Below are 57,671 nucleotides of genomic sequence, written 5' to 3'. Positions count from 1 at the left end.
TGAAAAAGCTCTACATCACCCATGCTGAAATGCGCCGTTTATACGGTAAAGATAATTACCACAAGCCGTCACGTTTTATTCGGGAAATTCCAGAGCAGCACGTTGAAGAAGTGCGTATGAAGGCGCAAGTGTCGCGTCCTGCGACTGGTGGGCGCTTTAGCCAAACCACGGTGAACGATAACTTTAATCAAACTGGATTTAGTTTAGGCCAGCGTGTTCAGCATCCGAAATTTGGTGAAGGGACGATTATCAATTTTGAAGGCAGTGGTGCACAAAGCCGCGTGCAAGTGGCCTTTAACGGTGAAGGGATCAAGTGGTTGGTAACCCAATATGCCAAGCTTGATCCTATGTAATCACAACCTGCTCGTTAAATAGAAGAAAGCCCGCGATATGAAAATATCGCGGGCTTTTTATTGGGTGGAGCATACTTGCCTATTGCAAGGTGTTATAGGTACTCAGTCTTACAGATTCGGGTATTAGTGGGCGATCACCTTGCCTTCACGGCGTGGGTCAGCGGCGCCAATGAGTTTATTTCCGTCAATGCGGATTGCTTGTACTCCAGAGTTGAGCGGTTTGATTTTTACTTCAAAGCCTAAGCGTTCTAACTTCGGCGCCCAGAGTTCGGCATTGGTGTCTTGCTCTAATTCAAAAGTGCCAAAGCGGTTGTTCATGTTAGGTAAGTTGATGGCTTGCTGTAAATCGAGCCCCCAATCAAGGTGGCCAACTAAGGTTTTGGCGACATACCCAATAATTTGACTGCCACCGGGTGACCCAACGGCTAAGCGAGGCTCTCCATCCTCTAACACAATCGTCGGTGCCATTGATGAGCGAGGGCGCTTACCGGGCTCAATGCGATTAGCAATGGGAATACCAGCGACATGGCTGCGGAAAGAAAAATCGGTCAGTTCATTGTTGAGTAAGAAGCCACGTACCATTAAGCGAGAGCCAAAGCCATTTTCGATTGTGGTGGTCATGGAGACCACATTGCGATCTTTATCGACAATGCTGAAATGGCTGGTTGAGGGGAGTTCTAATGATTCATCGGGGGCGTAAGCCTGTGCGTAGCTCCAAGTCGGCATACCTGCTTCAACGCTAGACAGTGCGCGCTTCCCTTTCAGTAAGGTGGCGCGTTGTTCGATATAGTCGTCGGCCAATAATCCTTTGGTTGGCATAGGCACATAATCACTATCGGCCATATAACGGCCTCGATCGGCAAAGGCGAGGCGTGATGCATCGCCCAGTAAGCGCCAACTGTGGACGTCACTGGCGCCCATTTTATCGAGCGGGTAATGGCTGAGGATGCCCATGATTTGTCCGAGCGTGAGGGCGCCAGAGCTTGGTGGGCCCATGCCACAGATATTGTATTGGCGATAAGGTGCACACACTGCTGGGCGTTCTTTGATTTGGTAAGTGGCGAAATCCATGGCGCTCAAGACGCCCGGATTTTCCTCTACGCTTCGCACTGCTTTGACGATATCTTTGGCGATCTGACCATGGTAAAAGGCAGTCGCACCTTGGTCGGCGATCAGACGCAGTGTCTTGGCGTATTCCGGATTCTTGAGTTGTTGCCCTGCTTGGATTGGGGTGCCATCGTCGTTAAAAAAGTAGGCTTTGGTTGGGGCAAAGCGCTGGAGGTACGCTTGATCTTTCTCAACTAATAAGGCTAAGCGCGGGCTCACGGTAAACCCTTTCTGTGCCAGTTTTAGCGCGGGAGCAAACAGATCTTTCCATTTCAATTTACCTAAACGCTGGTGGGTGTGCCAAAGCAATTTGACGGTGCCCGGGGTGCCAACAGAGCGGCCGCCAACCACGGCATCGAAGAATTGTAGCGGTTGACCTTTGTTGTCTTGAAACAAAATAGGGGTGACGGCATAAGGAGCGGTTTCACGGCCATCAAAGGTGGTCATCGCTTGCTTCTGGGCATCCCAATAGACCAAGAAGGCACCGCCACCAATGCCTGATGATTGCGGTTCTACTAAGCCAAGTACCAATTGCGTGGCAATCATGGCGTCAATTGCGTTGCCACCTTGGCGCAGCATTTGTGCACCAGCCTCACTGGCAAGAGGATTGGCGGCCGCCACCATCCATTCACTGCCTGTTACCAGCGTTTGTTGCTGTAACCCTGTAGCCGCTTCTGGTGCGATGCTGTCTGTGGTTTGGCTGGCAATAAGTGAGGGGCTAGAACAAGCCAACGCCAAGCTGAATGTGAGCTTGGCGAGTGTTGGATAGGTGATTTTCGGCATTGGCAATCCTTTGATTTATGTGCATTCCGTTTGCAATGAAATCAGAGTGGCAGCCTTATTATGCCTTGTCTAATTATTGGACAGCTTTTGTGCTTAAATTCAAATTCCGCTGACCACAGACCATAAAATCATTGAGCCAATGCTGATAAAGAGTACCCCGCAGATACCGTCAATGTAGGGTGCGGCATATTGCAATTTTTGTTGGAGGCGCTTGCCCGTTAATAGCCAAGCTAATAGTGCAAACCACATGAAAGCGGTGAGCCATAAAATCACGATGGCACTGATTTTCCCTGTTAATGACATATCAGCAGGCACCAAGGTTGAGAGGAGGCTAATAAAAAACACCAAGGCTTTGGGATTCAGAATATTGGTGGTGAAACCTTTCATGAGCGCTTGCTTGCGGTTAGCCAATAATTGTTGTGGTTGCTCCTTGGATGAGGGCGTCGATTGTTCGGCGGGGTGTGCATTTACACTTGACCGCTTTGCTCGCCATAACGGCATGATAATGCTTTTTACGGCACCAATGCCGAGCCAGAGCAAGTAACTGCCGCCAGCGGCTTGCAGTAGGGCAAATAACATCGGGTGTTGATGGATCAGCAGGCTTGCGCCTGTGAGGCTCAAAATAGAGTGCATCAAGATGCCAAGGGATAGCCCTAAAGCAATGCTGATCCCAGTTTGGCGACCATAGCGACCTGCATTTTGTACCACTAAGGCAAAGTCAGGGCCTGGGCTCATCAGGGCAATGACGTGGACAGTCACAAGTGTTAATAGGGTGGTGGCTTCGTTGATCATTGTGGCGCGATATCCTTCAAATAACTGGGCGGCATGCCCAATGGTGGATAGCATGCCGCAGTATTCAAATGGACGCTTGTAAAAAAATGACAGTGACGACGATTGGGGGCTATTTAATGTGTGAAGGGGCAATGCCGTAGGTATTTTTAAAGGCATTGGCAAAATGTGCTTGGTCGTAGAAGCCGACGTGATAGGCCACTTCGGTACTGCTAAATCCAGCTTTTAATAGTGCCATTGCATGCTCAAGTCGTAATCGGGCTAACCAAGCGTATGGGGTCATCCCCGTTGCTTTTTTAAATTGGCGTAGCATTTGCGATGGGCTGAGCTGACACAGGGTTGCCAAATCGTCTAAGCCGATTTTTTGATCTAAATGAGCCATCACATAGTCACGCAGCTGAGACAAATCTTTACTGCCTAAGGCGGTGACTCCCACGTCCCGGACTTGACCATAGTGGGTTAACAAATAGGAAAAAGACTCGATCGGTAAGCTGTCTTTTGCTAGCTGAGAGATGAATGGACTCTCTAGTTGTTGATGTAGTCGGGTGAGTTGATGAAATAACGGCTGATCAGCAATGTTGTTTTGCGGGAAGCTGTAGTGGTTTTTGCCTGATACTTCTTCGGCCTGCTGGCTTAACCAATCAGGCGTAATGCTAAACACTTTAACGTGATAGCCAGATTGCTCTTTGGGTTGGCCATCGTGGATTTCATCAGGTGGCATGATCACTAATTGCCCCGCGCCAGCCGTGTGTTTGGCACCTTGGTAGAAGTATTGTTGCTGACCTTGAGTGATCAAGCCTAAATGGTAATCCAAGTGATAGTGGCGCTTGAATGCAAAGCTTTGATAGTGAGCATCAATCAGGTTGATGTCATCAATGGGGCTTTTGCGATGGTTGATTATATTCATAGCAATGCTCCCCGTTGATTCTGCATGTTTTTGCTTGGCTCCCCTAAGTAGACCATAGCCATGACGGTGCGGCTTGTAAAAAAGTTACAGTACCGCACCGCATGGTCATGGATTAAACCGCGAGTCTCTTAACCTGTTGGGATCTGTTTTTTATTGTGGCGATGGGTACGTAAGCCGTCTGCACTGAATATCATCAGACCTGCCCAAATAAAGCCAAAGGTTATCCCTTTATCGGCAGTAAACGCCTCACCGTAGACGGTGACGGCCAGCAAGAACATTAAGCTCGGGCCTATGTACTGGAAAAAGCCCAGAGTAGAGAAGCGCAACTTGGTGGCAGCTCCGGTAAAACACAGCAGCGGTACCGTTGTGACTATCCCCGCAGCCATTAACAGTAAGTTGGTCGTGGTGCTGTTTAACGCCCAGTTCGAGGTGGGGGTATCGGCAATCATGAGGACATAAAAGGCGGCAATAGGCAGCAGTAAACAGGTTTCGATGAATAATCCTGTTTGCGCATCAAGGTTGACCTTTTTGCGAAGCAAACCATAGCTAGCAAAGCTGGCGGCTAATGCGAGTGCTATCCAAGGGAGTGAGCCAAATTGAATTAACTGTACGAGTACCCCCGCTGCCGCGAGTGCGACCGCAAGCCACTGTAATGGACGTAAGCGTTCTCCCAGAAAAATCATGGCTAACACGACATTAAACAAAGGGTTGATGTAGTACCCTAAGCTGGCATCGAGCATATAATTATTGTTGATCGCCCAGATGAATATCAGCCAGTTACTGCCGACTAGCACAGATGTCACGGCGAGAATTAATAGCATTTTGGGTTGGCGTAGAATAACGGCCACTTTGTGCCAGTGACGACGGACACCTATGATCCCCGCCAAGAAAAAGAAAGACCAGATCACGCGATGACTGAGTATTTCAAATGCACTGACATGCTGTAATGACTTGAAGTAAATAGGTGCAATGCCCCACATGGTGTAGGCTGCGAGGGCGAGAAAAACCCCTCGTCGTGTTTGTTGTGCTTGCTCGTCCATTGAATTCCAGCTGTTTATATAAAAAGGCGAAAAGAGGGCATTTTTGTCGAAAAATGTGGCTGCAGTATAAAACGATGCTTGAACAGAAACCAACCAGATTCAACAGGGAATGCTCGGCGGCGGCGTTTGGTATAGAATACTCGCCCCTTTGTTTAAAGAGCTGTGTTATGTCATCAAGCTGCGCTGAACCTCAAACACCGATCGCCCCATCCGCCAGCGAGCAAATTTTGCAGGATGTGTTTGGCTATCAAGCATTCCGTTTGGGTCAACAAGAAGTCATTGAAGCAGCAGCAGCAGGGCAAGACGGTTTAGTGATCATGCCAACCGGTGGTGGCAAATCACTGTGTTATCAAATTCCCGCATTAATGCTCGATGGCCTGACCTTGGTGATTTCGCCTTTGATTTCATTGATGAAAGATCAGGTCGACCAACTTAAAGCCAATGGGGTGGCTGCCGCGTACTTAAATTCAACCATGACCCGTGAAGCGGTGATGGATACTTTCGAGGCTATGCAGTCGGGGCAAGTGACCTTGGTGTATGTGTCACCTGAACGTGCCTTGATGTTTGATTTTATTGAACGGCTCAAAGACACGCCACTGTGTTTGATCGCTGTGGATGAAGCTCATTGTATTTCTCAGTGGGGGCACGATTTCCGTCGAGAATACGCGGAGCTTGGGGTACTTAAACAGCACTTCCCTGATGTACCAATTTTAGCCCTAACGGCCACGGCAGATGATACAACCCGCAGCGACATAGTGAGTCGACTGGCCTTAGTGGAACCGCATGTGTATTTGGGTAGTTTCGATCGGCCGAATATTCGCTATACCTTGCAAGAAAAATATAAACCTATGGCACAGCTCACGCGATACCTCGCGGGTGTGCGTGGTCAATGCGGCATTATTTATTGCAATAGCCGCAAACGGGTTGAGCAAATCACTGAAAAGTTGTGTGGTGAAGGTATTCGTGCGGCGGCGTATCATGCGGGACTCGACTTTAGTGATCGGGCGTACGTACAAGAAGGTTTCCAGCGCGATGACATTCACATTGTGGTGGCTACCGTGGCATTCGGCATGGGGATCAACAAACCCAATGTGCGCTTTGTGGTGCACTACGATATTCCCCGAAATATTGAATCCTACTATCAAGAAACAGGGCGTGCAGGGCGGGATGGCTTACCTGCGGAAGCGGTGACCTTTTATGACCCTTCTGATTTGGCATGGTTACGCCGCTGCCTTGATGAAAAAGAAGAAGGGGAACAAAAACGGGTTGAGAGCCATAAGTTGAATGCGATGGGGGCGTTTGCCGAAGCGCAAACCTGTCGTCGCCAAGTATTACTGCATTATTTTGGCGAGCACCGTGAACTGCCTTGTGGTAACTGCGATATTTGTATTGATCCCCCTAAGCGCTTTGCTGCGCTAGAAGTGGCACAAAAAGCGTTGTCGTGTGTTTATCGTGTTAATCAAAATTTCGGGATGACTTACGTGGTGGAAGTGCTGCGTGGCATGCAAAATCAGCGGATCCGTGAACACGGCCACGATAAGTTAACCACCTATGGTATTGGGCGGGAACACAGCAATGAATTCTGGATCAGCATTTTACGTCAGTTGGTTCATTTAGGCTTTTTGAATCAAAATATTATGCGTAGCTCGACTCTGCAGTTAACCGAAAAAGCTCGCGCGATACTGCGCAGTGAAATCAGTTTAGAGTTGGCTGTGCCACGGCTAGACAGCGCCGCGCGTACCGCGAAAAACGATAAATTGGCCAATCGTCAGTACGATAAAAAACTGTTCGCGAAATTACGTAAGCTACGCAAAGCGATTGCCGATGAAGATGACTTGCCACCTTATGTCGTATTTAACGATGCCAGCTTAATGGAAATGGCAGAAAAACTCCCGACCTCATCGGGTGCTTTGTTGGCGGTAAATGGAGTAGGCCAGCGGAAGTTAGAGAAATACGGTGAAGCCTTTTTAACCTTGATTGAAGAGCACTTGATGGCGACGGTCGATTATTAATCGTTGCCGAGGCGGGACGTGCTTGCCTAGCCAATAACAGGCAAAAAAATACCGGACTTATCCGAGTCCGGTATAAAATGCGTTTCTAACATAATGAGATTATGTCGTCGTCGCTACAAAACAGCTTGCGTATTTGGTGAGAATGTTAATTTCACCTGCTACCAAGATTGTATTAAGGGTGATGAGTCGCATTAATACAATTGGCTTGGCAACACAGTCATAAAACCATGAAGTTATAGCGCTTGGCTATAGCTGCCTTATGGTTTGATACCCATAGCAACAATTGGTTACAGGAATTAAACCAAATAGCGAATTTTAGCTAGTATTTCGCTGCAAAAGGAGTCTATATGTCAACATTTCCCTATGAGCCCTTCTCGGTGCGTCGTCTTGATATCGAACATAGTCACCTGTTATTAACCGCCCCTGATTTTGACTATGACACGTTTGAGGAAGTGGCGGTCGCCTTGGTGGAGAGGATCGATTCCACTGTGGTTGAGCGAGAAAAAAATGCGGACTTACATGTTTGGCTGATCGACTTTGAAGGTTGCCGTTTATTGCTTAAAGGCGAACATTACAGCGGTGCATTATGGTTAGAGGCAATGTCGAGTGCCGACAATGATACCTTGGTGTTCATTGCCAGTATGCTGCCGAAAGATGAAGGCCAATATTGTTAATTTACGCATTTGGCTTTTTCTTCAGCAGTGAAACGATTGCGTGGGTTGGTTGGCAGCAACAGGGCTAGGCAGCTTGATTGGTTACTGTATAATCGCCCGCTTGGTCGCGTAGGGGTGAGATCCTACCGCGTGAATATATTTGGGTTCCCTCTCCCCCAATGACAAAAAGGTCTCTTTAATGACGACTTCGCAATTTACACCCGCACAGCAGCGCAAAGCACTTTCCTACTTAGTGTTATTTCACCTAGTGATCATTGCTTCAAGCAACTACCTTGTACAGCTTCCTTTTACCGTGATGGGGTTCCATACCACGTGGGGCGCGTTTACCTTCCCTTTCATCTTTTTGGCAACAGATTTAACCGTCCGTATTTTTGGTGCTCAGATGGCGCGTAAAATTATTCTGCGCGTAATGATGCCCGCTCTGCTGATTTCTTATGGCTTGTCGGTCGTCTTTTTCCAAGGGGAGTATCAAGGCTTTGCCCATCTATTGGAATTCAACCTGTTTGTTGCGCGTATTGCGGTGGCAAGCTTTATGGCTTATCTATTAGGACAAATTCTGGATGTGTCGGTATTTAACCGCTTACGCCAAGCAAAAAGCTGGTGGGTTGCGCCAACGTGCTCAACCATTATAGGTAATGCTTTAGATACTCTCGCATTCTTCTCTATCGCTTTCTATAACAGTCCAGATGCCTTTATGGCGGCAAACTGGACAGAGATAGCGTTAGTTGATTACAGCTTTAAGCTACTAATTAGTTTAGGCCTGTTTGTCCCTATCTATGGTGTTTTACTCAACTACTTAGTGAGGAAGCTGACTGCGCTAAACCCTAACTACTTGGGTGAGCAAAAATTAGTATGACGCTAACGATCATGACAAAAGCCAGTTAATCACTGGCTTTTTTTTATTTAAAAATTGGTGCAGCATATCGTGTGTCGCCGTCCATTGAGATGAAAGGAATGCCTAAAATGCAGGTTCGCCAAGCAAGTTTGGAAGAAGCACTCACTGTGCTTGCTACGATCACAGAGTTTGATCATGTTGAAACATTAGAGAGCTTACAGGCGCGATTAGCGGATCAGCCAACACTGGTGTTGGTGGCTGAGGTTAATGATCAGCTTGTGGGAGTTAAAATCGGTTACGCAAAATCGGAGGCTGAATTTTACAGCTGGATTGGCGGTGTTTCTCCTTCAGGGCGTGGCCATGGTGTTGCGCAAGCTTTGCTAGAAGCGCAAGAAACTTGGGTTAGGGCGCAGGGCTACCAGCGTTTAACCGTGAAATCACGTAACCGATTTGCCGCCATGCTGCGTTTGTTACTGCGAAATGGTTATCAGATCCTTGAGCTTGAAAAGAAAGGCCAAGTGGCCGATTATCGGGTGTACTTCGAAAAGCTACTCATTAAATAACAATAACTTAAATGCATTTAAGTTTGGTTTTATTGGTTGGTAGATGGGGCCAATGGATAGGACTACAGGGGGAAGCAGCCACTGAAAAGCACCTAAATGAAATTAATTCTCAATAAGTGCTTGCAATAAAGATGAGAATGGTTATTATTAACAGGCACTCAGGCGATGGCGGTTACATCAGCTAGCGTTCTGAAGGCACGACATTGCTCACATTGCTTCCAGTGTACTTCAGCTCATGGATGAATGTTCCCAGTGTAGGGCTAGGAACAACACACCACTTATGCTGAGCGGCGCCTTCCAAAGTTGCGCCGCTTTTTCTTTTCTAGCGTTTACCAATTTTACTTCTTACTTCTTACTTCTTACTTCTTAGACCCATTCTTGCGATTTTCCCGATCACGCCAGTTTTACCAATTCTTTAACCAACTTATTAATACCACTAGCCGCTTCGCTTAAACTGCCAGCGAGCATATAGGCAGGCGTGGTAAGTAGACGGCGTTTTTGATCAAGAACGAAGTCATGTACAGGGCACTCGATATGTTCACCTCCCATGGTATTGAACACTTTCGCGGTGTCAGGATCCGTGCCGATCGTTCCTTTTGCGCCTGAGCCATAAATGAGCGGGATCATCGCAGGCGCAATACAGAGGTAGCCCGCAGGTTTATCGACTTTGGCAAAACTTTGGCAAGCACTCAGTACATCGGGGTGAATCGTGCAATCACTGCCTTTCAGGGCAAAGTCTGATAGGTTCTTGGCTGCACCAAAGCCTCCGGGTAGTAAGAGTGCGTCGAATTGGCTGGCATTCAGCTCTTGTACGTCTTGGATCTGACCTCGGGCGATCCGAGCGGCTTCGATCAATACATTGCGTGATTCACGGCTTTCTTCCCCTGTGAGGTGGTTGATCACATGGTGTTGATCAATATTGGGGGCAAAGCAATGCCAGCTGGCGCCTTCTTGTTCAATGGCTAATAGGGAAAGGACGGATTCGTGAATTTCGCTACCATCAAATACCCCACAGCCGCTCAAAATTACCGCAATTCTTTTCATTCTGGCTTCCTTTCTAGTCAAAATTGTCTATTTTTACAGTCGGTACGCTTAATTTAAGATAATGGTGCTAACGTTTTCCACAATCAATGATCATTGCTCGATCAAGGATCTATTTGTCTGTTTTTTGTTATCTTGTTGAATTTAATGGTTTTTGCTTGTTGTTTTTTCATTGTGGATAATTTTGATCCCAGCTTAGGAATTAAATACTAACAAAGTTATCCACAGATTAAGGGTGCATGGGGGAAAACATCAGTTAACACTGGCGGGTTGCCGTGGCATTCTAGTAGCCCGCCATACAGATTCCTCTCTTTGAGCATATATTATGCGCAATCTGTGTGCCGAATGATTATGACTTTTCCGGATATAAGAATATCTCTATGGCTACTATTCCAGATAACCCGCTTATTTTGATCGATGGATCATCTTATCTTTACCGTGCTTACCATGCTGCGCCTAATTTCACTAATTCTGATGGTGAACCAACAGGTGCTGTGTACGGCGTGGTGAACATGCTACGCAGTATGTTACGCCAGTTTTCGACTGAGCATATTGCGGTCATTTTCGATGCGAAGGGCAAGACTTTCCGTGATGACATGTATCCGGAATATAAAGCGAATCGTCCGCCAATGCCGGATGATCTTCGTGGTCAGATCGAACCGCTTCATGCTGTGATTAAAGCAATGGGCTTACCTTTGATTTCGATTTCAGGGGTGGAAGCTGATGATGTGATTGGTACATTGGCGAGCCAAGCATCGAAAGCGGGAATGCCTGTACTGATCAGTACGGGTGATAAGGATATGGCGCAGCTAGTGGATGAGAATGTCACTCTGATCAATACCATGACAGATGTGGTGATGGATCCTGCTGGCGTGGTAGAGAAATTCGGGATTGGTCCTGAGTTGATTATCGACTATTTAGCACTGATGGGCGATAAGGTCGATAACATCCCCGGTGTACCAGGGGTGGGTGAGAAAACCGCTAAAGCCTTATTAACCGGTATTGGCGGCTTAGACGCCCTGTACGATAACCTGGCAGATATTCCGGCGCTTGGCTTCCGTGGTTCGAAAACCATGCCTAAAAAGTTGGAAGACAACAAAGAAGCGGCATATATGTCGTACCAACTGGCAACGATCAAGCTGGATGTTGAGCTTGATATGGCACCGCATGAGTTAGTGAAAACAACCCCTGATACTGACGAACTGACTAAGCTGTTTGGTAAATTGCAGTTCCGCCGCTGGTTGAGTGAAATGCTGGATGGCAGTGATGGCAAAATTGTTGCGGATGAGCGTGTTGTTAGCGCGGGGGCTGCTGATGAGCCAAAAGTTGTTGCGCCTGTGATTGATCGCAGTGGCTACGAAACCGTGCTGGATGAAGCGAGCTTTAACGCTTGGCTTGAGCAACTGAATAGTGCGGAAGTGGTCGCGTTTGATACTGAAACTGACGGCCTTGATTACATGACAGCGAACCTGATTGGTGTGTCATTTGCGGTGGAAGAAGGCAAAGCGGCGTATGTTCCTGTCGCTCACGATTACTTGGATGCACCTGCTCAGCTGGATCGCGACTGGGTACTAGCGCAATTAAAACCATTACTGGAAGATGCTAGCAAAGCCAAAGTCGGTCAAAACCTTAAGTTTGATGCGAGCATTCTGGCGCGTTACGACATTGATATGCAGGGTATTGCTTTCGATACCATGCTGGAGTCGTACGTGTTCAATAGTGTTGTTGGCCGTCATGATATGGATAGCTTGTCGCTACGCTACCTAGAACATAAAACAATTAGCTTTGAAGAGATTGCTGGTAAAGGGAAGAAGCAACTGACCTTTAACCAGATCGATTTAGAACAAGCGGGTCCTTACGCTGCAGAAGATGCAGATATTACACTACGTCTTCACAATGTACTGATTGCTAAAGTAAATGCTGATGAAAAGCTAAAATCCGTGTTTGAAGACATTGAGATGCCGCTGGTTCCTGTGCTGTCACGCATTGAGCGTACCGGTGTGCTGATTGACAGTATGTTAATGGGCGCGCAATCGTCAGAACTTGCTGCACGTTTGGATGAGCTTCAGCAACAAGCATTTGATATTGCAGAACAAGAGTTCAACTTAAGTTCACCTAAGCAACTGCAGGCGATTTTGTTCGAAAAAATGGGCTTACCTATTTTGAAGAAAACCCCGTCAGGCGCGGCTTCAACCAATGAAGAAGTATTGCAAGAATTGGCATTGGATTACCCATTACCAAAATTGATTTTGGAATACCGTAGTTTATCGAAGTTGAAATCAACCTATACCGATAAACTGCCGAAGATGGTGAACCCAGCGACGGGGCGTGTGCACACCTCTTATCATCAAGCGGTAACAGCAACGGGCCGCTTGTCATCAAGCGATCCAAACCTACAAAATATTCCCATTCGTAATGCTGAAGGTCGTCGTATTCGTCAGGCTTTCATCGCTCCAACGGGTTATAAAGTGCTGGCTGTCGATTACTCTCAAATCGAATTACGTATCATGGCGCACCTTTCTGGTGATGAAGCTCTACTGGATGCCTTCCGCCATGGTAAAGATATTCACGCCGCGACAGCGGCTGAGATCCTTGTGTTGCCGATTGAATCCGTTTCAACCGAACAGCGTCGTCGTGCAAAAGCGATCAACTTTGGTCTGATTTATGGCATGAGTGCCTTTGGTCTGGCGAAGCAGCTTGGCATGGGGCGTAATGAAGCACAAGAGTATATGGATTTGTACTTTGAGCGTTACCCAGGTGTGCTGGAGTACATGGAAAGCACGCGTAATACCGCCAGTGAACAAGGCTTTGTTGAAACCTTATTTGGGCGCCGTTTACACCTGCCTGATATTAAGTCACGTAACGGTATTCGTCGTAAGGCAGCGGAGCGTGCAGCCATCAATGCACCAATGCAGGGTACAGCGGCTGATATTATCAAGCGTGCCATGGTGTTGGTGGATGAGTGGGTGCAACAACAACCTGAAGGCCAAGTTCGCCTTCTAATGCAAGTGCATGACGAACTTGTATTTGAAGTACAGGAAGAACACCTTGAGCGTGTGACGGCTGAAGTGCAACGCTTGATGGAAGCAGCAGCACAATTGGACGTGCCTCTAGTGGCTGATGCTGACTCGGGTGACAACTGGGATCAAGCCCACTAAGGGATTGAGAGCGATTTAAGCAGATAAACGATGAATAGCCAGCAGATGCTGGCTATTTTTTTATGTGAATTAAGCGGCTAATGACAATTATATGTAAAACCTAATTACAGGAATGTGAAAAAAAATAACGAAATCCTCTTTCAATATCTGAACGATTGTTGTACAGTTAATGACGTAGGGTACAGAGGTAAGATGTTCTATCTTTCAGACCTTTTGTTTCACGTTATTGGATTTGGCTGATTCAGCCGCCCTGGTCTTTTGACCGGGGCGTTTTTTATTGGGCCAAAGAAAATCTATTCCTCCTTCACTTATTTCCTTTTCCTCGCGATACGACTTTCTTTTCTTTCTTTTGGTTATCTTTATAGCTAAGCCAGCTATAGCTGCATCTGAGCTTGTATTATTTTACCTGAAACTGAATCAGTCATTTAATTGCAATATGCTCACTGTTTTATATTTGGATCTGGTTGCTGTGCAACAGAATAATAATTAGAGTAATTACTTTAATTTAAGAGGCGATGCGGTATAATGGCGTTAGCTTCTTGTTCATATTTGTACAGAACAAGGTGACCATTTGTCGCTTTGTTTACAAATAAATGAAATCGCCACCCACTTTTTAGCGGTGGCTTTTTTTTGTCTGGAATTTGAGTTGTGTAATAAAATTTCAGTAAGGGATGATGGCTTGTTTGTTTTTTACTTGGTTAATTTGCAATAAAAAACAACTGAGCGAATTTTGTTGGCCAAGTCACTAAAAGGTGATGTTTCGGCTGTAAAGACGTGATGAAACCTGAGCTATAGTTGTTGAAAAAATCAACAAAGGTAGGACAAAAAACTTGCGTTGGGTAGGGAAATCATTGATCCTTTTTGGACAAAAATAAAAAACCTCCTATTTCTCTCCCGTTGCCCCACCATGCTGGTGGGGAATTTTTATTGCTCTGTCCTTAGAGCAATAAAAGAGCAACAGATAGGGATCTTAATCGTCAGTGTTTTCGCTGATCTGCGCTTCACCATCTTCAGCCAAGAACGCTTGTTGGCGTTCGAGCTCTGGTGTAAACCATTCCGTTAATTTTGCACGCACTTGATCGACACCTAAGCCTTTCAATGATGAGAAAAACTCGACTTGTACATCGCCACCAAAGGTTAATGAATCTTTACGGGTTTTCATCAATTGCTGTTTACGTGCACCACTTTTCAGTTTGTCGGCTTTTGTTAACAAAACAAGAACAGGTAAACGGCTTTCAACAGCCCACATGATCATCTGTTGGTCTAAATCTTTCATTGGGTGACGGATATCCATCAGTACCACAAGACCTTGTAAACATTCACGCTTTTGTAGGTATTCACCCAGCGCTCGTTGCCACTTTTTCTTCATTTCTAGCGGAACTTGCGCAAAGCCGTAGCCTGGCAAATCGATTAGGTTACAACCCGGCGTCACTTCAAACATATTGATCAGCTGAGTACGACCTGGAGTTTTAGACGTACGCGCTAAGCCCTTCTGGTCGGTCAGGCGGTTAAGTGCGCTTGACTTACCAGCATTAGAGCGACCAGCAAATGCGATTTCAACGCCAGTGTCAGTAGGCAAGTGGCGAATGTCAGGTGCACTTGTGATAAAACGTGTATTTCTATAGTTGAGAAGTTGATTCACTGTTAACTCCGTCAAGTCTTCATGTAGTCGACTGATTACTTTTATGTGAAATTGTGTAAAATATATCTAACCGTGCTCGGTTTGTGGTCGATTGTATACCATGTTGCTGAGCATTACTTGTGGTACTGGAAGCTCAATAATTATAAACGGAATGTCATGAAGAAATTAGTATTGATATTGTCTCTTCTTGCCAGTTGCTCAGCCTGGGCCCAGGGAGACGCAGAAGCAGGGAAAGCGAAAGCTGCGACATGTGCAGCCTGTCATGGTGCGGATGGTAATAGCATCATGGCGCAATACCCTAAACTTGCAGGTCAGCACCCTGGCTATTTGGAAAAGCAGCTGAAAGAATTTAAGTTAGGTATTACCTCTGGTGGTAAACAAGGTCGTAACGATCCTGTGATGAGTGCAATGGCAATGCCGTTATCAGAGCAAGATATGTCAGACCTTGCGGCATATTATGCTTCTTTACCTATTTCAGATAACACCACGCCAGAATCTTCGATTGAAATTGGCCAACAACTTTACCGCTTTGGTGATGCCGAGCGCGGTGTTGCAGCATGTATTGCCTGCCACGGCCCTCGTGGTAATGGTACTAGCTTGTCTGGCTTCCCTAAAATTTCAGGTCAGAATGCGGAATACGTGAAGCTGCAATTGGAGAAGTTCCGTGCAGGTGAACGTCAAAATGATATGAACACCATGATGCGTGCTGTGGCCGCAAAACTGAGTGATAGTGAAATTACTGCACTTTCTCAGTATGTAGGTGGATTACACTGATTGATGACCAGTGTGAAAAAAGCAGCTTAGGCTGCTTTTTTTGTATCTAAATAACAGCAGTGCAGCTGAAACTTGTCTTAAATCTGCGAAAGCTGACTGGCGTGTGCGAGATCGACTATTCGTGATGGTTGTTCAGGCTGAATAAATCACAATAAATAGCAGTAATTTTCTTTATTTATAACCAGTTAGCTTTATTGAAAAAATCTTACAATGATTTTCTCTTTTGTAGCGCCTTGTTTGGTCTTGGGATTCGCGTAAAGTTATCCCCGTCGACAAGGAGAGCGACAAGGAAATAGGAAGCGCCATTGAGCGGCATGAGCAGGAGCTCGAAGGATACAAGGCAGTCTGGTTCGGATACCAATGATTCGTAGGATACGAAATAGGATACCTAGGACGGGGCTCAAGGATTACGCGTCAGCGTGAGACAGATACATGAAGGAATCGTGTATCCACATGGATGGTGAATTTTGTTATCAGGATGATAACGCGCTTAAGGAAAGCCAGCTTAGGATTAGCTGCAGACACAGGATGTGTGAAGGACAGTGAAAATTCATCAGGATGATGAAGAACAACAATCTTTGGCAAGGAAAGCACCAATAACAAAAGGATTATTGTCAAACCGGGATGTTTTTAAACTGGTTACGGACGACTAGACAGAATTTAGCCAGCGATGGCAACTCATAGAGCGATAGGCGTAAGCCTGTCGCTTTTTTCTTTATGGCGTTTCTGTTATGTTTCAGCCCATTCTTTGCTAAAGGAAGGGAGTTATCATGCAGACATGTCCACTTTGTGATTGTGTTGCGGTTACGGCTTTTTTTAAAGATCGCCTGAGGCCGTATTATCACTGTTCCCAGTGTACATTGATTTTTGCCGATCCTTCCTTTCAGCTGTCTGCTGAGCAAGAGAAAAAGGTGTATCAACAGCACCAAAATAACCCCCTCGATCAGGGCTATCGTCATTTCCTTAATCGATTAGCGGCCCCCTTAATGGCTAAATTACCCGCCCCTCCTTTATATGGGCTAGATTTTGGCAGCGGCCCAGGACCGACATTATCCGTAATGTTGAGCGAGATGGGGTATAATATGACGATATATGATCCCTATTTTGCTTATGAGCCATCAGTATTAAGGCAAGAGTATGATTTTGTTACTTGTACTGAGGCAATTGAGCACTTTAATACGCCTGCTAAGGAATGGGGGCAGCTAGTGAATTTGGTTAAAGCCGGCGGTTGGCTGGGGATAATGACCAAACTAGCACCTAATACTGATGATTTCGCACATTGGTATTATAAAAACGACCCAACCCATGTGAGCTTCTTCAGCCGTGAGACGTTCCGCTATTTAGCGCGGCGTGACGGACTGGAAGTTGAATTTGTTGGCAATGATGTAATTTTGCTGAGGAAGACCCAGTAATGACTCGTAAGAAAAAAGCCCGTAAAGTCGGCAGTGAAGGCCCTGCGGTATATCGCGAAAAATCAGCTTCGCAAACTGAACTCGATGCACGTAAACGTCAGAAAGACAAAAAGCGTAAAGGGTTAAAATCAGGTAGCCGTCACTCAGCGGGTCTTGATGAGCAACAAAAAGGCAAAGGCCGTGCGAAAGATCCACGCCTAGGCAGCAAAAAGCCAATTCCACTGATTGTGGAAACTAAGCCGAAAAGTAAAAAAGAGCGTCGTTTAAGTGCAGAGCAAGAGCTTGCAATGCTAGAAAATGATGCACAGCTAATGGTACTGCTTGACCGTATTGAAGCGGGTGAGTCACTAGGTGCTGGTTTACAAAAACAAGTCGATGATAAGTTAGATCGTATCGAAAGACTGATGAAACAATTGGGGCTTCTAGATGAAGAACCTGTTGAAGAAGCGATGCCTATCGCGAAAGGTCCTAAATCGGATGATGACCTGCTTGATCAGTTTGAAAATATGGGTTTTGACGATTTCGACAAGGAGTAACCCTTGCAGAATATGACACTGTGGTTAGGTCTTGCTGGGAGTATCGTGACGGTACTCGCGTGTTACGCAGGCTATTTGTTATTTAAACTGTACCAACAAACTCAACGCCATAAAGCATTCCTTGCTCGTGCAGAAGCGGAACAAGGTGAAAAGCTCAAACAACGCAATGCTACAATTATGGAAAGCGTGTTTATTATCGCTGACGCGGGTAAACAGGCGCAGTGTGATATGTCGGAAATCTCAATTCGACTGTATAAGCTGATGGAAGTCTTGCAAGGTGAGAAAGCGATTAATTTTGCACAAACTTACCCAGCAATGAACGAGCTTTACCAAGTAGTGAAAGACATGCCACGAGGTGAAGCGCGTAAGACAATCCAAAAGCAAGAGCGTATGAAGCTGGATTTAGAGCGAATGAAAGCGGAAGCGCGTTTGCAAGACAGCATTAAGCTGGAGCTTGATGCGATCCTCGCAATGAAATAAAAGCACCGCCTTGAAACACGTAGTGATCAAGGCGGGGTTTATTCTTCTGGTAACACGTAAGTGTTCTACATCTTTACTGACTTGTGGCACACTTAGCCATTAACAAAATCCCTACACTATTGGAATTACGCCATGTCGAACGAGCAGATTATTTGGGATCAGGCACTGATCGAAAAGTATAACTATTCAGGGCCGCGTTACACCTCATACCCAACCGCACTGGAGTTTCATCAAGGTTTCACCGAGGCGGAGTTTGACAGCGCGTGCGCACAGTACCCTGACCGTAAACTGTCGTTGTATGTGCACATTCCATTTTGTCATAAGCTTTGTTATTACTGCGGTTGTAATAAAATTATTACCCGTCATCAACACAAAGCCGATCAGTACCTTGATGTACTAGAGCAAGAAATTCGTCAACGCGGCAAGACCATGGGTCAACGTCAAGTGAGCCAGCTTCACTGGGGCGGTGGTACACCCACGTTTTTGACTAAGCCGCAAGTGACACGATTAATGTCGATTTTACGCGAGCAATTCACCTTTGATGCCGATGCTGAAATCAGTATCGAAGTTGACCCGCGTGAAATTGAATTGGATATGCTGGATCACCTCCGTAGTGAAGGGTTTAACCGCCTGAGTATTGGGGTGCAGGATTTCAATAAAGAAGTACAAAAACTGGTTAACCGTGAGCAAGATGAAGAATTTATTTTTGCCATGGTACAGCGCGCGAAAGAGTTGGGTTTCCGCTCGACGAACCTGGATCTGATCTATGGTCTACCGAAGCAAAATCAGGCGTTATTTGCTGATACCTTAAAGCAAGTGCTTGAGATGAAGCCTGGCCGTCTTTCTGTGTTTAACTACGCACACATGCCAAGCTTGTTTGCCGCGCAGCGTAAAATTAAAGATGAAGACCTGCCAGCCGCGAAAGAAAAGCTCGCGATGTTGCAAGATACGATTGCTACCTTAACGGGTGAGGGGTATCAATTCATCGGTATGGATCACTTTGCGTTGCCTGAAGATGAATTAGCGGTGGCACAGCGTGAAGGTATTTTGCACCGTAACTTCCAAGGTTACACCACCCAAGGTGATTGTGATTTACTTGGCTTTGGTGTGTCGGCAATTTCGATGATTGGTGATTGCTACGCGCAGAACCAAAAAGAACTCAAAGCGTATTACGCGGATGTGAATGATCACAACCATGCTTTGTGGAAAGGGGTCGGTTTAGACGCGGATGATTTACTACGCCGTGAAGTGATTAAAGCGTTGATTTGTAATTTCCAGTTAGACAAGAAAGCGATCGAAGCTGAGTTTAATCTCGATTTTGATAGCTACTTTGCAGAAGATTTAGAGTTACTACAAACCTTCATTAACGATGAGTTGGTGACTGTGAGCGATGATCTGATTTTTGTTGAGTTAAAAGGCCGCCTATTGATCCGCAATATTTGTATGTGTTTTGATAAGTACCTGCGTGACCGAGCTCGTCAGCAGCAGTTCTCTCGCGTTATCTAGGGTTAAAGCTTAAGTTGCAAAAAAGCCGCGCTATCTCAGATAGTGCGGCTTTTTTAATGTGCCTTCAAACTTGGTTTAGTTTGAAAACATATTTACTGCGGCTATTAAAGCCAGTACCCCAGCTGCAAAATGGTTAATACCACCTGCGGCTAAATCACTGACGGCTGGCATAGCCACGCTGACTGAAAGTAGGCTTTCAAGCATGGAATTTCCCCACAATGACGTTATTAAACCGACTACCGATAGCAATATCGGCAGCTGAAAACTGTAAAGTGGGCGTATTCTACGCGAAATATTGCTATTGGAAACTGTTTTTGCGCAATATTTCATCAATTTATTAAGCGCGTTTGGCCGCTTTATCTTTTAGGTTTTGCTTTTCACTGTCTGATAGGAACGCCAGTTCCAAACCGTTGATTTGGGTTTGGCGAATTTGATCTTGGCTAAGACCTACTTTTGGTGCTGCGACTTCGTATTCGTATGGCAGCTCTATGCCTTCTACAGCAGGATCATCGGTGTTCAGACAAGCAAGAATACCGTGGTCAAGGAATTGCTTCACTGGGTGAGATTGGTATGACTCAACAGTACTGGTTTGAATGTTAGATGTTAGGCAAGATTCAATACCGATCTTGTTTGCTGCGAGGTAATCCATCAGTTTTGGATCGTGAATCGCTTTGACGCCGTGACCAATACGTACCGCGCCAAGCTCTTGAATCGCTTGCCACATGCTCTCAGGGCCTGCTGCTTCACCTGCGTGAACTGTCACACGAAGGTTGGCATCACGAACTTGCTTGAAGTGTTTAATAAACTGATCGCCTGGCTGGCCCAGTTCATCACCTGCGAGATCGATAGCAACCAAGTTTTCTTTTTGAGTTAGCAAGGCATCCAACTCTTGCTGGCAAGCCTCAATCCCAAACGTACGACTCATGATACCAATCAGGTTTGCTTGTACATCGAAGTCACGACAGCCTGCTTTTACCCCATCAACCACGGCTTCAACCACGCCAGCAACAGGTAGGTTGTGCTTCATGGCCATGTAATATGGTGAGAAACGTAATTCGGCATAGTCGATTTGGGCATTCAGTGCATCTTCTACGTTTTCGTAGGCCACACGGCGACATGCATCGAGATCGCCCAGTACAGCAACACCCCAGTCGAGTTTAGACAGGAAGGCCACCAAACTTGGCTCAGCTTCGACGATTTGTACGTGTGGGCGCAGCGCTTCAATATCATTGGCTGGTAGGGTCATACCAAATTGCTGACCAAGCTCTAAGATAGTTTGGATACGGATATTACCGTCAAGGTGGCGGTGAATATCAGTAAGAGGAAGGTGCTTAGTAATCATAATTATGGGTGCCCCAATTGAAGTCTGAGAAAATTTGGTGCGTTATTATACGCAAAGCAGAAAATACTATCAGTATAGTCATTGCTGATATTCAGCTAACTGATGATTGTTTGTTGGTTTGTTTACCATTTCTGTTGACCATTCGCTCAATGGTTGAGGTTTGGCATAGTAAAAGCCTTGCGCATAGCGACAACCTAAGGCTTTGAGTTTGGCTTCTTGCTCGGCTGTTTCTACCCCTTCCGCCACTGTGTCTGCTTGGAAGTTTTTCGCCATAGTAATAATGGCAGCCACCACAGCGCTGTAATTGTCTGTTGCCATCATTTGATTAACAAATGAACGGTCTATTTTAAGGCTGTTAAAGGGTAATTGGGTCAGGTACGCCAACGATGAATAACCCGTGCCAAAATCGTCAATGGCAATATGGATCCCTAATGCTTGAATTTGATTTAATACATGGGTGGTCAGTAACGGCTGGCTGACTAAGCGTGACTCAGTGACTTCGAGTGTCAGGTTCGCGGGGGGGAGCTGAGTCTTTTCTAATACCACTTCAAGTTGTTCAATAAAGCCTGCTTGTAGCAATTGGCAGACCGATAAATTGACATGCAAGGAGAAGTCGTGAGGCCAATCACCAGCTTGAATTTGTTGGTAAGTTTGCTGGCAAGCTTGGTACAAAATTTGATGACCTATCTCGATGATCATGCCGCTATCTTCAGCAAGCGGAATAAATTTAATCGGTGGTACTAAGCCACGACTCGGGCTATTCCAGCGAACTAAAGCCTCAGCACCACAGATTAGATTGCGGTGTAAGTCGATGATTGGCTGGTAGTACACCTCGAACTCATGGTTGTCGATAGCGTGCTTGAGCTCTGCGGTTAATCGAGTTTGCTCAATGGATGCTGTCATCATGCGAGCTTGGTAATGGCAATACAGTGGATACTCGTGTTGTTTGGCTTCACTGAGTGCCAAGCTGGCATTACGAATCCATTCATTGATGCCATTTTCAGGCAAGGGCCCAGACACTGTGCCTGCTCGTGCACGTAGCATGACATCAATACCATCGATCATGAAAGGACGGTGGAACATTTCTAAGGCGTGTTTTGCCAGTTGCTCAATTTGTTCCGTTGTGGTGATGTGCTGGCTAAATAGTGCAAATTCATCGCGACCCACACGGCTTAGTTGGATATTGCTTGGCACGACCTGTTGGAAGCGGGTCGCAATTTGTACCAGCAACTGATCGCCATTGATGTGACCCAAGCTATCGTTAATATTTCTAAATGATTTCAAGCCAATAAGCACTAACCCAGCTTCGCTGCCTACACGTAGTTTACTGGTGTTTTCGACTAAACCTTGCTGACTCAATAGCCCAGTTAAGCTATCAAATAACACATGTTTTCTTAGTGAGTTAAAGGATTGCTGTAAGCGGTGAGACATTGATTTAATGGAGTTGATCAGTAGCTGAGTTTCTTTGAGTGATACTGTTTCTCGGACAGGAATTTCCCAGTGACTTTCAGTGAGCTTTTTCGATGCCTCTGCGATCTCTGTAATAGGGCGGGTGACTTGCCCTAATACCGACAAGCCAATTAAGAGGGCGCCACCACCGAGAATTAAGGCGGCAATCAATCCCATCATTTGTTGCTGTGGCAGCTGTCCCAATAAATCAGTTTCTGCGGTAGTGACCACGATCGACCAATTCAAATTGTATTCATCTTTGTAAGGCGTAATGCGACCGAAATAGCGTGCATCCTTGTACGAAAAAGAGAAGCCTGTACTGCGATTTAGCCTATTAAGTTGATGGTTCTGAATATACTGGCCACTTGCCGCGATGAGGGGAGAGGTGCTGTTTGAGGGATGTAGCCGTTTGAAGGCGCTGCTTAATATTTTTTGATTTTCTGATGTGGCGACCAATAGACCTTTATCATCCAGAATGTAGGTTGTGCCCGTGGTTGAACGTGCATCGTTGGCAAGAAAATCATTGATGTGGTTGAGATTAATATCGGTGACTGTGACGCCAATAAGACGATTATGCTGCATGACAGGGGATGCAGCAGAAATGGTCAGAGTTTGATTCTCATCCATATTGGTATAAACATCAGACCAACCAGCTTGAAGGCTGTTGGCAAAGGGGGCATACCAAGGGCGCTCTAGTGGGTTGTAATTTTTGATTTTATGGCTGGTCGGGTGGTGGTAGCTATTACCATCAAAGATATATAAATCTTTGGCGGTACGCTGATCTTTCAGTAGTAACGAGTACTGGTGGTCTTTTTCTTTGCGATAGCCAACGAGGTATTTATCTTCACTGGCAAACGCGATGGTGTTGATTTGTTCTTGGCTGATGTAAATGGAAGAAATGGCGTCGTATAAATAGCCTTCAAGCACTGTCAGGGTCGGTGGTTGATATAAACGGTGCCGTTGGATGCTGTCGGCTAAGGTTTGATTGGTTTTAAACGGGTCACCCAGAAACAAATTTAAATCGTTACTGATATTTTTGGTGTACGACGATAAGAGCTTGTTACTGACTTCTGACAACATACGCTCGTAACTATTATGCTGCGCGATTGCAATGACGCCTACGGTTAAGAGTAGGATCAAAGTAAAAGGTAACATCACCGCAGTGCGAAGTGTCAGCGTAGGAAGGCGTATCATTCTTATTAGAGAGTCGTACAGTATATGAGATAAGGAATAGTGGCTTATCTTGAATATCGATGCAACCAAACCCGTCGAAAAGACGGGCATTTTGTTGCTAGTAAATCGGCTTTTTATCATAAAACCGTACGCGCATTTCATTCGTCAATGAATTGGGCGAGTAACCCTTCTAATACTAGGGTATTGAGTATGAGAAGGGCTTGTGACTTAGGGGCAAAGGCTGAACACTGGACTAGTGAATATCCAGCTCTTTGAGTTTCCGTGTCAGGGTATTACGTCCCCAGCCGAGTAGCTTGGCGGCTTCTTGTTTATGGCCATGGGTATGTGCCAATGCGGTATCGAGTAAAATCTTTTCAAAGGCCGGTAAGGCTTCGCTGAGTAAGTCATGCTCACCGTGACTCAATGCGTCTTTTGCCCAGTTTGCCAGTGCGTGGTGCCAATCAGGCTGATCGCCCGTTTGTACCGCCGTTGTTGGTTGACTCAATTCAGGTGGCAGATCCGCGGGTAGAATTTCTTTACCGCTGGCCATGACAGTGAGCCAGCGACAGGTATTTTCTAATTGACGTACATTTCCCGGCCAATCTAAATCGGACAGTATCACTTCAGTACTGGGATGCAGGGTTTTCATCTCAACGGCTAATTCATCTGAAGCACGTTGTAAGAAATGCTGGGTGAGCTGCGGGATATCTTGGCGACGATCTTTGAGAGCGGGCAAGTGTACACGAATAACATTGAGGCGGTGGAATAAATCCTCGCGAAAATCCCCCTCGGCGACAAGGCGTTCAAGGTGCTGGTGAGTTGCCGCAATGATCCGTACATCCACATTCACGGGAGAGTGACCACCGACCCGATAAAACTGCCCATCGGCTAATACGCGTAACAAACGGGTTTGGATGTCGAGTGGCATATCGCCAATTTCATCCAGAAAAAGTGTGCCGCCATTGGCTTGCTCAAAGCGACCTTGGCGTACGCTGTTTGCTCCTGTGAAGGCGCCTTTTTCGTGACCAAATAGCTCTGATTCAATGAGATCTTTCGGAATAGCTGCCATGTTTAAGGCGATGAAGGCGTTATTTTTTCTTGGGCTATGGCGGTGCAGCGCGTGCGCGACCAACTCTTTACCTGTGCCTGATTCACCGTTGATCAGCACTGAAATCGATGAGCGGGATAAGCGACCGATAGCGCGAAAGACTTCTTGCATCGCTGGTGCTTCGCCGATGATTTCAGGCGCGGGTTTGAGCACTTGTTCGGGTTGCTGACGTTTTTGTTCTTGGCTGTGGCTGACGGCACGCTCAACCAAACTGACAGTTTCATCAATATCAAAAGGCTTAGGGAGGTATTCAAAGGCGCCTTCTTGGTAGGCATTGACCGCCGCATCCAGATCAGAATGGGCTGTCATGATGATAACAGGTAAGGTCGGGTGATCTTGCTGTAAGCCTTTCAGCAGTGTGAGGCCATCGGTGCCTGGCATACGAATATCAGAGACGAGTACATCGGGTACGCTACGCTCTAATGCGTCGAGCACGCTGTCCGCATCGGCGAAGGTCTCGCAGCGCATGCCTGCGGCAATTAAGGTGCGTTCTAACACCCAGCGGATTGAACTGTCGTCATCGACAACCCAAATCATTCCTTTGCTCATATGTGCCTCCTAAGTCGGTTTTACCAAGTTATTGTGATTGTTTTATCGGAAGAAAGATGGTGAATTGGGTATGACCGGGCCAACTTAATACCTCAATTTTCCCTTGGTGCTGATCGATGAGATTACGCGCTATCGATAACCCCAGCCCTGTTCCGCCATCACGGCCGGTGACCATGGGGTAAAATAAGGTGTCTTGAATATCACTTGGGATCCCTGGGCCATTATCAATAATGTCGATTTTTGCGGCGACGCGAAAACGCTTACCGTGAATCAAAGCTTGATGGGCGGTACGTGTTTTCAGTGTGATATGGCCTTGCTCAGTATCACGCAATGCGAGCGCAGCATTACTGACAATATTGAGTAGCGCTTGTTCGAGTTGCTCTGGATCCATAGTGAAATCGGGCAGGCTGGGATCATAGTCACGGGCAATCGTGATGCCATCGTTATTGTCGAGGCTCACAAGCTGGCGCACTTTCTCTAACACGACGTGAATATTATCGACCTGACGATTGCCTGGGCGCTGAGGTCCTAATAAGCGATCGACTAAGTTTCTTAGCCTGTCCGCTTGTTCGATGATCATTTGGGTGTATTCGGTATAGCTGGGATCGGGCAGGGTTTTCTCTAGTAGCTGTGCCGCACCACGTAAGCCTCCTAAGGGGTTTTTGATTTCATGTGCTAGCCCTCGCACCAGCTCTTTGGCGGCTTGTTGCTGTACGTACTGGCTTTGCTCTTGGCTAATTCGACGTTGCTGATCGATAGGCTTGAGTTCCAATAAAATCAGCAGCTCTTTTTGCCATGAGACCGGACTGGCGTTGAGTTCTAAGGTGTGATGACGACCATCGATGACAAAGGAAACATCGCTGTCAGCAAGTCCTTGTCCACTTTGTAAGGTTGCTTGCACTAAACCAAGATCGAGTGATGAGTGCTGCAATAGGTCAGGAAAGTGACTGTGAGTGAGTCGTCGCTGACTGGAAGCAAACAGCTGCTCGGTCGCAGGGTTAACATAGCGAATGGTTAACTCTTCATCGAGCAGCAGGATCGCAGTTACCAGATTGTCTAAAATTAGCGGCGTAAATTCAGCAGTCACGATTATCTTCCTTGTGGTGCGCCATTCTGAAGTATGCCCTCAGAAATCCGCATTGCACTATATTGGTGCAATCAAGTGTAACCTGTCTGCCTGCAGAGTGATAGCTATGTGGTTAGCACTGTGCGCATGCTCCCTAATGGTAGCGGTTATGGCCCCCTAGGATGCAGGCGCGAAGCACGATGCAGAAAGACAGTTATCTTTTCTGACGATGCAATAACCTTGCCGTATTTTAATAACTTAACTTGAAGTTGATGACTGCCACGATCGATATCCACTAAGCGCCAATCGAGCCGTGTTTGGCTTTTGCCATAGGCTTTACCATCGAGATACAACTTAGCAGTATGCCCTTTATCCATAGTGCGATTGGCAACGGCAGACAGCGTAATGATGCCTTCATTATTGCGAATGGTTTGTTCATGCAGCGGTGACATGATTTGAATACTGGATGTTGTGGTGTGCTTGGGTAACTCAGTGTCAAACAGTAGGTGGCGCTCTTCTTCATGCGCAGTCGTGTTTGGGGGAGAGGGAGGTTGCGGTGTTTTGGGGGCCGGTGTTGGTACGCTGATGTTGGCTTCTGTGGCTTGGTCATTGGGTTGATCAGAGAAATGGACGGTGCCGTGTTCGTCGGTCCACGTATAGATTTTAGCGTGGGCAAAGGTGGTGAGGCTGGCAATAAGTAGAGCAATGACCGGAAACCATGGTTTGAACACGCGATAACCCACAGACAAAGAAGGAATAGCTTGAGGTTAGCGATTAGGAAATTAGGGGCAATAATAAAACAACCCGCCTGTGAGGCGGGTCGAAGTCTTAATTACTGATTTATTTATCAGTTACTTATACTGAGTAGTAAAGTTCAAACTCAAGTGGGTGCGTGGTCATGTTCACTCGTGCAACATCTTGAGATTTTAGCTCAATGTAAGAGTCGATAAAGTCATTAGAGAACACACCGCCAGATGTTAGGAACTCACGGTCTTCGTCTAGTGACTGTAGTGCGCCCTGTAGTGATTCAGCAACGGTTGGGATTTCTGCTGCTTCTTCTGCTGGTAGGTCGTACAGATCTTTATCCATCGCTTCACCCGGGTGGATTTTGTTCTGGATACCGTCTAGGCCAGCCATTAGCATTGCGGCGAATGCTAGGTATGGGTTTGCTGCTGGGTCACCGAAGCGTACTTCGATACGACGTGCTTTCGGGCTAGGTACAACTGGAATACGGATTGACGCTGAACGGTTACGTGCAGAGTAAGCCAGCATTACTGGTGCTTCGAAGCCTGGGACAAGACGCTTGTATGAGTTTGTTGCTGGGTTAGCAAAGGCGTTGATGGCACGTGCGTGCTTGATGATACCGCCAATGTAGTAAAGCGCCATTTCAGATAGGCCGCCGTACTTGTCACCAGCGAACAGGTTTTGACCGTCTTTAGCGAGTGACATGTGAACGTGCATACCGCTGCCGTTATCACCCACAAGTGGTTTAGGCATGAAGGTCGCAGTTTTACCAAAGGCGTGTGCAACGTTGTGAACAACGTATTTGTACACTTGGATTTCATCTGCTTTGGTTGTTAGGGTATTGAAACGCGTAGCGATTTCATTCTGACCCGCCGTTGCCACTTCGTGGTGGTGAGCTTCAACAACCAGTCCCATTTCTTCCATGATTAAACACATAGCAGAGCGGATGTCTTGTGATGAATCAACCGGTGCAACAGGGAAGTAACCGCCTTTCACGCCAGGACGGTGGCCTTTGTTACCGCCATCGAAATCAGAACCTGTGTTCCAAGCGGCTTCTACGTCATCAATCTTGAAGAAAGAGCCTGACATGTCAGTGTTGAACTTCACGTCATCAAACAAGAAGAACTCTGGCTCAGGACCAACAAGCACATTATCTGCAAGACCTGTTGAGCGCATGAACTCTTCGGCACGTTTCGCGATAGAACGAGGGTCACGGTCGTAGCCTTGCATAGTTGCAGGCTCTAGGATGTCACAACGAATATTCAGTGTTGCATCTTCCGTGAATGGGTCAAGTACCGCGCTTGATGCGTCTGGCATCATCACCATGTCTGATTCATTTATGCCTTTCCAGCCAGCAACCGATGAACCATCAAACATTTTACCTTCTTCAAAAAAATCGGCGTCGATTTGGTGAGAAGGAATAGAGATGTGCTGCTCTTTACCTTTGGTATCGGTAAAACGTAGGTCAATAAACTTAACTTCATTTTCCTGGATCAGCGCTAGTACGTTTTCAACTGACATCTTGAGTAACCTCCGGTGTTAGATTGGGCAACTGGCCGCAAAACTTGTTCATTGCTCATTATGAGCTATCTGATTTAGGTTAAGCGAAAAGTGTGCCAATTTTTAAAGCCCCAAAAACTGCCCTATTTTGGTGTTCTTGAGGCGATGGGAATCCATTTCTGCACAATTATGGTGAATAGCCTGCACCAGTTTGGTGCGGTTTGGCTGTTTGCCACCTTTTAGTGCGCCTACTACCTTATCGTAGGCGGGGTCGTTGTCAATTCCATTACTGGATGAACTTTCGCCGTTATTTTTGTATTCAGAGAGAAATGGTAGTGCCTTTTCAAGTGCTTATTCGAGCGATAAAGGCCGCATTTATAGGGGCTAAGCATCATTTCCATCATTTAATTCAAAAAGCTGGTGATATAAATCACATAATTCGTGGGTTTTGGCGTAAAATCTGTTAGATTATGAGCCGTTTTTTTAACCAAGTAGCTACCCGATGGTTGCTGCATGTTCTGAGTGAATGTGAAATCCATGTCTAATCAACAGATCGATAAACTAAGAAATATCGCAATTATTGCTCACGTTGACCACGGTAAAACTACCCTGGTTGACAAACTGCTTCAGCAGTCTGGCACGCTTGAGTCTCGCGGCGAAAGCGAAGAGCGTGTTATGGACTCGAATGATATCGAGAAAGAGCGTGGCATTACCATTCTTGCTAAGAACACAGCAATTAACTGGAATGATTACCGCATCAACATCGTTGATACCCCAGGACACGCCGACTTCGGTGGTGAAGTTGAGCGTATCATGTCGATGGTTGACTCTGTGCTTCTTATCGTTGATGCGGTTGATGGCCCAATGCCACAAACGCGTTTCGTAACGCAAAAAGCGTTCGCTCACGGTCTTAAGCCTATCGTTGTTATCAACAAGATTGACCGTCCTGGTGCACGTCCTGAGTGGGTTATGGATCAAGTATTCGACCTATTCGACAACCTAGGTGCATCTGATGACCAACTAGACTTCCAAGTTGTTTACGCATCTGCGCTAAATGGCTGGGCAACGCAAGAAGAAGGCGAAACAGGCGAAGACATGGAACCATTGTTCCAAGCTATCGTTGATAACGTTGCAGCGCCAGACGTTGACGTTGATGGTCCGCTTCAAATGCAAGTATCTCAACTTGATTACAGCTCTTACGTAGGTGTTATCGGTGTTGCTCGTGTTACACGTGGTTCTGTTAAGCCAAACCAACAAGTAACTATCGTGGGTGCTGACGGCAAACAACGTAATGGTAAAGTGGGCACAGTAATGGGCTACTTAGGCCTAGAGCGTCACGACGTTGAAGAAGCTAAAGCGGGTGATATCATCGCTATTACAGGTCTTGGTGAGCTGAAAATCTCTGACACCATCTGTGATCAAAACGCAGTAGAAGCACTACCTGCACTGTCTGTTGATGAACCAACAGTAACAATGACGTTCCAAGTAAACACTTCTCCGTTCGCGGGTAAAGAAGGTAAGTTCGTGACTTCACGTAACATCCTTGAGCGTCTTCAAAAAGAATTAGTACACAACGTGGCACTTCGCGTTGAAGAAACTGATAACCCAGATCGTTTCCGTGTATCAGGTCGTGGTGAGCTTCACCTATCTATCCTGATCGAAAACATGCGTCGTGAAGGCTTCGAGCTAGCTGTATCTCGTCCAGAAGTAATCATCAAAGAAGAAGATGGTCAACTAATGGAACCGTTTGAAGTGGTAACCATCGACGTACTGGAAGAGCACCAGGGTGGTATCATGGAAAACATCGGCCTACGTAAAGGTGAGCTGACTGACATGGCACCAGATGGTAAAGGCCGTGTTCGCATGGACTTCATGATGCCTTCTCGTGGTCTTATCGGTTTCCAAACTGAGTTCATGACACTGACTTCAGGTTCTGGTCTTATCTACCACTCTTTCGATCACTACGGTGCTCACAAAGGCGGTACAATTGGTCAGCGTAACAACGGTGTTCTAATCTCGAACGCGACAGGTAAAGCCCTAACTTACGCACTATTCAATCTTCAAGAGCGCGGCCGTCTATTTGCAGAGCACGCTGATGAAGTATACGAAGGTCAAGTTATCGGTATTCATAACCGTTCAAACGACCTGACAGTTAACTGTCTTAAAGGTAAGCAGCTAACTAACGTTCGTGCATCTGGTACTGATGAAGCTCAAACGCTTTCTCCTGCTATCAAGTACACACTTGAGCAAGCACTAGAATTCATCGATGATGATGAACTAGTAGAAGTAACACCAGAAAGCATTCGTATTCGTAAGAAACTGCTTACTGAAAACGATCGTAAACGTGCAAGCCGTACTGCTAAGTAATTAGCTTCAGCTTCCGTTAAAAATCCCTCCATGGCGTATGCTGTGGAGGGATTTTTTATACCTAAATTTTGGGATTCTCCCCTCATGCAGGGGCGAGGTTTGGTATGATAGTCGGGACTTTATAAAGGAAGAGTACAATGCAACCAATCATCATTACCGGTGGCCCAGGCGCAGGGAAAACAACGTTACTTAATGCGTTGGCGAATAAGGGATATCTGGTCTTTCCTGAAGTGTCACGTACGTTAATTCGCGATCAGGCTCAGCAGCCGGATGGGGTATTACCGTGGACCAACTTACCCGCATTTGCTGAACTTTGCCTAACGGCGATGAGTGGTCAGCGTCGTGAAGCGCTTCGCAATACCATGCCTGCGTTTGTTGATCGCGCTATCCCTGATATTTGCGCTTATCTCATCCTCGGTGGTTGCGAGGTGACAGCGCAATACCAAGAAGCGGCGGCAGGTTATCATTCGCGTGTTTTCTTCTGCGCACCGAACCAAAGTATTTATGTCCAAGATGACGAGCGCCCGTATCCGTTTGAGGAAGCACAAGGTATTCATCAACAGCTTGTATCGACGTATCAATCGTTGGGGTATGAAGTGGTTGAAGTGCCGTGGGGTAGTGTAGAAGAGCGAGCCAATTGGGTACTGACTCGCTTGAATGAGCGTTAGTGGTGTTGTCGCCTGCTAGGCTTTTTTAAGTTGGGCAATAAAACGCTCTGATTCTGAAATAGCGGTTTCCATATCTTTGATCGCGCGCTGAATATCACGCTGCAAATCATTGAATTCACTTTGTAGCGAGCCAATAGCTGCTGCATTCAGGTTATGCTTTAGGTACAAGGTATTGTCGCGCAGCGTATCAAGAACAGGGGCCATTTTTTGTTCAGCGCGGTGCATCGCACTGAGCATGGTTTGGTAAGAGGCTTTAGTCGAACGCAATTTAGCTTGGCTATCGCGTTTTAGCTTCGCGCTTGAGTAAAGGTCGAGCTCTTCTTGCCATTCTACAAAGAGTGCATCCGCCACGTCTTCGATAGCGGCAATACGGCTGCTGACTTTATCTGCCGCATCGACACTGTCTTCGTATTGGTCGTTGATACTGTTATATGCGGCCTCAAGCTCACCACCATCGAATTGGTTAAGCGCTTTGAGGGCATCTAATGCGCTGGTGAATTGTTGCTGAGCATCTTGTTGTGCTTCAGAGGCTTCTTCGACGCGATCGACCATAATATCGCGCTTATGAACGCCGACTTGCTCCATCGCGGAATAATAAGCACTCTGGCAGCCTGAAAGTAACGATACACTTAATACCAGTGCTAGCAAGTAAGGCATAGACATACTCCTTGTCGTAAAAAATCTTGCTGATTCGGTGGGTTGGCGAGTTAAACACATAATTTAACCAATAGATTAAATGAATATGGCTGACAACAAGACAACTAGCAAGTTGCAATTATTGGAGCGGGTCAAGGTAGGGTTTGCGTTCTTGCGTTACCTGCAACAACGTGCCACCCATGATCGATTAACGGTGACGGCGGGCTCTATGGCTTACGTGACCTTGCTATCGTTAGTGCCGATGATAACCGTGGTGTTGTCGGCACTGTCTAGCTTCCCTGTGTTTGCTGGATTAGGCGAATTATTGCAAAACTTTGTGATTGAAAACTTTGTGCCCGCAGCGGGTGAGATTGTAAAGACCTACCTCAATGAATTTGTTGCCAATGCCGGCAAGATGACGGCCGTTGGTATCGGCGCCTTGTTTGTGGTGGCCATGATGCTGATTTCTACCATCGACACGGCGTTGAATTATATTTGGCGTATACGCGAAAAGCGTCGCCCTGTTATCTCTTTTTCTATCTATTGGATGGTGCTCACCTTGGGCCCGATTTTAGTGGGGTCGAGTATTGCGGTGAGTTCATACCTAGGATCGCTGAATTTACTGGGCAGTGAATTGGTGAATGGCTTTTTTCAGCAAATGCTGCGTGGTTTACCCGTGGTGATGTCGAGTTTAGCCTTTCTGGGGTTGTATTTGTTGGTGCCGAATACCAAAGTGAAGTTCAATCACGCTTTAATTGGTGCGCTGATCGCCAGTGTCTTGTTTGAAGCCAGTAAAAAAGGGTTCGCCCTCTATATTACGAATTTTCCGTCTTACCAAGTGATTTATGGTGCATTGGCGGTGATCCCAATTTTATTTGTATGGGTTTATTTGTGTTGGTGTATTGTATTGCTGGGGGCTGAAATTACCGCTAGCCTCGGTGAGCGATCGCAGTGGTGTCCACTGCAACATGAGCGCGCCACAACACCGCCATGTCCGAAAAATAAGACGACAGTGTCGGAAAATGATGTAGATACTAAAAAGGAAAGAACGGAATGATTGCGCTTATTCAACGCGTTAGTGAAGCCAGTGTGACTGTGGATGGTCAAGTTACAGGAGCAATTGGTAAAGGGTTATTAGTTTTGCTTGGCGTTGAGAAAGACGACGATGAGAAAAAAGCGCAACGATTACGTGACAAAGTGTTGGGCTATCGCGTGTTTGAAGATGACGCGGGTAAGATGAACCTTAACGTTCAACAAGCGGGTGGCAGTGTGTTGGTGGTGTCTCAGTTTACGCTGGCCGCAGATACTAATAGCGGTATGCGTCCTAGCTTTTCAAAAGGTGCAGCGCCTGCTGATGCGGAACGACTGTACGAATACTTTGTCGAATGTTGTAAGGGTAAAGAAATCCAAACTGAAACGGGTATCTTTGCTGCTGACATGAAAGTGGCACTGTTAAACGATGGTCCAGTGACATTCTGGCTTCAGGTATAGCCTTGTTCGATGTGGCTGTGGGTAAGGTAATCAAGAGAGGGAATTCATGTTTCGACTTATCACCCCAAAAACTGATGAAGAATTAGCGCGTTACTACGACTTTCGTTGGCGGATGCTACGTGAGCCATGGCACATGCCTGCAGGATCGGAGCGGGATGCTTACGATGAGCTGTGTTGTCATCGCATGATTGTGGATGATAAAGGTGAAGCTATTGCGATTGGCCGTTTGTATATGACGCCTGATAACGATGGGCAAGTGCGCTTCATGGCGGTTCATCCTGATTATCGCCATAAAGGGATGGGGGCATTAGTGCTAATGGCTCTAGAGTCACTAGCGCGCCAAGAAGGGGCCAAGCGCTTGGTGTGTAACGCCCGCGAAGACGCGATCCCTTTTTATCTGAAAAATGGCTTTGATAGTCAGGGAGAACTGAGTGATGAGCGAGGCCCTGTTCGTCACCAGCAAATGCTGAAGCACCTTGATCCACTGACCGAAGTGGTACGCCACCCTGAATGGTGCCAAGCACTGCAAGAATTATGGCAATACCAGATCCCGATTAGCGATAAAATGGGGATCAAAATTAGCCAATATACAGGTTATCGTTTTGAGGTTAGCGCGCTCTTTAATGCGAATCTAAACCCTAATGAATCCATGTTTGCCGGCAGCATCTTTACCATGGCAACTCTAGCGGGTTGGGGCTTTATTTGGATGCTGCTCAAAGAGCGTCAGCTCAATGCTGATATTGTGCTGGTGGATAGCCATATTCGCTATAGTGCGGCAGTGAAAGAGCGACCGCGCGCCGTTGCCTCGGTGGAAGGCTTAAGTGGCGATCTCGATCGCTTAGCCAGTGGCCGCAAAGGGCGAGTAACGGTGGAAGTCACTGTTTTCAGCGGTGATCACCTTGCGTCTACCTTTACTGGCACTTATATGCTGTTTCCGTCACAAGATGATAGTGAGACTGACTCAGGCGGCTGTTGATACTGCCAAAGTCGCTCAAACTGATGACATGACTGCGCCACATTTAGGCGCAGTTTTTGTTTTTGTGGTTGCACCAAATCCCATTGCCCCTCCAGTATCGCTTGAATCTCCGCGTTTTTAATCTGAAATGGCTGCAGTACTATGCGCCCGCGATCACTGGTGATCGTGAGTGGTGAGATTGCAATAAGGGATGGTGCTGAAGAGGGTAAAGCATCGGCAGAGAAATTTGGTTGGGAGCGTGATTGTGCAGCTAGTCTTACTCTTTGTTTGGGCTGCGCCTGAGCTGAGAACTGAGACTGGTTTAGTCGCCAGTTAGCTAGTTGCTGGCTAAATGCCGCGGGTGTACTGATCAAGTGAGTATCACGGAAATCCGCTTGAATTGCCCCCTCTAAGCTGTAATTAAAGCTGGTGCGGTTATGGGCTAAGCCACTTAACGCAATACTCGAGTCAACTTTTCCCTCAAGCGGCAAAGGCAATCCAAGCCATTGCTGGAGGATTGATAATGGTGCACTGTCTGTTGTGACTTTAACTTGCCAAGGTTGAGCGGATTGCGAGAGTGCCCATTGCCCTGTCGCTTCGAGCAAGCCGTTTTTGAATGGAAGGGTCAGTTGATCCAATTGCCAGTTACCCGCTTGGCTATGAGTGCTGATATAGGGTTCCACCAGTTCGACAGTGTGAATGCTGGCAAAGCCTGCGTTAGCGGTGATCTTTCCTTGCCATAACCCATAACGCTTGCCTTGCTTGATGCGTAGCGTATTGCCGTCGATATTGACTCCACTAAGCTGGAAAGGCTGTTTGGGATTGGTATCGGTCAGCTGAAGGTAGCCAACGTCTAATGTTTGGATGTCAATGGCCTCATAGGGTGCGAATAACGTGGCTATTTGGGTTGACCATTGCGGCGGTAAAAAAGCCTTAATGTTATTTAGCGTTAATTGGTTAAGGTGAATCGCCTTAGGTGTCACCTGACCCTTAGTGCGGAGGTAACCTTGCCACACTTTGCTAGAAAGCCCTTCAATGAAAATCGTGTCAGGGGTAAAACGCAGATCCAACAGTGGGCCGTCAAACAATGTTTCATGCCATAAAACACTGTCGGCGCTGAGTGATAATTGGCTGTCGTTTTGTTGCCAGTATGAATCCCCTTGTTGCCAATTGAGCAGCGATAAATTGAGTTGGTTAAGGGATAAATCGGCGAGTTCGATTTGACTATCTACCACATCCAGTCGGCCGATAGTCAGCGTGGTCGCCGCTTGGTGAGAGTCATCGTTATGATCGCTAGCTTGGTTGAGGGTGGTAGCAATTAAATCATGAGCTTGTTGTGCTAATTGATGAGTGGTTAATGTCGATTCAAACTGAAGATTGGCCACTGTAATTTGATCCAGTATCCATTGACGACTGTCAGGAAGAAAGTGTGCTTGGCCATTGATGCTGGTGCCTAACCAGTCAAACGAATAACCGTAAATACGCCATGCTTCTTCTGCTTGATGCCCGCCTGTTTTTTCCCCATCCACTAAAAGATCAGTAAAGGTGTGTTGTTGCCAATTGATTTGTGGGGCAGCAATGCGAAAATCCCCTGAAAAGTTGCCCCAGAAGGTAGCACTGGGTTGCCAGTTATCGAGCTGAACTTGCCCATTGTGTAGCGTGAATCTTGGGGTAGTAAGATTCATCTGCTTTAAAGCCAGCCGGTGGGTGAAAATTGCTGGGAACTGACTTTGATACTGTGCTTGGCTCGGTTCGTGATTTGGTTGTTCAGCTTGCGTAATGTCGACATCAGTGATCAGGATGCTATCAAAGTACCAGAGCGGTACCGCTGGCTGAGTCTGATTACTGGGTGTAGGGTTACTTGATGACGTGAGCCCAAACCAAGCAAGCAATGTCTCACGAGGTGCTAACCACAGCTGCACTTGCTGTGCTTGATGGACTTGTTGATTTGGCTCGATCACTGTGGGTTGTTCAATCGTGAGGTGCCAAGGGTCGGTGATGGTATAAGAGATCGCTTCGGCATCGAATTGGTAGTTGCTCAGAGCTTGGGTGAGCTGCCCGATCACTGGCGCAGCATGACGGGTGTGTAATAAGGCTAAACCGATCGTGAGAACCAATAGCACCATGATGGTTAAGGTTGCGATCAGTTTTCCGAATAGTCGCATAGCGCTCTCACTACTTCAGTATATTGTGAAGTATTCAGAGTGGCGTAAAAGCCGAGTCTAGGCAAGTCGTGGAATAAAAAAGCATGAAGCTAACTATGTTAGTTATGAGGGGGGATCGTGGTGACAGTGATATGTAAAAAAGCCCCTGCAAGAGGGGCTTAGGTGTTTAGTGTTCGGTAATTAGTGCATACCGTGATTAGTCGACTTGTGGGCCAGCAGCTACAAGTGATGCGCCTTCCGTCGTATCTGTGTACTTCTCGAAGTTATTGATAAAGCGTTGTGCCAGATCTTCAGCTTTGCTTTCCCACTGAAGTGGGTCAGTGTATGTATCACGAGGATCAAGAATCGCTGGATCAACACCTGGTAGCGAGGTTGGTACTTCTAGATTAAAGATTGGAATATCTTTTGTTTCTGCAGTATCAATCGAACCATCAAGGATGGCATCAATGATGCCACGGGTATCTTGGATCGAGATACGTTTGCCAGTACCGTTCCACCCTGTGTTTACTAGGTAAGCTTCTGCCCCAGCGGCTTCCATACGTTTTACTAATACTTCTGCGTATTGCGTCGGGTGCAGGGTTAGGAACGCATTACCGAAACACGCAGAGAAGGTTGGCGTTGGCTCTGTAATGCCACGCTCAGTACCTGCTAGTTTAGCGGTAAAGCCAGATAGGAAGTGGTACTTAGTTTGCTCTGGTGTCAATTTAGAGACGGGTGGTAGTACCCCGAATGCATCTGCCGATAAGAAAATCACTTTGTTAGCATGGCCACCTTTCGATACTGGCTTAACAATGTTTTCAATGTGGTAGATAGGGTAAGACACACGGGTGTTTTCTGTTTTCGAGTTATCGTCGAAATCAATTGCGCCGTCAGCACGTACCGTCACGTTTTCTAGCAATGCATCACGACGGATAGCGTTGTAGATATCAGGCTCTGCTTCTTTGGATAGGTTGATGGTCTTGGCGTAACAGCCACCTTCAAAGTTGAAGACGCCGTTGTCATCCCAACCATGTTCGTCATCACCGATTAGCGCACGCTTAGGATCGGTCGATAGGGTCGTTTTACCCGTACCGGATAGACCAAAGAATACTGCAACGTCGCCGTTTTCACCCATGTTGGCAGAACAGTGCATTGATGCGATGTCTTGCAGCGGAAGGAAGTAGTTCATCATGGCGAACATACCTTTCTTCATTTCACCGCCGTACCAAGTACCACCGATGAGCTGCATTTTTTCTGTGAGGTTAAAGACCGTGAAGTTTTCAGAGTTCAGACCGTGCTCTTCCCACTTCTCGTTGGTGCACTTCGCGCCATTCATGACGACAAAGTCTGGCTCAAAGCTTTCTAATTCTTCTTCTGTAGGGCGGATAAACATGTTTTTCACGAAGTGTGCTTGCCATGCCACTTCAGTGATGACACGAATACATAGGCGAGTATCAGGGTTGGCACCACAGTAACCGTCGATAACAAACAGACGTTTGCCAGAAAGTTGACCTGTTACTAGGGTTTTTAGATCGTTCCAGACATTTTGGTCAATAGCTTTGTTGTCGTTCTTGCCTTGGTCGGCCCACCATAGGGTATCGCGGGTCGTATCATCTTTAACGATGAACTTATCTTTTGGCGAACGGCCTGTGAAAATACCTGTATCGACTGATACTGCACCAAGCTCTGTGACGATACCTTTTTCGTATCCTTCTAGGCCTGGTTTAGTCTCTTCTTCGAATAAAACTTCGTAAGAAGGGTTACGCACTACTTCTGTAACATTTTTGATACCGTATTTCGACAGTTCCATGTTTTTTGCAACCTTTTTTTCGACGTTAAGGACAGTCATAGGTGCTCCTTGGGTAAGATGTAGTTTAACTGTTGACCATGCTAACAACCCTAAAGGGGTAATTCAGGGAGGTTTATCAAAAATTAACCATTAACTTGTTACGGTTAAGTAATTTTATTTAACGTTATTGGGTTGGTTAGTTTACAGGGGTGTTACCCATTTGCGCTAGGTCTCGAAATTAATATTTCTCTTGAAAAAAGCGATATTTAGGCGTGAAAAATGAATGTAAGGCGGGGAGAAAAGTGTGCTTCAGTTAAAAAAATAGCCGAATAAAATTCGGCTATTATGATCTTTTCTGTCAGTTAATACGGGACAAAAATTAATCAGTGTACTTGGTTGTCACCAGCAGACGCATTCTCATGCAATGCTGCAACGTCAACACTATCAAAGTCATAAGTCGTACCACAGTAATCACAGTGTAGAGAAACCTTGCCTTCTTCTGCTAAGATTTTTTCTACTTCTGCACGTTCTACTGAACAAATAGCCGAAGCGCTGCGTTCACGTGAACAACCACAATGGAATTCAACAGGCTGCGGTTCAAACAACTTCACTTCTTCTTGGTGGTAAAGACGGTATAGAACGTCTTCGGCTTTTAAGCCAAACAGCTCTTCGTTCTTCACAGTGCTCGTTAGCTGAGACAGGTGATCGAAGTCATCGGCACTGCCTTGGCCATCAGGCATGATTTGTAGCAACATGCCAGCAGCCATTGCTTTTTCTTCGTGTTCGCCAACGCGCAGGATGATTTGCGTCTTAAGTTGTTCTGAATTTGCAAAGTAACCTTCAAGGCATTCAGCCAGTGTTGTACCTTCAAGACCAACTACACCTTGGTAGCGCTCACCTTTTGTTGGTGTGATGGTAATGACCATATGGCCTTTACCGATCAAGTCGTGAATGTTACCTGTTGCTGGTACATCACCATCCCAACGTGCGACACCGCGCATTTTCTGATCATGGTCGCCGTTGATTACAGCCAACTTGATTGGACCGTCACCTTGAAGCTGAACTGTGATTGAACCTTCGAACTTTAATGTTGCCGTAAGAAGGCTAGTTGCAACGAGGAGTTCACCAAGCAGGTTCTGTACTGGTGCTGGATATTCCTTGCTGGAAATGATTTGTTGATAGGTGTCGGCAAGCTGTACCAATTCACCACGTACAGAAACACCTTCAAATAGGTAACGATACAGACTGTCGTTTGTCATATTCATGTCTTCTCCAGCAGGTAATTTAGTTACTGCTCTTAAATTTAATTATATCGCGTCGTTGTTTCTTATCAGGACGCTTCTCTGGACTTGGATTATCGAATGCGTTGAGTTTACGTAATTTTGTATGCTCTTCGCGTTGTTTAATGCTGTCCTCAGTTTCCTGATACAAAGTTTGTGCTTCGGGAGCGCCGCGACGAGCACTCGACAATTTAACGACAATAATGGTTTTTTCTTCATTGCCTTGTCGTACTCGTATTTCTGCACCGAGTTCAACCAGCTTACTCGGCTTTGAACGTTGGCCGTTGTAATGCACCTTACCACCATCAACCATATTACGGGCGATTGAGCGTGTTTTATAAAAACGGGCCGCCCAAAGCCATTTATCTAGGCGAACTTGGGTATCTTCTGATGCGTTTGAACGGTGGCTCACACGTGCTCCTTAGCAAATTTGGGCGCTAAAAATAGCATATTACTGCAATAGCGTCAGCTGCGGGTTAAGACAAGTAAATGGTGATATATGATCGAGTTTTCAACGCTAAAATGGGAATTAATTCATCTAAATGGCTAGTCTATTGATAGCTAGTGTGTTTTTTTCGTGATCTGCTCTGTATATTACGGGGATCATGTAAAGAATTGCTGTGTGCAACCTTATCTCAGAGTATTCTGTATCGTCCGTCACACATATAACGTAGCTCTATAAAACAACTCAACACGGATTTTATATGGTTGTATCGAAATGGTTGGACATGTTGCCCAACAAAAAACCAATATCGACGAAAACATTAACCCGCGGCTTTACTTGGCTTTTAGTGGTGATGTTAGCGTGGATCCTTGGACGTTTAATTTGGGCGGCAGTGCAACCGACCACGGCAGTGGCAAGGTGGCAACCTCAAGCGCAAATGGCAGCCTCCGGTCAGCAAGCTGGCTTTAAAGTGTCTGACATTCTTGCGATGAACTTGTTTGGCAACTACCAACAAGATGCGCCTGTGGTTAAGCAAGAACCAGTTAAACAAGACGCGCCTCAAACCCGCCTGAATTTGCGGTTAGTTGGTGTCGTGGCGAGTTCGCAGAATAAAACGAGCCTGGCGGTGATTGCACATCAAGGTAAGCAAAATACTTATGGCTTGAGTGAAGCCATTGATGGTACACGTGCGACCCTGCAAGCGGTCTACGCTGATCGGGTGATTATCCGTAATAGCGGCCGTGATGAAACCTTGATGCTCGATGGTGTTGAGTTTGGTAAAGTGAAAGCGAATACTGCGCCAGTCCCACGTGCTAAACCTCAAGCAACGACTCGCCAAGGGAATGTCTCTGGTGAGCAATTAAGTAAAATAAAGCAAGAAATCCTCGATAAACCCCAAAACCTCTTTAGTTACATTCGCCTTTCCCAAGTTAAAAAAGATGGTGACCTGATTGGCTACCGCGTTAACCCAGGTAAAGAGCGGGTGTTATTCGACGCCGTTGGTCTAAAGGCGAATGATCTTGCCGTTAGTCTGAATGGCAATGACTTAACCGATCCAACCGTAATGGCGAAGCTCTGGACTGAGCTTTCTCAAGCGACCAGCTTTACGTTAACAGTAGAGCGTGAAGGTCAGTTACACGATATTTATATTGAGTTGCAGTAGCAACCAAAGCAAGCATGCGTAATACGCAGGAGAGATTAGTGAAAAGATGGATGAATAAGCGCGCTTGGCTGCTACTGGGTAGTTTGCTATGTGGCACCGTATCAGCCAGTGAATTCAGCGCCAGTTTTAAAGGCACCGATATTCAAGAGTTCATCAACATTGTTGGTAGAAACCTAGAAAAAACTATCATTGTTGATCCTGCGGTACGTGGTCAAGTGAACGTGCGTAGTTACGATTTACTCAATGATGAGCAGTATTACCAGTTCTTCCTCAATGTATTGGAAGTGTACGGTTTTGCTGTGGTTGAGATGGAAAACGGCGTACTTAAAGTTATTCGTGATAAAGATGCCAAGATCTCTGCTATCCCGGTTGTTGACGGCAAAGATGGTGTAACAGGCGATGCCGTTGTGACGCGTGTGATTGCAGTGCGTAATGTCTCGGTACGTGAATTGTCGCCGCTATTGCGCCAGCTGAATGATAATGCGGGCGCAGGTAACGTTGTGCACTATGACCCAGCCAACATCATCATGATCACGGGCCGTGCTGCGGTCGTGAATCGCTTAGCGGAGATCATTGAGCGCGTAGACCGTGCAGGTGATAAAGAAATTGATGTCGTTGAGCTAAATAATGCCTCGGCAGCGGAAATGGTACGTATTGTTGAAGCGTTGAACAAAACTGCCGATGCCAAAGCAACCCCGGGTTTCTTACAGCCAAAGCTCGTGGCTGACGACCGTACCAATGCGGTGCTTTTATCTGGTGACCCGAAAGTGCGTGCGCGCCTAAAGCGTTTGATCCGCCAGCTTGATAAAGAAATGGCCTCCTCGGGCAATAATCGCGTGGTGTATTTGAAATACGCCAATGCTGAAGACTTGGTTGATGTACTCAAAGGTGTCTCTGACAACATTCAATCAGAGAAAAAAGGCAACAGCTCGAAAGGTAGTGCTTCATCTAGCAAAGATACCGTGATGATTTCTGCGCACGAAGATACCAATGCACTTGTGCTGACTGCGCCGCCAGATGTGATGCGTGCGCTAGAAAATGTGATCGCTCAGCTGGATATTCGTCGTGCTCAGGTACTGATTGAAGCCATGATCGTCGAAATCTCGGAAGGTGACGGTGTTAACTTTGGGGTGCAATGGGGCTCGCTGCAAGGCGGTGTGGTGCAGTTTGCTAACTCAGGTGTACCGATTTCACAGTATGCGATTGGTTTGAAAGAAGCAGAAGATGTGAAGGGAACAACGGTTACTGACTCTAATGGTAATATTACGGTTAACCCTGATAAAAAAGGTGATTACAGTACTTTGGGTAAAGCCCTTGGTGGTGTGAACGGTGCCATGATGGGGATCGTGATGGGGGACTGGACCATGCTGGTGAATGCGGTATCAACCGACAGCAATTCCAACATTCTATCTAGCCCAAGCATAACCGTCATGGATAACGGCGAAGCGTCATTCATCGTCGGTGAAGAAGTCCCTGTTGTGACAGGTTCAGCGTCAAGTTCGAATAATGACAACCCATTCCAAACGATTGAACGTAAGGAAGTGGGTATCAAGCTAAATGTGACTCCGCAAATCAACGAAGGCGATTCTGTTCAGCTTAAAATTGAACAAGAAGTCTCGAGTGTACTTGGGGCGAATGGCGCGGTGGATGTCCGTTTTGCGAAACGTCAGCTTAATACCTCGGTGTTAGTCCAAGATGGTCAGATGCTGGCATTAGGTGGCTTGATTAACGAAGACACCAAAGAGAGTGAGTCAAAAATTCCAATTTTGGGTGATATCCCTGTTTTAGGGCATCTCTTTAAATCGACCAATACCACTACCAGTAAAACCAATTTAATGGTGTTTATTAAACCAACCATTATTCGTGATGGGGTGACGGCCGATGGTATTACTCAACGCAAGTACAACTATATTCGTGCCGAGCAGCTTTATAAGGCGGATAAAGGTCTGAAGTTAATGCCAAATACGCAGATCCCAGTGCTACCTAAATACGGTGAAGATATTGCACTGCCTGCTGAAGTGCGTGCATTTGTGGCGCAGTTGGAGAATCAGTAATGAGCACCTTCGCTGCTGATACGCAGCCGTTTTTCCGTTTACCTTTCTCGTTTGCTAAGCGCCATCAGGTGGTACTAGAAGCTAGCGAGCAAGGTTGGCAGTTGCTGTACTCAGGCACGTTGTCTGCCTCAGTATTGGCGGAAGTGCGCCGTGTTGCTGCGCGAGGTTTTACGCCTGTTGAACTTGATGTCAAAGCGTTTGAGCTTAAGCTCACAGAGGCTTATCAGCGCGATTCTTCCGAAGCACGTCAGCTAATGGAAGATCTGGGGTCTGACAGTGATGATTTCTTCTCACTGGCAGAAGATCTGCCAGAAACTGAAGATTTGCTCGAATCAGAAGATGACGCGCCGATCATTAAATTGATCAACGCCATGTTAGCGGAAGCGATCAAAGAAGCTGCTTCTGATATCCATATCGAAACCTTTGAGAAAGTCTTGTCGATCCGTTTTCGTATCGATGGGGTTCTGCGTGAAGTCTTGCAGCCGAGCCGTAAACTGGCACCGCTGCTGGTCTCGCGGATCAAGGTCATGGCGAAACTTGATATTGCGGAAAAACGCGTGCCACAGGATGGGCGTATTTCACTGCGTATCGGTGGACGTGCCGTTGATGTGCGTGTATCGACCATGCCATCGTCTCACGGTGAGCGTGTGGTCTTACGTTTGTTAGATAAGAATGCCACCCGTCTTGATTTGCATAGCCTAGGTATGACCGCGGCTAACCATGCTAATTTCCGTAAAATCATCGATCGTCCACATGGCATTATCTTGGTAACAGGCCCGACAGGTTCGGGTAAATCCACCACCTTGTATGCTGGCTTACAAGAGCTGAATAGCCAAGAGCGTAATATTTTAACGGTTGAAGATCCGATTGAGTTTGATATCGATGGAATAGGGCAAACCCAAGTCAACGCTAAAGTTGATATGACGTTTGCCCGAGGGCTGCGTGCTATCTTGCGTCAGGATCCTGATGTGGTCATGGTGGGTGAGATCCGTGATTTAGAAACCGCGGCCATTGCTGTGCAGGCATCGTTAACGGGCCACATGGTAATGTCGACCCTTCACACCAACACCGCCGTTGGTGCTATCACTCGTTTACGTGATATGGGCATCGAGCCTTTCTTAGTGTCTTCCTCGCTCTTAGGTGTATTAGCACAGCGCTTAGTGCGTACGCTGTGTAAAGAGTGTCGTGATCCGTATGAAGCCAATCCTGAACAGAAAAAACTGTTTAATGTGCCTGAGCATGAATCACTAACGCTTTATCACCCTGTTGGTTGTGAGCACTGTAATAACAAAGGTTACCGTGGTCGAACCGGTATTCATGAGCTGTTAATGATCGATGATCGTGTTCAAGAGTTAATCCATGCTGAAGCGGGTGAACAAGCAATTGAACGCGCCGTGCGTGAGTACACACCAAGCATTCGTGATGATGGCTTATCGAAAGTACGCTCAGGTATTACTACGCTTGAAGAAGTGATGCGAGTGACCAAGGAAGGCTAATGGCGGCATTTGAATACAAAGCCCTTGATAGCAAGGGACGACAGAAAAAAGGCGTACTGGAAGGGGATAATGCCCGCCAAGTTCGCCAGCAGCTGCGTGAAAAAGGCTTAATGGCCACGGAAGTGGTACAGACCAATGAACGAGAAAAGAAGAAAGCGAGTAGCAGTTTTTCGTTTCGTCGCGGCATTAGTACTCATGACCTGTCACTGATCACGCGCCAGCTTGCCACGCTAGTACAAGCTGCAATGCCATTGGAAGAATGTTTAAAAGCGGTGGCTGAACAAAGCGAAAAGCCCCGTTTGAAGAATATGCTGTTAGCCGTTCGTTCACGGGTCGTCGAAGGTTATACCTTGTCAGACAGTATGGCGGAATACCCACATGTGTTTGATCAGTTATTCCGTGCCATGGTGGCGGCGGGCGAAAAATCCGGCCACCTTGATACCGTGTTGAACCGCTTGGCGGATTACACTGAAAACCGTCAGCAAATGCGCAGTAAACTGCAGCAAGCGATGATCTATCCAACCATGTTGACGCTGGTGGCTGTCTCTGTGGTCGCTTTCTTGTTAGCCACAGTTGTACCTAAAATTGTCGACCAGTTTGTACAAATGGGTCAGCAATTACCGGGTATTACGGAAGTCTTGTTGGTGGCGAGTGATTTTGTGCAGAACTGGGGCATTGTCGTGGTGATTGTCATTGCCGCTTTGGTTGCCGGAGTGAAAACTGCCCTGAAAAAGCCGGACTTTCGCTTGCGTTGGGATCGCTGGGTATTAACGATCCCTGTGATTGGGAAAGTTGCCCGTGGTCTTAATACATCTCGCTTTGCGCGTACCTTATCAATTTGTACCTCGAGTGCTATTCCTCTTTTGGATGGCATGAAGGTTGCGTCTGACGTGATGACCAATACTTGGGTGAATCAGCAAATTATTGAAGCATCCGATAAAGTGCGTGAAGGCTCGAGCTTACGAATCGCGCTAGAGCAAACCAAATTGTTCCCACCTATGATGCTGCACATGATTGCCAGCGGTGAACGCAGTGGTGAGCTTGAACAAATGCTAACACGGTCAGCTGATAACCAAGACCGTGATTTTGAATCCCTCGTCAATATGGCGTTAGGCGTTTTTGAACCCTTATTAATCGTAGCAATGGCGGGCATAGTGATGTTCATTGTTATTGCTACCTTAATGCCGATCATTGAACTCAATAACATGGTCGGAATGTAATTCTTTTGGAGGTTAAGTTAATGCAACGCAAACAACGCGGTTTTACGCTGCTCGAAGTTATGGTCGTGATTGTGATCCTAGGGGTACTAGCAAGTCTAGTTGTACCTAACTTACTAGGTAACAAAGAAAAAGCCGACCAACAGAAAGTGGTTACAGATATTAGTGCTTTAGAGCAGGCATTGGACATGTATAAGTTGGATAACAGCGTATACCCAACGACAGACCAAGGTCTGGACGCGTTAGTGTCTAAACCGTCGTCAAGCCCAGAGCCGCGTAACTACCGCAACGGCGGTTACATTAAGCGTCTGCCAAACGACCCTTGGGGTAATGAGTACAACTACGTGATGCCTGGTGAGCATGGTGCAGTTGATATCTTTAGCCTAGGTGCAGATGGTCAGGAAGGCGGTGAAGACGTGAATACTGACATTGGTAACTGGAACATGCTGGACTTCTAAGTCGAGCAGTCTTGGTAAAAGAAGAATGATGAAACGTGCTGCAGGCTTTACGCTGATTGAAATCATGTTGGTACTGGTACTCTTGGCGACCAGTGCGGTGGCTGTAATAGCAACACTACCTGAGCGTCATGATGATAAGGCCAAAGAAGAAGCGGCGCGTTTCTATCAATTAGTGCAGCTACTTGGTGAAGATGCACTACTTAACGGTATGGATTTCGGTATTCGCATCGAGCGACACCGTTATCAGTTTCTTGAGTTAACGGGTCAAGAGTGGCAACCCATCAAAGAATCACGCTATTTCAGCGAGGTTGAGGTGGGCGATGATGTCACGCTGGAAGTTGAGTTGGGTGGTTATGCATGGCAAGACAAAGATCGCTTGTTTAAGCCTGGCACCTTGTTTGATGAAGACTTGTTTGCTGAACAAACTGATAAGAAGAAAGTGAAACCGCCCCAATTGATTGTCATGGCGAGTGGTGAATACACCCCATTTAGCTTGGCGTTCGAAATTGACGGTGAGAATGAGTTTTGGCAAGTTCGCGCTGATGAACTCGGTGAATTGTACTTATTGGCACCGGGTGAAGAAATGCCAGAAAGGAAGTCACGCCGATGAAAACTCAACGTGGGATGACTTTATTAGAAGTGTTGGTTGCACTCGCGGTGTTCGCGACCGCGGCCTTGAGTGTCATGAAAGCAGTGAGCCAACACATTAACACCATGGGCTATTTAGAAGAGAAAACCTTTGCTGCCATGGTGGCTGATAATGAATTAGCGCGTTTACAGTTGAATGGCAAAATCCCAACCTCTAGTAAGCGCGGTGAAAGTGAGTTAGCAGGTCGTAAATGGTATTGGACAGCGTCGAGTACTAAAACAACAGATGGTTATCTACGCGCCGTCGAAATGGTTGTCGCGACAGATAAAGAGCGTAAGCAATCGGTCGTGACAGTGAGAACCTATGTTGCCAACTAAACAAGTCCCTAGCCATGCACGCCAATTGCAGCAAGGTTTTACGTTGCTTGAGGTGCTGGTGGCCATCGCCGTTTTCGCGATGCTGAGTTTATCAGCGTATCAAGTGTTGAATGGTGTTCAGCGCAGTGATGAACAGTCACGCGATCACAATGCACGACTCAAAGCAATTCAGCGAATGAGCGTGATGATGGATAACGACTTTCGCCAAATTGTTGCCCGTAAAACGCGTAGCCAAGGTGAAAAGCCTAATGATAAATATTTACTCGCCGGTGAGTATGTCTTGGATTCATCCAGCGAAGGGATCATGTTTACGCGCTTAGGTTGGCAAAACCCACAGCAAATGTTTCCACGTGGAGAGGTGGTGCGTGTTGGCTATCGCATTATCGACGATAAGTTAGAGCGAGTATGGTTTCGTTATCCAGACAATGTGGCGGGTGCTGAGCCGCTGGTACGAGAGGTATTAGCGGATGTGACTAAACTGTCGTTTCGTTTTTTCAGTGATAAAAAATGGACCGATAAATGGGAGCAAGCAGGTAGTTTGCCTCAAGGGATCGAAGTGCGGTTAACGCTGAAAGATATCGGTGAGATTGAGCGGGTCTATTTAGTACCTGAGTCGGGCTTAGCGAAAAGTAACAACGAGGATGATAACGCATGATCCCTCGCGTGAAGTTAGCGAAGAAACCGGCCAAGAAACAACAAGGCGTCGCCTTAATTGTTGTTTTGATGCTGCTGGCGATGATGACCTTACTGGCTGTGCAAATGACAGATCGCCTTCAGCACAATTTCTATCGGGTTGAGAGTCAAATCCAACACCAACAAGCTTACTGGTACAGCATGGGCTTGGAAGCGTTAGCAAAAGTCGCGATAAAAGAAGGTATTGATGACAGTGATACGGTGAATTTGAGTCAGGCTTGGGCGACCAAAGGTCAACGCTATCCCTTAGAGGGGGGCGATGCTGTGGGGGATATTCTCGATCGCCAAGCGTGTTTTAATTTAAATGCATTATCTGCTGTAGCGCCAGAGCCTGACCGCAGTACCAAGCCGTATTTGATCAAGGTATTGCAAGCGTTGCTTGAAGAATCGGGCATTGAAAGTTACGAAGCTGAAGTGATGACGGAGTCTGCGTGGGAGTTCGTAGACCCAGACGATACGGTGCAATCAGCTTTTGGTGCTGAAGACAGTACTTACGAAGGCTTTAAGCCAGCCTATTTACCTGCCAATCACTTAATGGCTGATATGAGTGAATTACGTGCGGTGAATGGGGTCACGGCGACAGCGTTTAATCAGGTGAAGCGTGCCGTCTGTGCCTTACCCGTTGATACGTTTAAGTTGAATGTGAATACAGTCAGTGAAAATAATGCCGCGTTACTTGCTGCATTATTTACCCCTGAATTGTCTGTGTCTGATGCTAAAACGTTACTGACTAATCGTCCTTATGACGGTTGGCAAAATGTAGATGAGTTTTTTGCTGAAAATGTGATAGCCCGTATTGATGGTGCTATCCAATCTAAAGCGAAAGAACATATAGATATTAAAAGCGATTACTTTCAGCTGGATGCTGAAATATTAGTGGATCGTGCCCGAGTTCGCGTCGTGGCCTTGCTGAAACGTGACGAACAAAAACAGGTGACGGTAGTCCGTCGCCGTTATGGAGGAATCAGTGAGCGAGTTGCTGACAATCAGGCTAAGTAGCCGCCCTGACCAACCAGTGCCTTGGTTGGTGTGGTCGTCACAGCAGAATGAAGTGATTGCTTCAGGTCAGCTAAGTGATATGACCCAATTAAATGAATTAGCTGATTACGCTGCGCAGCGACAAGTGCTGGCGTTGGCGCCTGCACAAGATATTTTGCTCACTCAAGTTGCTATCCCAACGGGCAGTGGCCGCCAGTTAGCGGCAGTATTGCCTTTCTTACTGGAAGAAGAGTTAGCGCAAGACATTGATGCTTTGCACGTACATTTACTTAAGCGTGAGGGTGATATTGCTCATGTTGCGGTTGTGGAGCATCAACGTATTCAAGCATGGTTAAGTGCGCTTGACGATGCGGGCATGGAAGTGAAGAAACTGCTACCTGATGCCTTGTGTTTACCTCTATTTGAACATGGCTATACCGCGGCACAATTGGATGAGCAATGGTTAGTTCGTCAATCAGAAACACAAGGTGTTGCAGCGGAGAGCAGTTGGCTTGGTAGTTGGCTGTTAGCGCAAAATGCTCCTATCGTTGCTACGCCAGAGACAGATGAATCTGATGACTTAGCCGAGAGCGATGCACCTGACAGCCATGATGCAGCGGATGAAGCACACCTTGCTGAAGCACATATTCCAAACGCGGCTGATATTGTGATTCATCACTATACGCCGAAGCCAGATGCGATTCCCTGTCAGTGGAAGGCGCAAACGCCTGAGTTGGTGATGGAGTTATTGGCAAAAGGGGCAGAGCAGAGCAAGCTTAATTTGCTATCGGGTCCTTACAAACCGCAGTCGGCTTGGCGTAAGTACATAAAGCCATGGCGAAAGGTCGCAATAGCGGCAGGGTTAGTGATCACGGCGATGATTGCAGAGCACGTGCTGTCGGTACAGAGCATGGAACAACAAGCTCAGGCATACCGTACTGAGAGTGAGCGCATCTTCCGTCAGGTATTACCGAATTTTCGTAATATTCCAACGCAAAGCTACTTGAAGCGCCAGATGGAGAGTGAATTGTCACGGCTCGGTGGTGGTGGTAATCAAGAGGGGTTATTGCCTTGGTTAGCTCAGCTAGAGCCTATTTTTAAGAAGGTACCCCAAGTTGCGTTCAGTAACTTAAAATACGATCAAAATCGGGGTGAATTACGCTTGCAAGCAACAGCCGCTGAATTCCAGCATTTTGAACAACTGCGTACCCTGTTAGCCGCTGAATTTACGGTGCAGCAAGGGCAGTTAAGTAAAGAAGGTAACCAAGTGAACGGTGCTGTAGTGCTGAGGAGAAAATCATGAAAGCATGGTGGAAAGCACTTAGCCTTCGCGAACAACGTTTGATGCTGGGTGCAGGTGGTGCATTGTTGATTGCCGTATTCTATTGGGGACTGTGGCAACCCTTAGCGACTCGCGCAGAGACAGCTCAGCAACGCATTAATAGTGAGCGTCAGCTTTTAGACTGGGTGGGTAAAAAAGCCAATCAAATTGTCAGTTTACGCGGCAACTCATCCAGTAGTGCAGGGATCAGTGATAAAGGTCTTAACCAGGTCGTCAATGAAACGACAACTCGCTTTCGGATTGAACTTATCCGCATGCAACCTCGCAGTGAAGCGGTTCAAGTATGGGTTAAACCAGTACCTTTTAATACGTTAGTGAATTGGTTGGCATTCTTGCGTGATGAGCATGGTATCGATGCGCAGTTTCTAGATATTTCGAAAGCCGATCAAAACGGTGTAGTCGAAGTGAACCGTTTACAGCTGGGTCGAGGTTAAGTGTGAAGTATAAGCTACTCCTTGGAACATCATTTGGTGCGGTACTGGTGGGGAGTGTCATTGCCCACGTGCCAGCAAGCTGGCTATGGTTACAAGCCCCTATGATCCATGGTCTGAATGTGTCAGGGATCCAGGGGACGCCTTGGGAAGGTCGAGCGACGCAAGTGCGCTGGCAGCAATATCAATTAGGCCAAGTGCAGTGGCGTTTCAACCCGAGTGCACTGCTTACAGGCAAAGTGGCCTTCACGGTACGCTTTGGTCAAGGCAGTGAAATGCGAGTTGATGGGCGAGGTGTTATTGGCTATGGCATGTCAGGTGCGTTTGCTAATAATTTTTTAGTCTCGATCCCGGCCACGGAAGTGATTAAGTATGCCCGTGTACCAGCGCCAATCAAAGTGGATGGCTTGCTAGAATTAACGGTGCGTGATTATCTTCATGCGCAGCCTTTTTGCTCAACCCTCGATGCTTCTTTAGCGTGGTCAACAGCCAATATTTCTTCTCCTCTTGGGGGGATCAACCCTGGTGCTGTGATTGCGGATTTAAGCTGTAATGATGGCAGTGTCTTGGCAACAACCAATCAATCGTCAGCGGATGTGTCGAGTGATTGGCAGGCATCATTGGCCCCGAATTACAGTTATAAGTTATCGGGTTGGTTTAAGCCGGGGGCTGAATTTCCATCACAATTAGGGCAACAACTGAAATGGTTGGGTGATCCTGATGGTAAAGGGCGGTATAACTTGAATTTTAACGGCCGTTTATAAGCATAACGAATAGGACAACAGCATGGCAGCTGATAATAAGAAACCCCAAATTCTTTCGACCGAGGTTGTTGCTCAATCTCGTTTATTTAAAATTGAGTCACTTGATTTACGTTTCTCAAATGGGGTCGAACGCACCTATGAACGCATGAAGCCGAGTGGGCGCCATGCTGTGCTCGTGGTTCCTGTGACGGCAGAAGGCGATCTTTTGTTAGTACGGGAATATGCCGCTGGTACTGATCGTTATGAGTTAGGTTTTCCTAAAGGGCTTATCGACCCGGGTGAGAACGCAGCTGATGCGGCAAATCGAGAGCTAAAAGAAGAAATTGGCTTTGGTGCTAGCCAGCTGACACCATTGAAAGAAGTGGTATTAGCACCATCGTATTTTTCTAGCAAAATGACCCTGTTTTTGGCTCAAGGTTTATACCCAGAGCAGCTAGCAGGGGATGAACCTGAACCATTGGAGTTAGTGCGTTGGCCTGTAAGCCAAGGTGAAGAGTTAATTAGCCATCTTGATTTTGCTGAAGCGCGTAGTATTACGGCACTGTTTTTAGCATTAAAGCAGCTGGCTAATTAACAAGGAGTTTGCGATGGAATTGTCGAACCTTATCCCATCAGTAATAGAAATAGCACGTGCATCAGGGCAAGTGATCCTTGATATTTATCAGCGCGGTCAGTTTGAGAAACAAATCAAGCAAGACAATACTCCCGTGACAAGTGCTGATTTGGCGGCGCATAAATTGATCATGGCGCAGCTGTCGGAACTAACACCTGACATCCCAGTACTGTCGGAAGAAGACGCAAGTATTCCGTTATCAGAACGCAGTCAATGGGATCGCTATTGGTTGGTGGATCCACTCGACGGTACGCAAGAGTTCATCGCTGGCAGTGGTGATTTTTCCACTATCATAGCGTTGGTGGAAAATAACCAGCCTAAGATGGGGGTGGTGTATGCGCCAGTATCAGGGGTGACTTATTATGCTTACCAAGGCAAAGGCGCATGGAAAATTACACCCGATGGCGAAACCTTTCGTATTGCTACTCACAAGCATGAGCTATCAACCCAGTCGATTGCTGTTGCGATTAGCCGTCGCCAGAATATTCAAGCGATCACCGACCGATTAGACCCAGCATTGAATTACGATTTAGTGCCATTAGGCTCAGCGGCATTGAAAGCCTGTTTAGTCGCCGAAGGGGCCGTCGATTGCTATTTGCGTTTAGGGCCTACCGGTGAATGGGATACTGCAGCAACCCAGTGTATTGTTGAAGAGGCGGGTGGACGCATTTTAAATACCCACCTAACGCCACTGTCTTATAACGAGCGTAATACGCTAGAGAACCCTAATTTTATTACACTAGGGGATGAGCACTTACCGTGGGACAAGATCCTGACACCCGACGATCGTATGATGAATGCGGAGTAGTGGTATTAGTTTAAAAGGTGAATTCATTACCTGAGCAAAACGGAGCCTATGGCTCCGTTTTTGTTTTCGCTTGTCTGATACCAACACCATTAATGAGTAAATCATTCCTGCAGGTTTATTACGGGATTGGTATTAATTATGGAACTAAAACAGACGATTGAGGCCATTTAGGGCCGCAACACGATAGGCTTCGGCCATGGTTGGATAGTTGAACGTGGTATTCACAAAATAATCGATGGTATTACCATCCCCTTTTTGCTCCATGATCGCTTGCCCGATATGAATGATCTCCGCTGCTCGCTCACCAAAACAGTGGATCCCTAAGATCTCTTTGGTTTCACGGTGGAAAAGAATCTTTAAGCTGCCCACTTCTGTCCCTGCTATTTGGGCACGCGCGAGGTGCTTAAATTGAGATCGTCCTACTTCATAAGGAACTTTTTCTGCCGTCAGTTGTTGCTCGGTTTTACCCACTGAACTGATTTCAGGGATGGTGTAGATCCCTGTTGGGATATGATCGATTAAACTGCCTTGGGCTTCTCCTTTACTGATCGCTTGCGCGACATAACGGCCTTGATCATAAGCGGCGCTGGCTAGGCTTGGATAGCCAATCACATCGCCGACGGCATAAACATGTTCGACATCGGTACGGTAGTTTTGATTAACTTTGAGTTGGCCGCGAGAATCGGGGGCTAACCCCACTTTATCAAGATTCAGTCTATCGGTATTCCCTGTACGCCCGTTGGCATAAAGTAGGCAATCAGCTCGCATCTTTTTGCCTGATTCAAGGTGTAAAATCACGCCATCTTCAGTGCCTTCAATCCGTTCATAAGTTTCGCCATTGCGGATCATCGCACCGCTATTCCAGAGATGATAAGAAAGTGAGTCAGAAATCTCGTTATCTAAAAATTCCAATAAGCGATCGCGAGTATTAATTAAATCTACTTTGACACCTAGTCCACGGAAAATGGAAGCATACTCACTGCCAATCACGCCTGCGCCATAAATAATGATATGACGAGGGTCGTGCTTGAGTTGCAGTATCGAGTCGCTGTCGTACACCCGTGAGTGGGTAAAATCGACATCAACGGGCTGATAAGGGCGGGAACCTGTCGCTATGACGAAAGTATCAGCGTGGTATAAATCGTGGCTGCCATCTTTATTGCGTACCTGCACGGTATGGGAGTCGATAAAGCTGGCTTCACCAAAAATAATGCTGCATTGATTGCGATCGTAAAACCCTTGGCGCATACGGGTTTGTTTATTCACGACATCTTGAGCATGGCCTAAGATCTGGCTGAATGTGCTGTGCAAGCTAGAGTTATTTTTGCAGTACAGTGGGTTTTGATTGAATTCGATGATCCGACTGACGGCGTGACGAAGTGCTTTTGAAGGTATAGTTCCCCAGTGAGTACAGCCGCCACCCACGCTATCTTCGCGCTCTATAATGGCGACATTGAGCCCTGCCTTGGTCAGCCCCATCGCAGCCCCTTCGCCACCAGGTCCGCTACCAATTACGATGGCATCAAAGTGCTGGGCGGTTTGTCGATTTTTCTTTGTCATTGGCTTGGCCTTTATTATCATCCATGCAACATTGCCGTAGCAGCAGTTTAACCTTGATTTTGCTGGTGGAAAATCAGTTGATGGCCATAGCTCGGTAGCGATCACGTTGTCAGCGCATTGCAAACTAACCTTGCAAGCCTCTCCGGCGAAAATATGCTAGTTTGTGAGCCAGTAGTAAAAAGTGACAATTGTCGCTTTGATTCAGTTTGAGTCAGGATTTACTATGGTCTGATTAATTTCATAAGAGCCTTATCGAAAGATCAGGATTCTCGCTGAACTGGTAGTGAAAACCGCGTATAGTTGCAGCAAAGAGTATTAGAGAACCAATAGATTCATGGGTATTAGGGCTCAACAAAAAGAAAAAACCCGTCGCTCGCTTATTGATGCTGCATTTAGTCAGCTTTGCGCTGATCGTAGTTTTTCCAGTTTAAGTTTACGTGAAGTTGCGCGCGAAGCGGGGATAGCTCCCACCTCTTTTTATCGTCACTTTAAAGACATGGACGAGCTTGGCCTTACCATGGTTGATGAAGGTGGCTTGATTCTGCGTCAGTTGATGCGTCAGGCCCGTCAGCGTATTGCTGAGGAAGGTAGTGTTATTCGCACTTCTGTTGAAACGTTCATGGAATTTATCGAAGGCAGCCCTAACGTATTTCGGTTGCTGCTGCGTGAACGTTCGGGAACATCGACGGCATTTCGCGCCGCCGTTGCCCGTGAAATTCAACATTTTGTAGCGGAACTTGCTGAGTATTTAGAGGCCAAAACAGGGGTGACGCACGAAGAAGCGTATACTCAAGCGGAGGCTTCCGTCACATTAGTATTCAGTTCTGGTGCAGAAGCACTGGATCTAGACAGTCATGCGCGTGCTGAGCATGCCGAACGGCTGATCATGCAATTACGAATGATTGCAAAGGGTGCCTATTGGTACCGCAAAGAGCGTGAGCGTCGTGAGCTCAGGCAGAAACTCTAACCTTATTTTGCTGGTGAAGAATATGAACAAGGAACAAGTAAAAGCTGAACGTAAAACATTGATTTTGTCTTTGTTAGCGGGTTTATGTGGCAATGCAACGTTGGCGGTATTTACGTCAAGTGCCGTTGCCTTCTCCGTTTTCCCTGTGATCGCTTTTGCCTTGGCAGTGTACTGCCTATACCAAGAATACTTAACCAAACCTATGTCTGAAGGCACGCCGGCTATTGCGTTTGCTTGTTTCCTAGTGGGTGCATTTGGTTATTCCTCTTTCCTACGCGCACAAATGCCAGAGATGGGTTCAAACTTCTTACCACTGATGATTTCACTTGGCTTGTTGTTCTGGGTTGCGGTGAAACTCGGTGTGATGGGCAAGAAAGACGAAGCGGCAGCTTAATCGTCTATCTACTCAAAAAGATAATAAAAAAGGCGCTGAGAGCGCCTTTTTTGTATCTATTATCCTGCTTTACTTCATTGAGCTTACTTACGCTCTAGCAGTACACCTGCTTCCATGTGGTGGGTGTAAGGGAATTGGTCAAACAGTGCAAAGCGCGTGATGTTGTGCGTTTCGCTTAGAATGGCCAAGTTCTCTTTTAATGTGTCTGGGTTACATGAAATATACATGATGCGTTCGTAGCCTTGCACCATACGACATGTGCCTTCATCCATACCTGAACGCGGTGGATCAACGAAGATAGTGTTGCAGTTGTAACTCTGTAAATCGACATTCTGGGCTTTTAGGCGACGGAATTCACGTTTGCCTTCCATTGCATCGGTAAAGTCTTCTGCAGACATACGAATGATTTGCACGTTGTCGATGTTATTGATAGCAATGTTAAATTGCGCTGAGTCGACCGATGGCTTTGCGAGTTCAGTTGCGAGTACACGCTCAAAGTTTTGTGCTAGGGCCAGTGAGAAGTTACCGTTACCGCAGTAAAGTTCCAGCAGATCACCTTTACTCTCTTGGGTGCAATCTACTGCCCATTCCAGCATTTTTTGTGCAACTTCACCGTTAGGTTGGGTGAAGCTATTTTCAACTTGCTTGTAGGTCAGTACACGATCATGCACTTTCAGTTTTTCGATAACATGTTCTTGGTCGAGGACAATCTTTTGCTTACGTGCACGGCCGATGAAGTTCAGGTTAAAGCCTTCATCATTTAAACGCTGTTTTAACGCTTTCGCTTCAGCTTCCCACTCTTCATCTAATTGACGGTGATAAAGCAATGAAACCAGAATCTCACCGCTGAGTGTCGAAAGGAAGTCTACTTGGAATAGCTTATGACGTAGTGCTTTTACAGGTTTTAATGCATCAACTAGCAGTGGCATTAAGTCGTTAATCAGACGACTTGCAGCAGGGAATTGGTCAACACGGTATTTCTCACGCGTTGCTTGGTTGAACATAACGTAATAAAGGTCTTCACCTTCGTGCCATACACGAAATTCAGCGCGCATGCGGTAATGTTCAGCAGGTGAGGCAAAAACCTCCAACTCTGGCGTTTCAAAATCTGCAAAGATATTTTGAATACGCTCTGCTTTCTCATCCAACTGAAGTTGGTAATCAGCGGGATTAATTGCGGTGGATGCCATTTGTTTGCCTCAAACTGCTCAAATTAAGAGCGGAGATTTTATTGTATTGCTGCGCGATGTCCAGTCTTGAGGCCGATAAAGTGTCAAAGCCGGCGCTTATTTGCTGCTAAACATAAACAAAGCTAGACAATTATTGTTGGGCTTACTAGGATTCGCGATGCGCTGGTTTGCCATGATGGCTAGGGAATACGGTGGAAATCCGTAACTGACGCGCAGCGGTAATAGAGAACGAAAGCACACGGACGTTGTTCCAAACACTG

Annotated in this window: 53 protein-coding genes and 1 riboswitch (2 of these 54 running past the window's edge); of the genes, 33 read left to right on the top strand and 20 right to left on the bottom strand. The window is 46.6% G+C overall.

Translation table 11 applies throughout. From position 1 onward, the window contains the following. Window positions 1–353: the 3' end of a DNA helicase II gene (uvrD, locus tag OCU77_RS16775; protein WP_107303099.1), read on the top strand. 1,819 nt of this gene lie to the left of the window's left edge; the window shows 353 of its 2,172 coding nt (coding positions 1,820–2,172); its start codon lies beyond the left edge, outside the window; it ends in the stop codon at window positions 351–353. Between the two features lie 123 nt (window positions 354–476). Here the strand turns inward: uvrD and ggt are convergent, their stop codons facing one another. From ggt to rarD, 4 genes are all read right to left on the bottom strand, one after another. After that, entirely contained in the window at window positions 477–2,243 is a 1,767-nt protein-coding gene (ggt, locus tag OCU77_RS16770) for a gamma-glutamyltransferase (protein ID WP_048900004.1), read from the bottom strand. A gap of 99 nt (window positions 2,244–2,342) precedes the next feature. Continuing rightward, entirely contained in the window at window positions 2,343–3,032 is a 690-nt protein-coding gene (locus OCU77_RS16765) for a LysE family translocator (RefSeq protein ID WP_048900052.1), read from the bottom strand. A gap of 112 nt (window positions 3,033–3,144) precedes the next feature. After that, entirely contained in the window at window positions 3,145–3,939 is a 795-nt protein-coding gene (locus OCU77_RS16760) for an AraC family transcriptional regulator (protein WP_048900005.1), read from the bottom strand. 128 nt (window positions 3,940–4,067) lie between these two features. Further along, entirely contained in the window at window positions 4,068–4,979 is a 912-nt protein-coding gene (gene rarD / locus OCU77_RS16755) for an EamA family transporter RarD (protein ID WP_048900006.1), read from the bottom strand. Between the two features lie 167 nt (window positions 4,980–5,146). Here rarD and recQ point away from each other — a divergent pair, with 167 nt between their 5' ends. The 4 genes from recQ to OCU77_RS16735 all read left to right on the top strand — a co-directional run bounded on the left by recQ (window position 5,147) and on the right by OCU77_RS16735 (window position 9,063). Then, window positions 5,147–6,991: an ATP-dependent DNA helicase RecQ gene (recQ, locus tag OCU77_RS16750; RefSeq protein ID WP_107303100.1), complete on the top strand. Its 1,845-nt coding sequence runs from the start codon at window positions 5,147–5,149 to the stop codon at window positions 6,989–6,991. A 347-nt stretch (window positions 6,992–7,338) separates the two neighbouring features. After that, a complete protein-coding gene (locus OCU77_RS16745) occupies window positions 7,339–7,665 on the top strand; it encodes a DUF3630 family protein (protein ID WP_048900007.1) in 327 nt (108 codons plus the stop codon). A 178-nt stretch (window positions 7,666–7,843) separates the two neighbouring features. After that, window positions 7,844–8,521, top strand: a complete 678-nt coding sequence (locus tag OCU77_RS16740) for a 7-cyano-7-deazaguanine/7-aminomethyl-7-deazaguanine transporter (RefSeq protein ID WP_107303101.1) — start codon at window positions 7,844–7,846, stop codon at window positions 8,519–8,521. 98 nt (window positions 8,522–8,619) lie between these two features. Next, window positions 8,620–9,063: a GNAT family N-acetyltransferase gene (locus OCU77_RS16735; protein WP_372022687.1), complete on the top strand. Its 444-nt coding sequence runs from the start codon at window positions 8,620–8,622 to the stop codon at window positions 9,061–9,063. 393 nt (window positions 9,064–9,456) lie between these two features. On the opposite strand, the gene elbB is transcribed toward OCU77_RS16735, so the two are convergent. After that, entirely contained in the window at window positions 9,457–10,107 is a 651-nt protein-coding gene (gene elbB, locus OCU77_RS16730; RefSeq protein WP_048900008.1) for an isoprenoid biosynthesis glyoxalase ElbB, read from the bottom strand. 377 nt (window positions 10,108–10,484) lie between these two features. Between elbB and polA the strand changes: the two genes are divergently transcribed. Next, complete coding sequence (gene polA, locus OCU77_RS16725; RefSeq protein ID WP_048900009.1) at window positions 10,485–13,262, top strand: DNA polymerase I; 2,778 nt, start codon at window positions 10,485–10,487, stop codon at window positions 13,260–13,262. Between the two features lie 192 nt (window positions 13,263–13,454). Further along, window positions 13,455–13,502 carry a hypothetical protein gene (locus OCU77_RS25285; RefSeq protein ID WP_438616993.1) on the top strand — a complete coding sequence of 16 codons (48 nt, stop codon included), beginning with the start codon at window positions 13,455–13,457 and terminating at the stop codon, window positions 13,500–13,502. Window positions 13,503–14,232: 730 nt separating this feature from the next. On the opposite strand, the gene yihA is transcribed toward OCU77_RS25285, so the two are convergent. After that, entirely contained in the window at window positions 14,233–14,904 is a 672-nt protein-coding gene (gene yihA / locus OCU77_RS16720; protein ID WP_048900010.1) for a ribosome biogenesis GTP-binding protein YihA/YsxC, read from the bottom strand. A 156-nt stretch (window positions 14,905–15,060) separates the two neighbouring features. On the opposite strand from yihA, the gene OCU77_RS16715 reads away from it, so the two are divergent. From OCU77_RS16715 to hemN, 5 genes are all read left to right on the top strand, one after another. Further along, window positions 15,061–15,678, top strand: coding sequence for a c-type cytochrome (locus OCU77_RS16715; protein WP_048900011.1), 618 nt, complete (start codon window positions 15,061–15,063; stop codon window positions 15,676–15,678). Between the two features lie 770 nt (window positions 15,679–16,448). After that, window positions 16,449–17,090 carry a class I SAM-dependent methyltransferase gene (locus OCU77_RS16710; RefSeq protein ID WP_048900012.1) on the top strand — a complete coding sequence of 214 codons (642 nt, stop codon included), beginning with the start codon at window positions 16,449–16,451 and terminating at the stop codon, window positions 17,088–17,090. Then, complete coding sequence (yihI, locus tag OCU77_RS16705) at window positions 17,090–17,626, top strand: Der GTPase-activating protein YihI (protein WP_048900013.1); 537 nt, start codon at window positions 17,090–17,092, stop codon at window positions 17,624–17,626. The genes OCU77_RS16710 and yihI overlap by 1 nt, the downstream gene beginning before the upstream one ends. Window positions 17,627–17,629: 3 nt before the next feature. Then, window positions 17,630–18,106 carry a DUF2489 domain-containing protein gene (locus OCU77_RS16700; RefSeq protein WP_084711849.1) on the top strand — a complete coding sequence of 159 codons (477 nt, stop codon included), beginning with the start codon at window positions 17,630–17,632 and terminating at the stop codon, window positions 18,104–18,106. Window positions 18,107–18,238: 132 nt separating this feature from the next. Beyond that, on the top strand, window positions 18,239–19,612 hold the full coding sequence (gene hemN, locus OCU77_RS16695; protein WP_048900015.1) for an oxygen-independent coproporphyrinogen III oxidase: 1,374 nt from the start codon (window positions 18,239–18,241) through the stop codon (window positions 19,610–19,612). Window positions 19,613–19,687: 75 nt separating this feature from the next. Here the strand turns inward: hemN and OCU77_RS16690 are convergent, their stop codons facing one another. The 7 genes from OCU77_RS16690 to glnA form a co-directional block, all read right to left on the bottom strand. Further along, on the bottom strand, window positions 19,688–19,816 hold the full coding sequence (locus OCU77_RS16690) for a hypothetical protein (protein WP_261855995.1): 129 nt from the start codon (window positions 19,814–19,816) through the stop codon (window positions 19,688–19,690). Window positions 19,817–19,949: 133 nt separating this feature from the next. Then, window positions 19,950–20,954, bottom strand: coding sequence for an adenosine deaminase (add, locus tag OCU77_RS16685; protein WP_048900016.1), 1,005 nt, complete (start codon window positions 20,952–20,954; stop codon window positions 19,950–19,952). Window positions 20,955–21,032: 78 nt separating this feature from the next. After that, window positions 21,033–23,597, bottom strand: a complete 2,565-nt coding sequence (locus OCU77_RS16680; RefSeq protein WP_107303104.1) for a bifunctional diguanylate cyclase/phosphodiesterase — start codon at window positions 23,595–23,597, stop codon at window positions 21,033–21,035. 232 nt (window positions 23,598–23,829) lie between these two features. Beyond that, window positions 23,830–25,233 carry a nitrogen regulation protein NR(I) gene (gene glnG, locus OCU77_RS16675; protein WP_048900017.1) on the bottom strand — a complete coding sequence of 468 codons (1,404 nt, stop codon included), beginning with the start codon at window positions 25,231–25,233 and terminating at the stop codon, window positions 23,830–23,832. A 28-nt stretch (window positions 25,234–25,261) separates the two neighbouring features. Beyond that, window positions 25,262–26,320: a nitrogen regulation protein NR(II) gene (glnL, locus tag OCU77_RS16670; protein ID WP_048900018.1), complete on the bottom strand. Its 1,059-nt coding sequence runs from the start codon at window positions 26,318–26,320 to the stop codon at window positions 25,262–25,264. Between the two features lie 146 nt (window positions 26,321–26,466). Continuing rightward, complete coding sequence (locus tag OCU77_RS16665; RefSeq protein WP_048900019.1) at window positions 26,467–27,030, bottom strand: DUF4124 domain-containing protein; 564 nt, start codon at window positions 27,028–27,030, stop codon at window positions 26,467–26,469. 124 nt (window positions 27,031–27,154) lie between these two features. Beyond that, a complete protein-coding gene (gene glnA, locus OCU77_RS16660; protein WP_107303105.1) occupies window positions 27,155–28,564 on the bottom strand; it encodes a glutamate--ammonia ligase in 1,410 nt (469 codons plus the stop codon). 516 nt (window positions 28,565–29,080) lie between these two features. On the opposite strand from glnA, the gene typA reads away from it, so the two are divergent. Both typA and OCU77_RS16650 read left to right on the top strand, forming a co-directional pair. Beyond that, on the top strand, window positions 29,081–30,910 hold the full coding sequence (gene typA, locus OCU77_RS16655; protein ID WP_048900020.1) for a translational GTPase TypA: 1,830 nt from the start codon (window positions 29,081–29,083) through the stop codon (window positions 30,908–30,910). 137 nt (window positions 30,911–31,047) lie between these two features. Further along, complete coding sequence (locus OCU77_RS16650) at window positions 31,048–31,578, top strand: AAA family ATPase (RefSeq protein ID WP_048900021.1); 531 nt, start codon at window positions 31,048–31,050, stop codon at window positions 31,576–31,578. 15 nt (window positions 31,579–31,593) lie between these two features. Here the strand turns inward: OCU77_RS16650 and OCU77_RS16645 are convergent, their stop codons facing one another. Continuing rightward, a complete protein-coding gene (locus tag OCU77_RS16645; RefSeq protein ID WP_048900022.1) occupies window positions 31,594–32,235 on the bottom strand; it encodes a DUF2959 domain-containing protein in 642 nt (213 codons plus the stop codon). Window positions 32,236–32,320: 85 nt separating this feature from the next. Here OCU77_RS16645 and OCU77_RS16640 point away from each other — a divergent pair, with 85 nt between their 5' ends. From OCU77_RS16640 to OCU77_RS16630, 3 genes are read left to right on the top strand one after another with little or no spacing between them, the layout of a single operon-like run. Continuing rightward, the gene (locus OCU77_RS16640) at window positions 32,321–33,271 is read left to right on the top strand and encodes a virulence factor BrkB family protein (RefSeq protein ID WP_048900023.1); all 951 of its coding nucleotides are present in this window, start codon (window positions 32,321–32,323) and stop codon (window positions 33,269–33,271) included. Continuing rightward, window positions 33,268–33,705, top strand: a complete 438-nt coding sequence (gene dtd, locus OCU77_RS16635; protein ID WP_048900024.1) for a D-aminoacyl-tRNA deacylase — start codon at window positions 33,268–33,270, stop codon at window positions 33,703–33,705. Before OCU77_RS16640 ends, dtd begins: the two co-directional genes overlap by 4 nt. 46 nt (window positions 33,706–33,751) lie before the next feature. Further along, window positions 33,752–34,681 (top strand): bifunctional GNAT family N-acetyltransferase/hotdog fold thioesterase, encoded by a 930-nt coding sequence (locus OCU77_RS16630; RefSeq protein ID WP_048900025.1) that lies wholly within the window; start codon window positions 33,752–33,754, stop codon window positions 34,679–34,681. On the opposite strand, the gene OCU77_RS16625 is transcribed toward OCU77_RS16630, so the two are convergent. The 4 genes from OCU77_RS16625 to hslR form a co-directional block, all read right to left on the bottom strand. Beyond that, a complete protein-coding gene (locus OCU77_RS16625; protein ID WP_048900026.1) occupies window positions 34,627–36,825 on the bottom strand; it encodes an AsmA family protein in 2,199 nt (732 codons plus the stop codon). The two genes, OCU77_RS16630 and OCU77_RS16625, sit on opposite strands and share 55 nt — an antisense overlap. A gap of 196 nt (window positions 36,826–37,021) precedes the next feature. Further along, window positions 37,022–38,653: a phosphoenolpyruvate carboxykinase (ATP) gene (gene pckA, locus OCU77_RS16620; RefSeq protein ID WP_048900027.1), complete on the bottom strand. Its 1,632-nt coding sequence runs from the start codon at window positions 38,651–38,653 to the stop codon at window positions 37,022–37,024. 323 nt (window positions 38,654–38,976) lie between these two features. Beyond that, a complete protein-coding gene (gene hslO / locus OCU77_RS16615; RefSeq protein ID WP_107303108.1) occupies window positions 38,977–39,852 on the bottom strand; it encodes an Hsp33 family molecular chaperone HslO in 876 nt (291 codons plus the stop codon). 25 nt (window positions 39,853–39,877) lie between these two features. Further along, complete coding sequence (hslR, locus tag OCU77_RS16610; RefSeq protein ID WP_048900028.1) at window positions 39,878–40,285, bottom strand: ribosome-associated heat shock protein Hsp15; 408 nt, start codon at window positions 40,283–40,285, stop codon at window positions 39,878–39,880. 292 nt (window positions 40,286–40,577) lie between these two features. Between hslR and gspC the strand changes: the two genes are divergently transcribed. The 14 genes from gspC to cysQ are packed head-to-tail and all read left to right on the top strand — an operon-like array spanning window position 40,578 to window position 53,300. After that, on the top strand, window positions 40,578–41,480 hold the full coding sequence (gene gspC / locus OCU77_RS16605; RefSeq protein ID WP_048900029.1) for a type II secretion system protein GspC: 903 nt from the start codon (window positions 40,578–40,580) through the stop codon (window positions 41,478–41,480). A 38-nt stretch (window positions 41,481–41,518) separates the two neighbouring features. Further along, window positions 41,519–43,534 (top strand): type II secretion system secretin GspD, encoded by a 2,016-nt coding sequence (gene gspD, locus OCU77_RS16600; RefSeq protein WP_048900030.1) that lies wholly within the window; start codon window positions 41,519–41,521, stop codon window positions 43,532–43,534. Beyond that, entirely contained in the window at window positions 43,534–45,030 is a 1,497-nt protein-coding gene (gspE, locus tag OCU77_RS16595; RefSeq protein WP_107303106.1) for a type II secretion system ATPase GspE, read from the top strand. Before gspD ends, gspE begins: the two co-directional genes overlap by 1 nt. Then, window positions 45,030–46,250, top strand: coding sequence for a type II secretion system inner membrane protein GspF (gene gspF, locus OCU77_RS16590; RefSeq protein ID WP_048900032.1), 1,221 nt, complete (start codon window positions 45,030–45,032; stop codon window positions 46,248–46,250). Before gspE ends, gspF begins: the two co-directional genes overlap by 1 nt. 20 nt (window positions 46,251–46,270) lie before the next feature. After that, window positions 46,271–46,705, top strand: a complete 435-nt coding sequence (gene gspG, locus OCU77_RS16585; RefSeq protein WP_048900033.1) for a type II secretion system major pseudopilin GspG — start codon at window positions 46,271–46,273, stop codon at window positions 46,703–46,705. Between the two features lie 25 nt (window positions 46,706–46,730). Next, window positions 46,731–47,315, top strand: coding sequence for a type II secretion system minor pseudopilin GspH (gene gspH, locus OCU77_RS16580; protein ID WP_048900034.1), 585 nt, complete (start codon window positions 46,731–46,733; stop codon window positions 47,313–47,315). Further along, window positions 47,312–47,671, top strand: a complete 360-nt coding sequence (gspI, locus tag OCU77_RS16575; RefSeq protein ID WP_048900035.1) for a type II secretion system minor pseudopilin GspI — start codon at window positions 47,312–47,314, stop codon at window positions 47,669–47,671. The genes gspH and gspI overlap by 4 nt, the downstream gene beginning before the upstream one ends. Then, complete coding sequence (gene gspJ / locus OCU77_RS16570) at window positions 47,658–48,326, top strand: type II secretion system minor pseudopilin GspJ (RefSeq protein ID WP_048900036.1); 669 nt, start codon at window positions 47,658–47,660, stop codon at window positions 48,324–48,326. Before gspI ends, gspJ begins: the two co-directional genes overlap by 14 nt. Further along, window positions 48,323–49,363 (top strand): type II secretion system minor pseudopilin GspK, encoded by a 1,041-nt coding sequence (gene gspK / locus OCU77_RS16565; protein WP_048900037.1) that lies wholly within the window; start codon window positions 48,323–48,325, stop codon window positions 49,361–49,363. The genes gspJ and gspK overlap by 4 nt, the downstream gene beginning before the upstream one ends. After that, complete coding sequence (gspL, locus tag OCU77_RS16560; RefSeq protein ID WP_239686043.1) at window positions 49,332–50,645, top strand: type II secretion system protein GspL; 1,314 nt, start codon at window positions 49,332–49,334, stop codon at window positions 50,643–50,645. The genes gspK and gspL overlap by 32 nt, the downstream gene beginning before the upstream one ends. Beyond that, a complete protein-coding gene (locus OCU77_RS16555; protein WP_048900039.1) occupies window positions 50,642–51,118 on the top strand; it encodes a type II secretion system protein M in 477 nt (158 codons plus the stop codon). The genes gspL and OCU77_RS16555 overlap by 4 nt, the downstream gene beginning before the upstream one ends. A gap of 2 nt (window positions 51,119–51,120) precedes the next feature. Continuing rightward, window positions 51,121–51,879 (top strand): type II secretion system protein N, encoded by a 759-nt coding sequence (locus tag OCU77_RS16550; RefSeq protein WP_048900040.1) that lies wholly within the window; start codon window positions 51,121–51,123, stop codon window positions 51,877–51,879. A 22-nt stretch (window positions 51,880–51,901) separates the two neighbouring features. Continuing rightward, window positions 51,902–52,453, top strand: a complete 552-nt coding sequence (gene nudE, locus OCU77_RS16545; RefSeq protein WP_048900041.1) for an ADP compounds hydrolase NudE — start codon at window positions 51,902–51,904, stop codon at window positions 52,451–52,453. 13 nt (window positions 52,454–52,466) lie between these two features. After that, window positions 52,467–53,300 carry a 3'(2'),5'-bisphosphate nucleotidase CysQ gene (gene cysQ / locus OCU77_RS16540; protein ID WP_048900042.1) on the top strand — a complete coding sequence of 278 codons (834 nt, stop codon included), beginning with the start codon at window positions 52,467–52,469 and terminating at the stop codon, window positions 53,298–53,300. A gap of 144 nt (window positions 53,301–53,444) precedes the next feature. Here the strand turns inward: cysQ and sthA are convergent, their stop codons facing one another. Further along, a complete protein-coding gene (gene sthA, locus OCU77_RS16535) occupies window positions 53,445–54,860 on the bottom strand; it encodes a Si-specific NAD(P)(+) transhydrogenase (protein ID WP_048900043.1) in 1,416 nt (471 codons plus the stop codon). A 334-nt stretch (window positions 54,861–55,194) separates the two neighbouring features. Between sthA and fabR the strand changes: the two genes are divergently transcribed. Continuing rightward, window positions 55,195–55,827 (top strand): HTH-type transcriptional repressor FabR, encoded by a 633-nt coding sequence (gene fabR / locus OCU77_RS16530; RefSeq protein WP_048900044.1) that lies wholly within the window; start codon window positions 55,195–55,197, stop codon window positions 55,825–55,827. Between the two features lie 22 nt (window positions 55,828–55,849). Beyond that, window positions 55,850–56,221 (top strand): YijD family membrane protein, encoded by a 372-nt coding sequence (locus tag OCU77_RS16525; protein WP_048900045.1) that lies wholly within the window; start codon window positions 55,850–55,852, stop codon window positions 56,219–56,221. A gap of 83 nt (window positions 56,222–56,304) precedes the next feature. Here OCU77_RS16525 and trmA read toward each other — a convergent pair whose 3' ends face one another. Further along, window positions 56,305–57,411, bottom strand: a complete 1,107-nt coding sequence (gene trmA / locus OCU77_RS16520) for a tRNA (uridine(54)-C5)-methyltransferase TrmA (protein WP_048900046.1) — start codon at window positions 57,409–57,411, stop codon at window positions 56,305–56,307. A 146-nt stretch (window positions 57,412–57,557) separates the two neighbouring features. After that, window positions 57,558–57,671, top strand: a riboswitch (cobalamin riboswitch) (it continues 104 nt past the right edge of the window).

It is taken from the genome of Photobacterium swingsii, assembly GCF_024346715.1.
Lineage (GTDB): Bacteria > Pseudomonadota > Gammaproteobacteria > Enterobacterales > Vibrionaceae > Photobacterium > Photobacterium swingsii.
The sequence above is the reverse complement of the archived record's forward strand: the minus strand, read 5'-3'. Positions and strand labels throughout refer to the sequence as shown.

Excerpts from the sequence above, each read along its gene's own strand:
- OCU77_RS16650 (WP_048900021.1), top strand. The coding sequence starts at position 31,048 with ATGCAACCAATCATCATTACCGGTGGCCCAGGCGCAGGGAAAACAACG.
- sthA (WP_048900043.1), bottom strand. The coding sequence starts at position 54,860 with ATGACAAAGAAAAATCGACAAACCGCCCAGCACTTTGATGCCATCGTA.
- OCU77_RS16640 (WP_048900023.1), top strand. The coding sequence starts at position 32,321 with ATGGCTGACAACAAGACAACTAGCAAGTTGCAATTATTGGAGCGGGTC.
- fabR (WP_048900044.1), top strand. The coding sequence starts at position 55,195 with ATGGGTATTAGGGCTCAACAAAAAGAAAAAACCCGTCGCTCGCTTATT.
- OCU77_RS16740 (WP_107303101.1), top strand. The coding sequence starts at position 7,844 with ATGACGACTTCGCAATTTACACCCGCACAGCAGCGCAAAGCACTTTCC.
- hslO (WP_107303108.1), bottom strand. The coding sequence starts at position 39,852 with ATGACAAACGACAGTCTGTATCGTTACCTATTTGAAGGTGTTTCTGTA.
- OCU77_RS16710 (WP_048900012.1), top strand. The coding sequence starts at position 16,449 with ATGCAGACATGTCCACTTTGTGATTGTGTTGCGGTTACGGCTTTTTTT.
- gspF (WP_048900032.1), top strand. The coding sequence starts at position 45,030 with ATGGCGGCATTTGAATACAAAGCCCTTGATAGCAAGGGACGACAGAAA.
- gspC (WP_048900029.1), top strand. The coding sequence starts at position 40,578 with ATGGTTGTATCGAAATGGTTGGACATGTTGCCCAACAAAAAACCAATA.
- hemN (WP_048900015.1), top strand. The coding sequence starts at position 18,239 with ATGTCGAACGAGCAGATTATTTGGGATCAGGCACTGATCGAAAAGTAT.
- elbB (WP_048900008.1), bottom strand. The coding sequence starts at position 10,107 with ATGAAAAGAATTGCGGTAATTTTGAGCGGCTGTGGGGTATTTGATGGT.
- OCU77_RS16745 (WP_048900007.1), top strand. The coding sequence starts at position 7,339 with ATGTCAACATTTCCCTATGAGCCCTTCTCGGTGCGTCGTCTTGATATC.
- OCU77_RS16645 (WP_048900022.1), bottom strand. The coding sequence starts at position 32,235 with ATGCCTTACTTGCTAGCACTGGTATTAAGTGTATCGTTACTTTCAGGC.
- typA (WP_048900020.1), top strand. The coding sequence starts at position 29,081 with ATGTCTAATCAACAGATCGATAAACTAAGAAATATCGCAATTATTGCT.
- nudE (WP_048900041.1), top strand. The coding sequence starts at position 51,902 with ATGGCAGCTGATAATAAGAAACCCCAAATTCTTTCGACCGAGGTTGTT.
- dtd (WP_048900024.1), top strand. The coding sequence starts at position 33,268 with ATGATTGCGCTTATTCAACGCGTTAGTGAAGCCAGTGTGACTGTGGAT.
- OCU77_RS16625 (WP_048900026.1), bottom strand. The coding sequence starts at position 36,825 with ATGCGACTATTCGGAAAACTGATCGCAACCTTAACCATCATGGTGCTA.
- gspK (WP_048900037.1), top strand. The coding sequence starts at position 48,323 with ATGATCCCTCGCGTGAAGTTAGCGAAGAAACCGGCCAAGAAACAACAA.
- gspJ (WP_048900036.1), top strand. The coding sequence starts at position 47,658 with ATGTTGCCAACTAAACAAGTCCCTAGCCATGCACGCCAATTGCAGCAA.
- OCU77_RS16630 (WP_048900025.1), top strand. The coding sequence starts at position 33,752 with ATGTTTCGACTTATCACCCCAAAAACTGATGAAGAATTAGCGCGTTAC.
- yihI (WP_048900013.1), top strand. The coding sequence starts at position 17,090 with ATGACTCGTAAGAAAAAAGCCCGTAAAGTCGGCAGTGAAGGCCCTGCG.
- OCU77_RS16690 (WP_261855995.1), bottom strand. The coding sequence starts at position 19,816 with ATGCTTGAAAGCCTACTTTCAGTCAGCGTGGCTATGCCAGCCGTCAGT.
- recQ (WP_107303100.1), top strand. The coding sequence starts at position 5,147 with ATGTCATCAAGCTGCGCTGAACCTCAAACACCGATCGCCCCATCCGCC.
- gspE (WP_107303106.1), top strand. The coding sequence starts at position 43,534 with ATGAGCACCTTCGCTGCTGATACGCAGCCGTTTTTCCGTTTACCTTTC.
- gspG (WP_048900033.1), top strand. The coding sequence starts at position 46,271 with ATGCAACGCAAACAACGCGGTTTTACGCTGCTCGAAGTTATGGTCGTG.
- OCU77_RS16760 (WP_048900005.1), bottom strand. The coding sequence starts at position 3,939 with ATGAATATAATCAACCATCGCAAAAGCCCCATTGATGACATCAACCTG.
- rarD (WP_048900006.1), bottom strand. The coding sequence starts at position 4,979 with ATGGACGAGCAAGCACAACAAACACGACGAGGGGTTTTTCTCGCCCTC.
- glnG (WP_048900017.1), bottom strand. The coding sequence starts at position 25,233 with ATGAGCAAAGGAATGATTTGGGTTGTCGATGACGACAGTTCAATCCGC.
- add (WP_048900016.1), bottom strand. The coding sequence starts at position 20,954 with ATGATTACTAAGCACCTTCCTCTTACTGATATTCACCGCCACCTTGAC.
- OCU77_RS16715 (WP_048900011.1), top strand. The coding sequence starts at position 15,061 with ATGAAGAAATTAGTATTGATATTGTCTCTTCTTGCCAGTTGCTCAGCC.
- OCU77_RS16680 (WP_107303104.1), bottom strand. The coding sequence starts at position 23,597 with ATGATACGCCTTCCTACGCTGACACTTCGCACTGCGGTGATGTTACCT.
- gspH (WP_048900034.1), top strand. The coding sequence starts at position 46,731 with ATGATGAAACGTGCTGCAGGCTTTACGCTGATTGAAATCATGTTGGTA.
- glnA (WP_107303105.1), bottom strand. The coding sequence starts at position 28,564 with ATGTCAGTTGAAAACGTACTAGCGCTGATCCAGGAAAATGAAGTTAAG.
- OCU77_RS16735 (WP_372022687.1), top strand. The coding sequence starts at position 8,620 with ATGCCTAAAATGCAGGTTCGCCAAGCAAGTTTGGAAGAAGCACTCACT.
- gspI (WP_048900035.1), top strand. The coding sequence starts at position 47,312 with ATGAAAACTCAACGTGGGATGACTTTATTAGAAGTGTTGGTTGCACTC.
- pckA (WP_048900027.1), bottom strand. The coding sequence starts at position 38,653 with ATGACTGTCCTTAACGTCGAAAAAAAGGTTGCAAAAAACATGGAACTG.
- ggt (WP_048900004.1), bottom strand. The coding sequence starts at position 2,243 with ATGCCGAAAATCACCTATCCAACACTCGCCAAGCTCACATTCAGCTTG.
- OCU77_RS16525 (WP_048900045.1), top strand. The coding sequence starts at position 55,850 with ATGAACAAGGAACAAGTAAAAGCTGAACGTAAAACATTGATTTTGTCT.
- cysQ (WP_048900042.1), top strand. The coding sequence starts at position 52,467 with ATGGAATTGTCGAACCTTATCCCATCAGTAATAGAAATAGCACGTGCA.
- polA (WP_048900009.1), top strand. The coding sequence starts at position 10,485 with ATGGCTACTATTCCAGATAACCCGCTTATTTTGATCGATGGATCATCT.
- trmA (WP_048900046.1), bottom strand. The coding sequence starts at position 57,411 with ATGGCATCCACCGCAATTAATCCCGCTGATTACCAACTTCAGTTGGAT.
- OCU77_RS16555 (WP_048900039.1), top strand. The coding sequence starts at position 50,642 with ATGAAAGCATGGTGGAAAGCACTTAGCCTTCGCGAACAACGTTTGATG.